At 72.4% G+C, this 56621-nt stretch carries 52 protein-coding genes and 2 pseudogenes (2 of these 54 only partly in view); 23 read left to right on the top strand and 31 right to left on the bottom strand.

The annotated features are described in order from the left end of the window. A protein-coding gene (locus ACWDLG_RS26675) for a Gfo/Idh/MocA family oxidoreductase (RefSeq protein ID WP_449924715.1) crosses the window boundary here: on the bottom strand, positions 1–295 show its 5' portion. 746 nt of this gene lie to the left of the window's left edge; 295 of the gene's 1041 nt are visible here — the first part of the coding sequence; it begins with the start codon at positions 293–295; its stop codon lies off the left edge, out of view. A gap of 84 nt (positions 296–379) precedes the next feature. After that, a complete protein-coding gene (gene cmtR, locus ACWDLG_RS26670) occupies positions 380–694 on the bottom strand; it encodes a Cd(II)/Pb(II)-sensing metalloregulatory transcriptional regulator CmtR (protein WP_449924939.1) in 315 nt (104 codons plus the stop codon). A 73-nt stretch (positions 695–767) separates the two neighbouring features. On the opposite strand from cmtR, the gene ACWDLG_RS26665 reads away from it, so the two are divergent. Further along, complete coding sequence (locus ACWDLG_RS26665; RefSeq protein WP_449924713.1) at positions 768–1712, top strand: cation diffusion facilitator family transporter; 945 nt, start codon at positions 768–770, stop codon at positions 1710–1712. Here ACWDLG_RS26665 and ACWDLG_RS26660 read toward each other — a convergent pair. Beyond that, the gene (locus tag ACWDLG_RS26660) at positions 1709–2614 is read right to left on the bottom strand and encodes a proteasome assembly chaperone family protein (RefSeq protein WP_449924710.1); all 906 of its coding nucleotides are present in this window, start codon (positions 2612–2614) and stop codon (positions 1709–1711) included. The two genes, ACWDLG_RS26665 and ACWDLG_RS26660, sit on opposite strands and share 4 nt — an antisense overlap. Positions 2615–3359: 745 nt before the next feature. On the opposite strand from ACWDLG_RS26660, the gene ACWDLG_RS26655 reads away from it, so the two are divergent. After that, the gene (locus tag ACWDLG_RS26655; RefSeq protein ID WP_449924707.1) at positions 3360–4226 is read left to right on the top strand and encodes a terpene synthase family protein; all 867 of its coding nucleotides are present in this window, start codon (positions 3360–3362) and stop codon (positions 4224–4226) included. Here ACWDLG_RS26655 and ACWDLG_RS26650 read toward each other — a convergent pair whose 3' ends face one another. The 4 genes from ACWDLG_RS26650 to ACWDLG_RS26635 all read right to left on the bottom strand — a co-directional run bounded on the left by ACWDLG_RS26650 (position 4227) and on the right by ACWDLG_RS26635 (position 10855). Next, entirely contained in the window at positions 4227–6233 is a 2007-nt protein-coding gene (locus ACWDLG_RS26650) for an ATP-binding protein (protein WP_449924705.1), read from the bottom strand. A 532-nt stretch (positions 6234–6765) separates the two neighbouring features. Next, positions 6766–7623, bottom strand: coding sequence for an ABC transporter permease (locus tag ACWDLG_RS26645; RefSeq protein ID WP_449924704.1), 858 nt, complete (start codon positions 7621–7623; stop codon positions 6766–6768). Beyond that, positions 7620–10403 carry an alpha/beta fold hydrolase gene (locus tag ACWDLG_RS26640; RefSeq protein WP_449924701.1) on the bottom strand — a complete coding sequence of 928 codons (2784 nt, stop codon included), beginning with the start codon at positions 10401–10403 and terminating at the stop codon, positions 7620–7622. Before ACWDLG_RS26640 ends, ACWDLG_RS26645 begins: the two co-directional genes overlap by 4 nt. A gap of 44 nt (positions 10404–10447) precedes the next feature. Further along, complete coding sequence (locus ACWDLG_RS26635; protein ID WP_449924698.1) at positions 10448–10855, bottom strand: PaaI family thioesterase; 408 nt, start codon at positions 10853–10855, stop codon at positions 10448–10450. Positions 10856–10879: 24 nt separating this feature from the next. Here ACWDLG_RS26635 and ACWDLG_RS26630 point away from each other — a divergent pair, with 24 nt between their 5' ends. Next, complete coding sequence (locus ACWDLG_RS26630; RefSeq protein WP_449924696.1) at positions 10880–12133, top strand: cytochrome P450; 1254 nt, start codon at positions 10880–10882, stop codon at positions 12131–12133. Then, on the top strand, positions 12130–12921 hold the full coding sequence (locus tag ACWDLG_RS26625) for a class I SAM-dependent methyltransferase (protein WP_449924693.1): 792 nt from the start codon (positions 12130–12132) through the stop codon (positions 12919–12921). The genes ACWDLG_RS26630 and ACWDLG_RS26625 overlap by 4 nt, the downstream gene beginning before the upstream one ends. On the opposite strand, the gene ACWDLG_RS26620 is transcribed toward ACWDLG_RS26625, so the two are convergent. After that, the gene (locus ACWDLG_RS26620; RefSeq protein ID WP_449924690.1) at positions 12894–13388 is read right to left on the bottom strand and encodes an N-acetyltransferase family protein; all 495 of its coding nucleotides are present in this window, start codon (positions 13386–13388) and stop codon (positions 12894–12896) included. The genes ACWDLG_RS26625 and ACWDLG_RS26620 overlap by 28 nt on opposite strands. A gap of 205 nt (positions 13389–13593) precedes the next feature. Here ACWDLG_RS26620 and ACWDLG_RS26615 point away from each other — a divergent pair, with 205 nt between their 5' ends. Further along, the gene (locus ACWDLG_RS26615; RefSeq protein ID WP_449924687.1) at positions 13594–14718 is read left to right on the top strand and encodes a hypothetical protein; all 1125 of its coding nucleotides are present in this window, start codon (positions 13594–13596) and stop codon (positions 14716–14718) included. On the opposite strand, the gene ACWDLG_RS26610 is transcribed toward ACWDLG_RS26615, so the two are convergent. Together ACWDLG_RS26610 and ACWDLG_RS26605 are read right to left on the bottom strand one after the other, a co-directional pair. Continuing rightward, the gene (locus ACWDLG_RS26610) at positions 14676–15713 is read right to left on the bottom strand and encodes a copper resistance D family protein (RefSeq protein ID WP_449924684.1); all 1038 of its coding nucleotides are present in this window, start codon (positions 15711–15713) and stop codon (positions 14676–14678) included. The genes ACWDLG_RS26615 and ACWDLG_RS26610 overlap by 43 nt on opposite strands. Continuing rightward, on the bottom strand, positions 15710–16495 hold the full coding sequence (locus tag ACWDLG_RS26605; protein WP_449924681.1) for a copper resistance CopC family protein: 786 nt from the start codon (positions 16493–16495) through the stop codon (positions 15710–15712). The genes ACWDLG_RS26610 and ACWDLG_RS26605 overlap by 4 nt, the downstream gene beginning before the upstream one ends. A 212-nt stretch (positions 16496–16707) precedes the next feature. Here ACWDLG_RS26605 and ACWDLG_RS26600 point away from each other — a divergent pair, with 212 nt between their 5' ends. Beyond that, a complete protein-coding gene (locus ACWDLG_RS26600; protein ID WP_449924678.1) occupies positions 16708–17952 on the top strand; it encodes an MFS transporter in 1245 nt (414 codons plus the stop codon). A gap of 37 nt (positions 17953–17989) precedes the next feature. Here ACWDLG_RS26600 and ACWDLG_RS26595 read toward each other — a convergent pair whose 3' ends face one another. Beyond that, positions 17990–18814 (bottom strand): NAD(P)H-binding protein, encoded by an 825-nt coding sequence (locus tag ACWDLG_RS26595; protein ID WP_449924676.1) that lies wholly within the window; start codon positions 18812–18814, stop codon positions 17990–17992. Positions 18815–18900: 86 nt separating this feature from the next. Between ACWDLG_RS26595 and ACWDLG_RS26590 the strand changes: the two genes are divergently transcribed. Both ACWDLG_RS26590 and hisD read left to right on the top strand, forming a co-directional pair. Continuing rightward, positions 18901–19437 (top strand): TetR/AcrR family transcriptional regulator, encoded by a 537-nt coding sequence (locus ACWDLG_RS26590; protein ID WP_449924673.1) that lies wholly within the window; start codon positions 18901–18903, stop codon positions 19435–19437. Positions 19438–19558: 121 nt separating this feature from the next. Beyond that, on the top strand, positions 19559–20854 hold the full coding sequence (gene hisD, locus ACWDLG_RS26585; protein WP_449924670.1) for a histidinol dehydrogenase: 1296 nt from the start codon (positions 19559–19561) through the stop codon (positions 20852–20854). Positions 20855–20996: 142 nt separating this feature from the next. Here the strand turns inward: hisD and ACWDLG_RS26580 are convergent, their stop codons facing one another. Together ACWDLG_RS26580 and ACWDLG_RS26575 are read right to left on the bottom strand one after the other, a co-directional pair. Then, the gene (locus ACWDLG_RS26580; RefSeq protein WP_449924667.1) at positions 20997–21932 is read right to left on the bottom strand and encodes a dihydrodipicolinate synthase family protein; all 936 of its coding nucleotides are present in this window, start codon (positions 21930–21932) and stop codon (positions 20997–20999) included. Beyond that, positions 21929–23104 (bottom strand): mandelate racemase/muconate lactonizing enzyme family protein, encoded by a 1176-nt coding sequence (locus ACWDLG_RS26575; protein ID WP_354904680.1) that lies wholly within the window; start codon positions 23102–23104, stop codon positions 21929–21931. Before ACWDLG_RS26575 ends, ACWDLG_RS26580 begins: the two co-directional genes overlap by 4 nt. Positions 23105–23253: 149 nt before the next feature. On the opposite strand from ACWDLG_RS26575, the gene ACWDLG_RS26570 reads away from it, so the two are divergent. After that, positions 23254–23961 carry a FadR/GntR family transcriptional regulator gene (locus ACWDLG_RS26570; protein ID WP_449924663.1) on the top strand — a complete coding sequence of 236 codons (708 nt, stop codon included), beginning with the start codon at positions 23254–23256 and terminating at the stop codon, positions 23959–23961. 189 nt (positions 23962–24150) lie between these two features. Here the strand turns inward: ACWDLG_RS26570 and ACWDLG_RS26565 are convergent, their stop codons facing one another. Genes ACWDLG_RS26565 through ACWDLG_RS26550 form a run of 4 tightly spaced genes read right to left on the bottom strand, consistent with a single transcriptional unit; the run spans position 24151 to position 28490 of the window. Next, positions 24151–25410: a mandelate racemase/muconate lactonizing enzyme family protein gene (locus ACWDLG_RS26565; RefSeq protein WP_449924660.1), complete on the bottom strand. Its 1260-nt coding sequence runs from the start codon at positions 25408–25410 to the stop codon at positions 24151–24153. Positions 25411–25417: 7 nt separating this feature from the next. Continuing rightward, positions 25418–26263 carry a carbohydrate ABC transporter permease gene (locus ACWDLG_RS26560; RefSeq protein WP_449924657.1) on the bottom strand — a complete coding sequence of 282 codons (846 nt, stop codon included), beginning with the start codon at positions 26261–26263 and terminating at the stop codon, positions 25418–25420. Positions 26264–26271: 8 nt separating this feature from the next. After that, positions 26272–27222: a carbohydrate ABC transporter permease gene (locus ACWDLG_RS26555; RefSeq protein ID WP_449924654.1), complete on the bottom strand. Its 951-nt coding sequence runs from the start codon at positions 27220–27222 to the stop codon at positions 26272–26274. Continuing rightward, the gene (locus ACWDLG_RS26550) at positions 27222–28490 is read right to left on the bottom strand and encodes an ABC transporter substrate-binding protein (RefSeq protein WP_449924651.1); all 1269 of its coding nucleotides are present in this window, start codon (positions 28488–28490) and stop codon (positions 27222–27224) included. The genes ACWDLG_RS26555 and ACWDLG_RS26550 overlap by 1 nt, the downstream gene beginning before the upstream one ends. A gap of 168 nt (positions 28491–28658) precedes the next feature. Here ACWDLG_RS26550 and ACWDLG_RS26545 point away from each other — a divergent pair, with 168 nt between their 5' ends. Beyond that, complete coding sequence (locus ACWDLG_RS26545) at positions 28659–30314, top strand: right-handed parallel beta-helix repeat-containing protein (RefSeq protein WP_449924648.1); 1656 nt, start codon at positions 28659–28661, stop codon at positions 30312–30314. Continuing rightward, the gene (locus ACWDLG_RS26540) at positions 30311–31330 is read left to right on the top strand and encodes a hypothetical protein (RefSeq protein WP_449924645.1); all 1020 of its coding nucleotides are present in this window, start codon (positions 30311–30313) and stop codon (positions 31328–31330) included. The genes ACWDLG_RS26545 and ACWDLG_RS26540 overlap by 4 nt, the downstream gene beginning before the upstream one ends. 216 nt (positions 31331–31546) lie before the next feature. Here ACWDLG_RS26540 and ACWDLG_RS26535 read toward each other — a convergent pair whose 3' ends face one another. Beyond that, positions 31547–32539, bottom strand: coding sequence for a Gfo/Idh/MocA family protein (locus tag ACWDLG_RS26535; protein ID WP_449924642.1), 993 nt, complete (start codon positions 32537–32539; stop codon positions 31547–31549). Between the two features lie 130 nt (positions 32540–32669). Here ACWDLG_RS26535 and ACWDLG_RS26530 point away from each other — a divergent pair. After that, positions 32670–33005, top strand: a pseudogene (locus ACWDLG_RS26530) (Gfo/Idh/MocA family oxidoreductase); the annotation flags it as partial. A 356-nt stretch (positions 33006–33361) separates the two neighbouring features. Here ACWDLG_RS26530 and ACWDLG_RS26525 read toward each other — a convergent pair. Then, positions 33362–34279 carry an alpha/beta hydrolase gene (locus tag ACWDLG_RS26525; protein WP_449924640.1) on the bottom strand — a complete coding sequence of 306 codons (918 nt, stop codon included), beginning with the start codon at positions 34277–34279 and terminating at the stop codon, positions 33362–33364. A 62-nt stretch (positions 34280–34341) separates the two neighbouring features. Here ACWDLG_RS26525 and ACWDLG_RS26520 point away from each other — a divergent pair, with 62 nt between their 5' ends. Genes ACWDLG_RS26520 through ACWDLG_RS26495 form a run of 6 tightly spaced genes read left to right on the top strand, consistent with a single transcriptional unit; the run spans position 34342 to position 39696 of the window. Continuing rightward, complete coding sequence (locus tag ACWDLG_RS26520; RefSeq protein ID WP_449924637.1) at positions 34342–35673, top strand: enolase C-terminal domain-like protein; 1332 nt, start codon at positions 34342–34344, stop codon at positions 35671–35673. A gap of 13 nt (positions 35674–35686) precedes the next feature. Beyond that, positions 35687–36517, top strand: coding sequence for an NAD(P)-dependent oxidoreductase (locus tag ACWDLG_RS26515; protein WP_449924634.1), 831 nt, complete (start codon positions 35687–35689; stop codon positions 36515–36517). Then, a complete protein-coding gene (locus ACWDLG_RS26510) occupies positions 36514–37281 on the top strand; it encodes an amidohydrolase family protein (protein ID WP_449924631.1) in 768 nt (255 codons plus the stop codon). Before ACWDLG_RS26515 ends, ACWDLG_RS26510 begins: the two co-directional genes overlap by 4 nt. Before the next feature lie 20 nt (positions 37282–37301). Continuing rightward, positions 37302–38240, top strand: coding sequence for a Gfo/Idh/MocA family protein (locus tag ACWDLG_RS26505; protein ID WP_449924628.1), 939 nt, complete (start codon positions 37302–37304; stop codon positions 38238–38240). Then, a complete protein-coding gene (locus ACWDLG_RS26500) occupies positions 38237–38989 on the top strand; it encodes a creatininase family protein (protein WP_449924625.1) in 753 nt (250 codons plus the stop codon). Before ACWDLG_RS26505 ends, ACWDLG_RS26500 begins: the two co-directional genes overlap by 4 nt. Further along, positions 38986–39696: an NAD-dependent epimerase/dehydratase family protein gene (locus ACWDLG_RS26495; protein ID WP_449924622.1), complete on the top strand. Its 711-nt coding sequence runs from the start codon at positions 38986–38988 to the stop codon at positions 39694–39696. Before ACWDLG_RS26500 ends, ACWDLG_RS26495 begins: the two co-directional genes overlap by 4 nt. Before the next feature lie 114 nt (positions 39697–39810). Here the strand turns inward: ACWDLG_RS26495 and ACWDLG_RS26490 are convergent, their stop codons facing one another. From ACWDLG_RS26490 to ACWDLG_RS26465, 6 genes and pseudogenes are all read right to left on the bottom strand, one after another. Further along, entirely contained in the window at positions 39811–40005 is a 195-nt protein-coding gene (locus tag ACWDLG_RS26490; protein WP_354904644.1) for a hypothetical protein, read from the bottom strand. A 24-nt stretch (positions 40006–40029) separates the two neighbouring features. Continuing rightward, positions 40030–40821: an SDR family NAD(P)-dependent oxidoreductase gene (locus ACWDLG_RS26485; RefSeq protein WP_449924618.1), complete on the bottom strand. Its 792-nt coding sequence runs from the start codon at positions 40819–40821 to the stop codon at positions 40030–40032. After that, complete coding sequence (locus tag ACWDLG_RS26480; RefSeq protein WP_449924615.1) at positions 40818–41795, bottom strand: AurF N-oxygenase family protein; 978 nt, start codon at positions 41793–41795, stop codon at positions 40818–40820. Before ACWDLG_RS26480 ends, ACWDLG_RS26485 begins: the two co-directional genes overlap by 4 nt. 28 nt (positions 41796–41823) lie before the next feature. Next, positions 41824–42427 (bottom strand): annotated as a pseudogene (locus ACWDLG_RS26475) (TetR/AcrR family transcriptional regulator). A gap of 14 nt (positions 42428–42441) precedes the next feature. Next, the gene (locus ACWDLG_RS26470; RefSeq protein ID WP_449924612.1) at positions 42442–43797 is read right to left on the bottom strand and encodes a sensor histidine kinase; all 1356 of its coding nucleotides are present in this window, start codon (positions 43795–43797) and stop codon (positions 42442–42444) included. A 2-nt stretch (positions 43798–43799) separates the two neighbouring features. Next, positions 43800–45143 (bottom strand): ATP-binding protein, encoded by a 1344-nt coding sequence (locus ACWDLG_RS26465; protein WP_449924609.1) that lies wholly within the window; start codon positions 45141–45143, stop codon positions 43800–43802. 148 nt (positions 45144–45291) lie between these two features. On the opposite strand from ACWDLG_RS26465, the gene ACWDLG_RS26460 reads away from it, so the two are divergent. The 3 genes from ACWDLG_RS26460 to ACWDLG_RS26450 are packed head-to-tail and all read left to right on the top strand — an operon-like array spanning position 45292 to position 48892. Next, positions 45292–46422, top strand: coding sequence for an acyl-CoA dehydrogenase family protein (locus ACWDLG_RS26460; RefSeq protein WP_449924606.1), 1131 nt, complete (start codon positions 45292–45294; stop codon positions 46420–46422). Next, positions 46419–47465: an acyl-CoA dehydrogenase family protein gene (locus ACWDLG_RS26455; RefSeq protein ID WP_449924604.1), complete on the top strand. Its 1047-nt coding sequence runs from the start codon at positions 46419–46421 to the stop codon at positions 47463–47465. Before ACWDLG_RS26460 ends, ACWDLG_RS26455 begins: the two co-directional genes overlap by 4 nt. Further along, on the top strand, positions 47465–48892 hold the full coding sequence (locus ACWDLG_RS26450) for an AMP-binding protein (protein WP_449924601.1): 1428 nt from the start codon (positions 47465–47467) through the stop codon (positions 48890–48892). Before ACWDLG_RS26455 ends, ACWDLG_RS26450 begins: the two co-directional genes overlap by 1 nt. Here the strand turns inward: ACWDLG_RS26450 and ACWDLG_RS26445 are convergent. Next, positions 48801–49832: a carboxymuconolactone decarboxylase family protein gene (locus ACWDLG_RS26445; RefSeq protein ID WP_449924599.1), complete on the bottom strand. Its 1032-nt coding sequence runs from the start codon at positions 49830–49832 to the stop codon at positions 48801–48803. The genes ACWDLG_RS26450 and ACWDLG_RS26445 overlap by 92 nt on opposite strands. Before the next feature lie 99 nt (positions 49833–49931). Between ACWDLG_RS26445 and ACWDLG_RS26440 the strand changes: the two genes are divergently transcribed. Together ACWDLG_RS26440 and ACWDLG_RS26435 are read left to right on the top strand one after the other, a co-directional pair. Further along, positions 49932–51038, top strand: coding sequence for a sensor histidine kinase (locus tag ACWDLG_RS26440; protein WP_449924596.1), 1107 nt, complete (start codon positions 49932–49934; stop codon positions 51036–51038). Next, on the top strand, positions 51035–51733 hold the full coding sequence (locus ACWDLG_RS26435) for a response regulator transcription factor (protein WP_354904618.1): 699 nt from the start codon (positions 51035–51037) through the stop codon (positions 51731–51733). The genes ACWDLG_RS26440 and ACWDLG_RS26435 overlap by 4 nt, the downstream gene beginning before the upstream one ends. Here the strand turns inward: ACWDLG_RS26435 and ACWDLG_RS26430 are convergent. The 5 genes from ACWDLG_RS26430 to ACWDLG_RS26410 all read right to left on the bottom strand — a co-directional run. Beyond that, positions 51658–52776, bottom strand: coding sequence for a C45 family autoproteolytic acyltransferase/hydolase (locus tag ACWDLG_RS26430; RefSeq protein WP_449924592.1), 1119 nt, complete (start codon positions 52774–52776; stop codon positions 51658–51660). The two genes, ACWDLG_RS26435 and ACWDLG_RS26430, sit on opposite strands and share 76 nt — an antisense overlap. Positions 52777–52811: 35 nt before the next feature. Next, the gene (locus ACWDLG_RS26425) at positions 52812–53762 is read right to left on the bottom strand and encodes a helix-turn-helix transcriptional regulator (RefSeq protein WP_354904613.1); all 951 of its coding nucleotides are present in this window, start codon (positions 53760–53762) and stop codon (positions 52812–52814) included. 16 nt (positions 53763–53778) lie between these two features. Beyond that, positions 53779–55581 carry a zinc-binding dehydrogenase gene (locus tag ACWDLG_RS26420; RefSeq protein WP_449924589.1) on the bottom strand — a complete coding sequence of 601 codons (1803 nt, stop codon included), beginning with the start codon at positions 55579–55581 and terminating at the stop codon, positions 53779–53781. A gap of 29 nt (positions 55582–55610) precedes the next feature. Continuing rightward, positions 55611–56366, bottom strand: coding sequence for a GNAT family N-acetyltransferase (locus tag ACWDLG_RS26415; protein WP_449924586.1), 756 nt, complete (start codon positions 56364–56366; stop codon positions 55611–55613). A 246-nt stretch (positions 56367–56612) separates the two neighbouring features. Further along, positions 56613–56621 carry the final stretch of a M20 family metallopeptidase gene (locus ACWDLG_RS26410; protein ID WP_449924583.1) on the bottom strand. Its footprint extends 1182 nt past the window's final position, so 9 of the gene's 1191 nt are visible here — the last part of the coding sequence; the start codon falls outside the window, past its right edge; the stop codon is at positions 56613–56615.

The following is a 56621-nucleotide window of genomic DNA, read 5'->3' as shown; positions in this document are numbered from 1 at the left end:
TTCTCGCGAGGGGCTTGTCGACGACGACGGGACGCCCCGCCTCCAGCGCGGCGGTGGCGAGGGGGACGTGGGTCCTGTTGGGCGAGGCGATCACCGCCAGGTCGCAGCGCGGCCACAGGTCGTCGGCGGCCTTCACCGCCGTCGCGCCGTACCTGGAGGAGACCTCGGCGGCCCTGCCGGGATCGCGGGTCACCACGGCGGCCAGTCTCAGGCCGGGCGTCGCGTGGATGAGCGGGGCGTGGAAGACGGCCCCCGCCGTGCCGTACCCGACCAGGCCCACTCGGATCTCGCTCATCACCCCACGATAACCGTCACCCGATCATGGCCAGGTGAACGGCGACGCGACCCGCGCGCACGGCCCGCTCACCGCGGCGGCCGGTCAGATGTGGTCGGGGTCGACGGCGAGGGCGACGTGGATGAGGTCCTCGATCGCGTGCGCCAGGCGCCCGTCGGCGATCTCGTAGCGCGTCTGCCGTCCTTCGGGCACCGCGACGACCAGGCCGCAGCCGCGCAGGCAGGCCAGGTGGTTGGAGACGTTCTGCCTGGTGAGCCCCAGTTCGTCGGCCAGCCGGGCGGGGTAGGAGGGCCCCTGGAGCAGGGCGATGAGCAGGCGGCAGCGGTTCGGGTCGGCGAGGGCTCTGCCGATTCTGGCCATCGCGTCGAGCCGGGTCTCCACAGTGAACACGATAATCAGGGTACACGATTTGCTGTATATACAGTTGCTGCTGTATATACATGGTTGACTGTATAGAGCGAGGAGGCGGCACATGGGACACGGGCACGGACACGGCCACGCGACGGCCGGCGCGGTTCACCGCAAACGGTTGATGATCGTGCTGCCGCTCACGCTGAGTGTCCTGGTCGTGCAGGTCGTCGGGGCGCTGCTGTCGGGAAGCCTCGCCCTGCTCGCCGACGCCGGCCACATGGCGACCGACGCCGCGGGTGTCGCGCTCGCGCTGTTCGCGATCTGGATCGCCGGCAAGCCCGCCAGCTCCCGCCGGACCTTCGGCTACCAGCGGGCCGAGATCCTGGCCGCCGCCGTCAACGCCGTGGTGCTGCTCGGCCTGAGCGGCTACATCCTCATCGAGGCCGTGCGCAGGTTCGCCAACCCCGAGCCGGTCGGCACCACCGTCATGCTGGTCGCCGCCGTGGCCGGCCTGATCGCCAACGGGATCGCGCTGTGGCTGCTGCGCGAGGGCCAGCAGGACAGCCTCAACCTCAGGGGCGCCTACCTGGAGGTCCTCGGCGACCTGCTCGGCTCGGTGGCCGTCATCGCCGGCGCCATCGTCATCCAGCTCACCGGCTGGTACCCCGCCGACGCGATCATCTCGATGATCATCGCGCTGCTCATCCTGCCCCGCACGTGGAAGCTGCTCAAGGAGGCCGTCGACATCCTCCTCGAGGCCACCCCCAAGGGCGTCGACCTGGCCGAGGTGCGCGAGCACCTGCTGGAGACGCCCGGCGTCACCGACGTCCACGACCTGCACGCGTGGACGATCACCTCGGGCGTGCCCGTCATGTCCGCCCACGTGGTCGTGGACGTCGAGACCTTCAGCCAGTGCGGCCCGCTGCTCGACCGGCTGCACGAGTGCCTGGCGGGCCACTTCGACGTGGAGCACTCCACGCTCCAGCTCGAACCCGCCGGCCACGTCGACCACGAGGGCGCCCGGCACCTCTGGCCCGGCGACAGCCGGCCGGGCGCCACCGGCTAGCTGTCGCGGTCGTCCCGCTCGGCCAGGAAGGCCTCGAACTGGGCCGCCAGCTCGTCACCCGTCGGCATCGGGGTGGCCTCGGCCATCAGGTTCTGCCGCTCCTGGCCACCGGCGAAGGCGTCGTACTGCTGCTCAAGCCCCTGGATCGCCGACGACAGCTCGCTCGAGGCGCGGATCTGCTCCTCGATCTCGGACGTCGTCCGGTCCGCCGCGTCGTGCAGGCTGTCCATCGGGAACACCAGCCCGGTCCCCTTCGTGATCGCCTCCAGCGCCGTGACCGCGGCCTGCGGATACTCCGCCTGCGACAGGTAGTGCGGCACATGGACGGCGTAGCCGAGCGCGTCGCGCCCCTGCCCGCCCAGGCGGAACTCCAGCAGCGCGGCGACGCTTCCCGGCACCTGCACCCGGCCGAACGCGCTCACCTGCGAGTTGATCAGCTCGGGCCGGCTCGCGTGGGCCGTGACGCCCAGCGGCCTGGTGTGGGGGACGGCCATCGGGATGCCGTGCACGGTCACCAGCCTGCTCACGCCGAGCCGTTCGACCAGCCGGCCCACTGCGGCGACGAACAGCTCCCACTCCCGGTCGGGCTCGGGCCCGGTCAACAGCAGGAACGGCGTGCCCGTCAGGTCACGCGCGTGGTAGAGGGCCAGCTCGGGGGCCTCGTAGTCGACCCACCTGTCGGTGTCGAACGTCATCGTCGGCCGCCGCGACCGGTAGTCGATCAGGCGGTCGACGTCGAAGGTCGCCACGACGCTGTGCTCAAGCTCGGCCAGCAGGTGGCCCAGCGCGAGCCGTCCGGTGCTGCCCGCGTCGACGAACCCGTCGAAGTGGTACACCAGCACGGGATCGGTGAGCTCGGGGGTCCCCTCCGCCAGCCGGTAGAGATCCGTCGGGTCGAACACGGTTGATCAGCCTTTCCCTCGGTACTCTCTCCAGCAACCTGCGGCGAGCCGGAACGATTCCGTGCACGGCACCATATCGATGAGAAATCAGCACGGAACCCCCGGGTCACACCATCCATCGCCTGAAGGGCGTACGCTCCCGCACCGGCACAATGCTCCCGTGAGCGCGCTCAAGGGGTTCGTTCACCAGGATGTTCGACCTGGCCAGGGTGGGCGACACGGTCACGCTGCCGCCTGCGTCGAGCAGGTGTCCCGGTGGCCCTCGCCAATCAGAAGGGTGACATCTTGCTGATGCCGACGGCATATCACGGTCACGCCGACACGATGAAGGCGCGCACGGAGATGGGCGCCGCCTCCGACCGGGCCAACGACAGAGGCGTGACCCCTACGGCCCGCGCGGTCTTCAGGAAAGAATCAGGCGTGGTCAGGACTTCGCCGGATGGGCGGAGCCGACCCGCGGGCGGGCATCCCGTCAGCAGTTGACACAGGGCAGATATTTTCCAGCCAACAATTTCGCCGTCAGTGCCCTGAAGAATAGGGTGGAATATCGCCATATATCGTCAGTGTGGCTTTTTGAACGGTCCATCGTCATGCTAGGGGGGTGGCAACTACGATCCCCTCTGCGCAGGCCTTCAGTAGGCGACCACTCCGCATCCCCGCACTTCCGTGTCCTTTCCCCAACGAGATCAACATCCATTCGGAAGAGGTGGACGCCGAGAGTCACCGATGGCTGGCGACCTCTGGCATGCTCGGCGACGACAAGGCCGTCGAACACTTCAGACGCTCCAAGATCGGAGTGCTGGCGGCTCGCACCAACCCGTTAGTACCTCGCGAAAGTTTGAGACTGCTCAACGACTGGTACAACTGGTTGTTCGCCTTCGACGACGCTTTCTGCGAGGGAGCCCTCATCGGGCACCGGGCCTCGGCACTGGCTCACGCCCTGCCGCCGCTCCTCGAGATCCTCGACGGTCGTCGGCAACCCGCATCGGACGATCCCTTCGGCCTGACTCTGCGCGAACTGCAACTGCGCATCACGGAAACGGCGACGCCCGCCCAGGTCGAACGCTGGCGTACGACGGTCAAGGAGTACCTGTTCGCGCAGATCTGGGAGGCGGCCAACCGGGAGGTGGACCTCATCCCCAGCGTTGAGGACTACGTGCTCATGCGCCGCATCACGGGGGCGACCTACACCTGCCTGGCTCTCATCGACGTAGGCGGCGGCTATCGCCTCGAAGCGGAGGAATGGCACCATCCGGACGTCCGCATGCTGTCCGACCTTGCCTGCGACCTCATCGGCTGGGACAACGACCTGCTGTCGTACGCCAAGGAGCGCGACAACGACAAGGCCCGGCACAACCTGGTCACGGTGCTGGCCACACACAGGTCTCTCAGCCTGCAGAAGGCTCTCGACGAGGTGTCGAACATGCACAACGACGCCGTCGCCGCGTTCATCGAACGCCGCGCCCATCTCGAGCGATGGGCATCGCTGCCGGTACGCAGATACGTGCGTGGACTGGAGCACTGGGTCCGCGGGCACATCGAGTTCTCCCTCGGCAGTGCCCGTTACATCCACGCATGGCCGACCGGCACCACCTGGAGCAAGGCCGGCTGATCAGGATGGCGGGGCGTCCACCTCGCCCAGCGCCAACGTGGACGCCTCGTCCAGATCGAGGCGCGCCCCGCTTTCGAACGCCGAGTTGTAGGCCGCCTCGCCCAGCAGCTTCTGGCACTCCTTCACGCACTTCTCGTGCTCGTTGGTCAGGAACGGCGCGCCCATCATCGGCAGCCCCGACGTCGTCCAGTTGGCCTTCAGCGCGCCCAGCAGGTGAGCGGCCAACTCGGCCTGCTCGAGCATGGCGAAGGTCCGCGCCGTCGTCTCCAACGCGACCAGAGTGCCCAGCGTGTCGTGGAAGTAGCGCTTGATGCGCAGGCCCTCCTGGGCCGTGGTCAGGGCCGCCTCCGGCCGGCCCATCGCCAGCAGCGGAAGTGACAGCGCCCAGCTGGCGTAGGAGCTGACCCACAGCTCGCCCCGCTCCTTGCACACCTGCAGCACGTCGACCAGGAGCGATTCGGCCTCGTACACCTCGCCCTGCGTCGTCAGCACGATCGACAGCTCGACGATGGCCGGCAGCAGGCCCGGGTTGAGCTCCTTGTTGCCGGTGTTGAACTCGATCGCCATGCCCAGCAGGGCGCTGGCCTTCTGCAGGTCGCCCTGGAGCAGCGCCGCCGTGCCCTGCATCTTGGAGGCCAGGATGACCGCGCGGGAGTCGCCGACCAGCACCGCCTCGCTGCTGCACTGCTCGGCCGCCTCCAGCGCGCCCACGCTGTCGCCCTGGGCGCTGCGCACGTAGGACAGCACCCACAGCGCCTTGCAGCGTTCCTTGCTGGGATCGGGGTTGGCGCGCAGCGCCCGCTCCAGGTAGATGCGCCCCTCGCGGACGAACCCGCAGCAGATCCACATGAACCACAGCGACGACAGCAGCTCCAGCGCCAGGAGGCTGTCGCCCGGCGTGCGCAGGGCGTGCTCGAGCGCGAGCCTGACATTGTCGTGCTCCTGGCGCATGCGCACGAACCAGTAGATCTGCCGCGGCCCCGACCAGGCGTCCTCGCTCCTGCGGGCCAGGCTCAGGTAGTAGGCCAGGTGCTGGTGGCGCAGGCTCTCGGACTCGCCGAGCTTCTCCAGCCACTCCTCGCCGTACTCGGCCAGCGTGTCGATGAGCTTGTAGCGCACGCCCGCGTGGTCGCTCTTGATCAGCAGGATCGACTTCTCCACCAGCCCGGTCACCAGGTCGGTGATGTCCTCGGCGGGCAGCCGGTCGTCGGAGCAGACGAACCTGGCCGCGTCGAGCTCGAAGTCGCCCGCGAACACCGAAAGGCGCGCCCACAGCAGTCGCTCGGCGGGCTCGCACAGCTCGTGGCTCCAGCCGATGGCCGCGCGCAGCGTCTGGTGGCGGGGCAGCGCCGTACGGCTGGCCCCGGCCAGCAGGCTGAAGCGGTCGGTCAGCAGGCCCAGGATCTGGTCGACCGACAGCGCCCGCAGCCGCACCGCGGCCAGCTCGATCGCCAGCGGGATGCCGTCGAGGCGGCGGCACAGCTCGGCCACCGAGCCGATGTTCTGCTCGTCCAGCACGAAGTCGGGCACGACCGCGCCGGCCCTGGCCGCGAACAGCTGCACCGACTCGTTGGTGAACGGGTTCTCGTCGGTGTTGTCGCCCGGCACCGCCAGCGGCGGCACCGGCACCACGTGCTCGTACGCCAGGTGCAGCGACTGGCGGCTGGTGGCCAGGATCTTCAGCCGCGGGTTGGCCTGCAGCAGCTCGTCGATCAGCTCGGCGCAGCCCTCGATCAGGTGCTCGCACGTGTCGAGGATGAGCAGCATGTTGCGGTCGCCGACCCACTCCGACAGCGACTCCGACTCGCCGCGCGCCGACTGGTCGGCCACGCCGAAGGCCGAGGCGATCGTGTTCTTCACCATGCCCGCGTCCTGCAGCCGCGCCAGGTCGGCGAACCACACGCCGTCGGCGAACTGCGAGCGGACCTGATGGGCCAGCCGCAGCACCGTCCGCGACTTGCCCACGCCGCCGATGCCGGTGACGGTCACGAGATTGGACTCGGACAAGTGGCGTTTGAGGTTGGCAAGCAGCCTCGTCCGCCCGACGAAGCTCGTGAGCTCCGCCGGCAAATTGCCTTCTCGACGCCAACCTGTCGGGGTGGCCATGGGCAGCCTCACGGGGGGTAGCCGGACACCTTCTCACGCGCGGGACCAACTGTACCCCGAGGAGCCTTTACTGTCCCTTGTGGCTTACCTGTGCCGGGGTGACGTTTCTTCCTCCGGATAGCATTGACGTCGTGACCGAATTCCTGCCTGAGCAAACCACGGATGACACCGACCTGGGGTGGGGCGAAATTCCGGACGAGGATCCGGACGCTTTCTACCTCGACAACAAACCACCGCACTGGGGCTGACACGGCCTGTCGCGGAGGACGAACTTCTGTAACCCTGGCGCTCAGCCGTACGATTTACCACTTTTGTCCCGTCTCTGACGGGCCCATGACGACCGATGGACCGGCGCCCTCGCGAGCCCCGGCCCATCGGCCCCCCTCCACGGCCGTGCGCGTTCCCCGCGCCGCGGCCGCCGTTCACGGGCGGATCAGCTGACCACGTCCCTGCGGCGGAAGCGGCGGAAGGCGACCGCGACCAGGATCGCGGCGTAGCTGACCGACACCGCCGCCCCCTTGGTCATCCCTCCCCAGTCCAGCGTCGGCGCCAGCGCGTCCATCCACGCGGTGTTCCAGAACGTGGGCAGGAATTCCCGCAACGACCCCAGCGCCTCCACCGCCTGCAGGATCGTGCTGACGATGACCAGCCCCACCGCGCCGCCCACCGCGCCCAGCGGCGAGTCGGTGACCGTCGAGAGCAGGAACGCCAGCGCCGCCACCGTCAGCTGGCTCACCAGGGCGTACCCGATGACGATCCCGAACCGCGGCAGCACGTCGAAGGCGGGGATCGTCTCGCCCGTCCCCGGCACCTGGATGTCGTTCCAGCCGAACACCAGCGTTCCCGCCACCAGCGCCATCACCGGCAGGCAGATCACCGCCGCCGTCGAGTAGCCGAGCGCCACGACGAGCTTCTGCCGCAGCAACCGGTCGCGCGGCACGGGGGCGGCCAGCAGGTAGCGCAGCGACGACCAGCTCGCCTCGCTGGCGACGGTGTCGCCGCAGAACAGCGCCACCGCCACGACCAGCAGGAAGCTCGCCGACACCGACAGCGCGAACGCGGCGAAGTTCAGCCCGCTCTGCGTGGCCAGGTCGGACAGGCGCAGGGCGTTCTGCTGGCCGGTGTTCTGCGGGCCGAGCTGGAAGGCGATGACCAGGATCCACGGCAGGGCCAGCAGCAGCCCGAACATCACCAGCGTGCGCCGCCGCTTGAACTGCCTGACGATCTCCACCCGCAGCGGCAGCGTACGGCGCGCGGCATAGCCCGGGGCCCCGCCGCTGTGAACGGTCATGACTTGTCTCCGATCAGGTCGAGGAAGACGTCCTCGAGACGCGGCCCGTGGCCGTTGTGCCTGGCCGTGGCGAGCAGGTCGGACACCGGGCCGGCGCTCACCAGGCGGCCGCGGTGCATGACCACCACGTGGCTGCACGTCTGCTCCACCTCCGCCAGCAGATGGCTGGAGACGATCACGGTACGGCCGTCGCGGGCGTAGCGCTTGAGGACCTCGCGCATCTCCCTGATCTGCGGTGGGTCGAGCCCGTTGGTGGGTTCGTCGAGAACCAGCAGGTCCGGCAGGCCGAGCATGGCCTGGGCGATGGCCAGGCGCTGCCGCATGCCCTGGGAGTAGGTGCGCACGGCCCGCTCCAGCGCCGAGCCGAGCCCGGCGATCTCCAGCGCCTCGGCCATGTGGGCGTCCTGCGGCGGGCGGCCCGTGGCCTGCCAGTACAGGGTCAGGTTGTCGCGGCCGGACAGGTGCGGCAGGAATCCGGGGCCTTCGACGAACGAGCCCAGCCTGGACAGGACCGGCGCCCCGGGCGTCACCGGATCACCGAAGATCCTGATCTGGCCGGCGTCGGGGTGGATGAGCCCCATCATCATCCGCATCGTGGTGGTCTTGCCCGCGCCGTTCGGGCCGAGCAGGCCGAGCACCTGGCCCTTCTCCACCCGGAACGACAGCCCGTCCACGGCCTTCTCGCCGTTCCGGTAGGCCTTCGTCAGCCCGGCGATCTCCAGCGGCACCTCGGCGCCGCCCGCGCCCGGTGCCGCGGCGCCGTTCGCGCCCGCGCCGTTCGCGCCGTTCGTACCCGTGCCGTTCGTGTCTGCGGTGTTCGTGGGTGTGCCGTGCGCGCCTGTGCCGTGCGCGCCTGTGCCGTTCGGGCTTGTGCCGTTCCCCTTGACGGATCGCCCGGAGGGGGTGCCGGAGGGGGCGGCCGTTTTGCGGCCCGTCGCCAGGACGAGGGCGGCGACCGCGACGGCCGCCAGCGGCAGCGCCCACGTCCACCACACCGGGCCGCTCGGCGGCGCGGCCAGTTCGGGCACCGTCGGCACGGTCAGCGTCGGCGCGGCCAGGCCCACCACGTAGCCGGCGGGCTCGGCGGGCGTCGCGTAGCCCATGTCGGTCGTGGTCAGCGCCAGCCGCAGCCGATGACCGGCCGGGAAGCGGTGGTCGACGGCGGGCAGCGTGACCGTCACCTCGCCGGCTCCGGCGGGCACCCGTACGGGCGTCACCAGACCGGCGGGCAGCGTCGGCGGGGTGACGGCGTCGGCCACGTCGTAGAGCTTGGCGAACAGCGTCGCCTCGCCCGGCGCCCGCACCCTGATCTTCACGGTCGCGGTGCCGGTGAGCTGCAGCGGCTCGGCCAGCGGCGCGGACTCGAAGACCGCGCTCTGGCCCGGCATGTCGAGGGAGACGCCCGGGTTGCCGCCCTGCGCGCCGCCACCGCCGAGCAGCCCGCCGATCCCCGGCACGGCCGAGATGGAGGCGGGGTTGCCGCCCGGCGGGTTGGCGACGTTCTGGTCGGGCCCGGCGAGCTGGATCGGCGTGGTGGCGGTGCCGGTCAGGCCGGGGTAGCGGTCGGTGCCGGGGTGCAGGCGGATGCGCTGGCGGGTGCCGGGGTCGCGGCCCCCGTCACGCGTGATGGTGAACCCCTGCACGGTCCCTGGGGAGCCCGTCCCCACGGAGCCCGTCTCCGCGCTGCCCGTGCCCGCTGTTCCTGTCCCCGCGCTGCCCGTTTCCGTTGTGCCTCTTCCCGCCGTGCCCGTTCCAGGGGAGACCGCGGCGGTGCCGGGGCCGGCCGCCGCCCGCAGGTGGCGGTCGAACCAGTCGAGCAGCCGCTCGTCCAGCCAGTCCACCTCACCGTTGCCGCCGTCGTGCCCGCCGTCGAACCACATCACCTCGACCGGCGTCCCCGCCGCCGCGATCGCCTTGGCGTTCGCGTCGGCCTGCGCGAGCGTGAACAGCGAGTCGCGCTGCCCCTGGATCAGCAGGGTGGGCGCCTTGATCCGCCCGGCCACCGTCACCGGGCTCGAGGCGCGCAGCATCTCGACCGCCTCGGGCGTCGGCCTGCCGGTGGCCGCGACCCGCTGGTACATCTCGCACACCGCGGGCAGGAACCGGCCGCACCTGGCCTCCTCGGCCGACAGCGGCCGCGGCGGCGCGGTCAGCGCGCGCAGCCCCTCGGCGCCGGCGGCGGGAGCGCCCCTGCTGAAGAACAGTCCCGCCCACATCTTCTTGAACACGCCGTTCGGGAACAGCGCCTCCGACAGGTCACTCCAGGTGATCATCGGGACGATCGCGTCGACCCTGGCGTCGTGGGCGGCGGTCATGAGCGCGATGGCGCCGCCGTACGAGCCGCCCGCGATGCCCACGCGCGGGTCGCCCGCGGCGTCGAGCCGGACCTCGGGCCGCTTGGCCAGCCAGTCGATGAGCTGCTTGACGCCCTTGACCTCGTAGTCCGGCGAGTTGAGCGCGATCTGCCCGGTGGAGCGGCCGAAGCCGCGCGCCGACCAGGTCAGCACCGCGTAACCCTGCCGCGCCAGCCGTACGGCCTGGGCCCTGACGCTGTCCTTGCTGCCGCCGAAGCCGTGGGCGAGCAGCACAGCGGGCGCCCTGCCCTCTCCGGCCGGCGGGAAGTACGTCGTGTCGAGCTCGACCCGCTGGTCGTCTCCCGGGCCGTCGACGACGGCGATCCGCTGCTCCTGGCCGCGCACCGCGGGCGCGGACGGCCACACCAGCCAGACCGCCGCCGCGAGCACGGCCAGCGCCGCGACCAGCGCGGCTGCTCTCTTCATGTGGCGAGCGTACTGACCGGTCCTGAGAGGCAGCTGAGACGATCTCAGCCCAGCAGGGCGTAGACGGTGCTGGCCCGGGCGGCCGGGCCGGGACCCCCTTCGGCGCTCAGCGTGATGTCGGCGAAGGCGAGCGTGCGGCCCAGCTTGGTGACTTGCGCCTCGACCAGGACGTCGGACCCTGTCACCGGCCGCTGGAACGTCGTGGACTGCTGGACCGTGGTCATCGGCACGAAACCGCCCCTGGCCGAGGAGATCGCGATGACGGTCGCGGTGTCGGCGGCGGCCATGAGCGCCTGGCCGCTGATCCCGCCGCCCTGCCTGGCCAGCCGGTCGGACCACGGCAGGCGCAGCAGCGCGTGGCTCTGACCGACCTCCTCCACGCTCAGCCCCAGGTCGAGGACCCACGGGGCGAAGTTGTCCTTGAGTATGGCGTCGCCTTCTTCAGGAGTCACGCCGTCATCATGCACGCTGGAGCCATGCTTGAGGAGGTCTTCCTGCCCTCGACGTACGGCGTGGGCGTGCCGTACGAGTTGTTCGCGACGCTGCGGCGCGAGTCGCCCGTCCGCCGGATCCCCGAGCCCGCGTTCGGGCCGTGGCGGGCCGGGCCCGGCTTCTGGGGCGTGTTCGCGCACGCGGACGTGAAACACGTGCTGCGCACCCCCGCCGACTTCTCCTCCCACCTGGGCGCGACGCAGATCCGCGACCCCGACACCCCGGCCGACCTGGCGTTCGTCCAGGCGATGATGCTCAACACCGACCCGCCGGAACACGCGCGGCTGCGCAGGATCGTCTCGGCCGCCTTCACCCCGCGGGCCGTCCGCGCCCTCGAGGAGACGATCGCGGCGCGGGCCGCGCGGCTGTTCGCGCGGGGCGCCTGCGACGTCGTCGAGGTGGCCGCCGACCTGCCGGTGTGGACGCTGGCGCACGTCATGGGCGTGCCCGAGCAGGACCGCCGCCTGCTGTACGACTGGGCGTCGCGGGTGATCGGCTACCAGGACGAGGAGTACGCGGACCTGTCCACCGCCGACGATCTCAGCCCGCTCGGCAGGATCGCGCTGGCGGCCCGGCCGCCCGCCCGGCGCCCCGGCGTCAACCCCAGGTCGAGGGCGGCGCTGGCGGACATGTTCGCCTACGCGCACGCGCTGGCCGCCCGCCCCGGCGGCGGCGACGACGTGATGGCGGCCATGCTCGGCGGCGGCCTGACCGAGGCCGAGTTCGAGAACATGTTCTTCCTGTTCGCGGTGGCCGGCAACGAGACGCTGCGCAACGGCATCCCCGGCGGCCTGCTGTGCCTGCTGGAGCACCCCGGCGCCATGGACCTGCTGCGGGCCAGGCCCGAGCTGCTGCCCTCCGCGGTGGAGGAGATGCTGCGCTTCTGGCCGCCCGTCATGAACTTCCGCCGTACGGCGACGCGCGACCTCGAGCTGGGCGGTCAGCGGATCGGCGCGGGCGAGAAGGTCGTCGTCTACCACGCCTCCGCCAACAGGGACGAGACGGTCTTCGCCGACCCCGACAGGTTCGACATCACCCGCACCCCGAACGACCACGTCAGCTTCGGTTCCGGCCCGCACGTCTGCCTCGGCGCCCACCTGGCCAGGACGCAGATGCGCGCGTTCTTCGCCGAACTGCTGAAGTGGGACGTACGGCTCGCCGGCCAGCCGGTCAGGCTGATCTCGAACTTCCAGAACGGATTAAAGCATTTGCCCGTCCTCCTAGAGTCAAGATCATGACCGACTATCTTGCTGTCAACCGGGCCAACTGGGACGAACGCGTGGGCATCCACCTGGGCAGCGACTTCTACGACGTCGAAGGGTTCAAGGCGGGCGGGCAGCCGCTGCGCCCCTTCGAACTGGCCGAGATGGGCGACGTGCACGGCAGGCGGCTGATCCACCTGCAGTGCCACTTCGGGCTCGACACGATGGCGTGGGCACGGCTGGGCGCCGAGGTCACCGGTGTCGACCTCTCCGGCAGGGCGGTCGAGGCGGCCCGCGCGATCGCGGACGAGTGCGGCATCGAGGCCCGCTTCCTGGAGGCCGACGTCTACGACGCCGCCGAGGTGGCGGGCGACGGCTACGACATCGTCTACACCGGCATCGGCGCGCTGGTCTGGCTGCCCGACATGGTCAGGTGGGCGCAGGTCGTCGCCTCGCTGCTCAAGCCGGGCGGTTTCCTCTACCTGGCCGAGTTCCACCCCTTCGGCGACATCCTCGACTTCGAGGACGGCTCCAGGGTGGCCTTCGACTACTTCGACCGCCGCCCCCAGGTGGAGGACTACCCGCACACCTACACCGGCACCGAGGTGCTGCGGAACGCCACCTCCGTCCAGTTCGCGCACGGCCTCGGCGAGATCGTGACCGCCCTGGCCGGGGCGGGGATGCGCGTGGAGTTCCTGCACGAGCACGACTTCACGCTCTTCCCCCGCTTCGAGTCGCTCGAACGCCACGGCGGGCTCTACCGCTTCCCCGAGGGACGCCCCGGCGTGCCGCTCCTCTACTCGCTGCGCGCGGCCAGGATGTAGTGGACCTGCCGCAGGCCGTCCTCGACCTTGGCGCCTCCGGTCTCCACGAACCCGAACCTCTCGTAGAAGCGGCGGGCGCGCGGATTGGAAGCCAGCACCCACAGGCCGACCGTGCGCTCGGCGGGTATCGCCTCGACCGTGGCCGTCATCAGGGCGCGGCCGAGGCCGGTCGACAGGTGGGCAGGCAGCACGTAGATCGCGTAGACCTCGGTGTCGGCGCGGTCGTCGCGGCTGTCGCCGTACATGCTGAAACCCACCAGCGCGCCGGCGGTCTCGCCGACGATGGCGCGGGTGCGGCCGGAGTCGAGCGCCTGCCGGCGCAGGCGCACGTTCTCCTCGGTGACGGCCAGGTCGTCGAGGAAGGCGTCGGGCATCGCGCCCCGGTAGGCGTACTTCCAGGTCTGGATCCGGACGGCCTCGATGCCGGGAGCGTCGTCGGGGGTCGCGGGGCGTATCTCAGTTCTCATAAGGCGCAATCATCCCGGCTACGGTCAGTCCGAGCCCGCCGACCCCGGGACCGTTCGTCACGACCGGTGGAGTCGCCGGCGGGCGTGACCCTGACCTGACCGTTTTGTGGCAGGTGTGGGGTATTGGCCCCGCCCAGGCCAAGGAAGCCCCGCCCGTCCGGTCTCTGATTGCGGAGAAGGTAAAGGCCAGGCAAGATGTCCAGGCGTGAGAATACGAGCGGCCATCGATTGGGCCCTGCCCTACTGGACACGCGGGCCGGCCGGGCGTGAGACGCCGCCAGAGCTTTTCAAGGTCCTCTACTACGGATGGCTGCTGGCCTTCGCCCTGAAAGTGCTGGGTTCCTCCTGGGACGTCTCCTGGCATTTCAAGTGGCTGCGTGACGATCTCGCGCCGCCGCACCTGCTCAACTCGGCGGGAACGGCGATCGTCCTCGCGCTCACGATCATCCACGGCTACACCGGGTACGGCGTGGACAGGACCGCGCTGCGGCTGATCCAGTGGGGTACCGGCGTCTTCCTGGTCGCGGTACCGCTCGACCTGATCAACCACCGGATCAACGGGCTCGACATCACCTCGTGGAGCCCCTCCCACATCCTGCTGTACCTGGGCACCTTCTTCATGATCGCCGGCGTGATCCGCGGCTGGTACATCGGCGGGGGCGGCAAGCCCGTGCTCGCCGCGCTGTTCGTCTACTTCCTGGAGAACGTGCTCTTCCCCGCCCAGCACCAGGAGTACGGCGTGTTCTCCATCGCCGCCTGGGACAGGGGAACGCCGGCGGCCGAGCCGATCCTCATGCAGTTCGCCGCCGACCAGATGGGCAGGCCGGTGGACCGTGACATGATGGTCGCCTTCTCCCTGCCGGTGCCCGACTTCCTCTACCCCGTCTACTTCACCGTCGCGGGCCTGATCGTGCTGGCCGTCGCGCGGATGATGATCGGCAGGTTCGGCACCGCGACGCTGGTCGCCGCCGCGCTCGTCGCCTACCGGGCGGCCATCTGGCCGCTGCTCAGCGTCGCCGGCTTCCCCGAGTCCGCGGTGCCGTTCTTCCTGGTCGTCGCCGCGCTGGCGGTCGACGTGGCGTTCCTGGTGCGCCTGCCGTACCTGAGGGCGGTGCTGGGGGCGGTGCTGGCGACCGCCGCCGTGTACGGCGCGCTGATCGCCCAGCACTCCCTGCTGGCCGCGCCGCCCCTGGCCACCTCCTCGGCGGTGTGGGCGGCGGCCGGCCTGGCCGTGGCCTGGCTGGTCATGGAGTGGTTCGTCACCAGGTTCGGGCTGCGCGCCGCCGATCAGCCGATCGGGGCGCGGGTGAGCGCCACGGCCACCCCGTAGGCCAGGCCCATCACCACGAGCTCCGTCGCCGCCCACGCGGCGATGGAGCTCTTCTCTTTCCTGGCGATGCCGGGCATGAGGCGCCACCTGATGTTCGCCGCGAGGGGGAGCAGGAGGCCGACCAGCGCCACCTTGGCCAGCAGCAGCAGGCCGTACTCGGAGGCGACGAGGTCGACCGGCAGCTCCACGCCCGTGGTCAGCGCCATCGTGGACAGGCCGCTGACCAGGCCCGACAGCGACACCAGGGCCAGCGCGACCGTGGCGGCCCTGGAGAACCTCGGCAGCGCGACGGCCAGCAGGTCGCCGCGCGTGGCGAGCGTGGCGGCGACCGCCAGCAGGCCGCCGGTCCAGACGGCGGAGCCCATCACGTGGAGCTCCATCGAGATCATGATGGGGTCGTGCCAGACCGAGTCGACCGCGTGCCCCGTCACCGGCACCGGCAACAGCCCGAACAGCGCGATGACGATCCGCAGCTCGGCGGGGACCTTCTCGCCGAACCGTACGGCCAGCAGCCCGATGCCCGCGTAGCCGAGCGCGCACGCCGTGCTGAACAGCAGGCCCTGGCCGGCGCCCACCGAGCCGATGTAGGTGGCGATCATGCCGAGGGTCGGGACCGCGCCGGGGTTCAGCTCCGCGGTGTAGAGCACGATCGTCACCAGAGCGGTGATCGCCCAGATCCACGCGGCGGTGACGGCGTGGGCCCTGACCCGGCGCATGACCGGCTCGGTGGCGTCGGGATCGTCGAAGCCGAGCAGCTTGGGCAGCAGGCTGAGACCGACCACCGTGGTGGCGGCCAGGTCGAGCAGGACCCTGACGACGGGCAGGCCGTACTCGACGGCCGGGCCGGGGAGCGGGATGCCGGGGACGGGGTCCTCGGCGGTCAGCGTGCCGGCGACGACGGCGGCGCAGACGGCGGCCAGGACCAGGCCCGCCGCCAGCCGGATGCCCGCCGACGGCCCGGCGAGGGCGCGGGGCCGTACTCCGGTGACGGTCATGCCTCGCCCTTCCCCGCGCCGGTGACCGTCTGGCCGGGGTGGGCGGGCGCGGGGTCCTCGCCCCCGGGGGCGGCCGGACCGGGGCGCTCGCGGGGCCCCTCGGCGACGGCGGCGGGGCCGCCGGCGGGCGCGGCGCGGCGGAGGGCGACGATCGTGCCGCCGGCGAGCAGGACGAGGGCGCCGACCACCCACACGATCGCCATGCCCGCGCCGCCGTTGGCCGCCGCCTCGGCCGCCTGCGCGCTGAGGTCGGCGGGCGGAACGCCCGGGGCGCCGCCTTCCGCGCCCCGCGCCGTGCCCGAAACCGTGCCCGAAACCGTGCCTGAAACGGGGCCTGAAACCGTGCCCGGGACCGTGCCTGGCGTCGTGTCCTGCGCCCCCTCGGCGGCCGGGGCCTGCGACGCGGGGACGCCGGTTCCTGCGACGGTCAGGGTGAAGGTCACCTTGCCCGAGATCGGGTGCCCGTCGGCCGACAGGATCCGGTAGCCGATCACGTAGTCGCCCGCCGGCCCGAGCGGCCTGAGCCGCGCGGTGACCTTCTTCGCGTTGACGGCGGCCTGCCCGGCCTCCCACCTGCCGCCGTCCGGGCCGGTCACGGTGACCTGCGTGAAGCCCTGCCGGGCCGGCTGGTCGAACTCCAGCGTGACCTGCTCGGGCGCGGAGGCCAGCCGGGCGCCCTCCGCTGGGTCGCTTCCCGTCAGCACGTTGTGCGCCTGCGCGGGCGCGACCGCGACGCCCAGCGCGGCGCACGCCAGCAGCAGGACCGTGAGTAGCCGCCTCACCGATCTCGACCTTCCGTAGAGCTGTCTTGACCAAGACATGGTCCCACTGGTCGTCACCGGCCGCGCGCGGGTGTAGCCGTGATGATCGGATACGGCGTAGCATGCCGCCACCGCGTTTCCCCGCCTTTCCCGCTTTCCCCGCGTTTCCCCGGGCTCCCCGGTTTCTCGAGGCTTCCCCGGGTTCCCCCGACCTTCACCGCGCGGAGGCCCCGATGAGCAGCCTGTCCCCGCCGCCCTCCGGCGCGCTGGCCGAACCCGTGCGCAGGGTGGGCCCCTGGTGGGTGGCGGGCATCGCGCTCGCCAACCTGGCGCTGTTCGTCGGCTACTTCGCCCCGCTGCAGGTCCTGCTGCCCGAGCAGGTCGCCGCCGCCGACCCCGCCGGCAAGGAGAGCGCGCTGGCCTGGGTGACCGGCGCGGGCGCGCTGGTGGCGATGCTGTCCAACCCGATCGCCGGCGCCCTGTCGGACCGCACGACCGGCAGGTGGGGCCGCCGGCACCCGTGGACGCTCGCGGGCGCGCTCGCGGGCGGCCTGGCGATGGTGTTCATGGCCTTCCAGACCAGCGTGCTGGGCATCGCGCTCGGCTGGTGCCTGGCCCAGGCCGCGCTCAACGCCACCCAGGCCGCTCTCAGCGCCGGCGTGCCCGACCACGTGCCGGTCGAACAGCGCGGCGAGGTGTCGGGATGGATCGGCGTCCCGCAGTCGGTGGGCGTGGTGCTCGGCGTGGTGCTGGTGACCGTCGTGGCCACCACGACCACGTCGGGGTACCTGCTCGTCGGGGCGGTGGTCGCGCTGCTGGTGCTGCCGTTCGTGCTGACCACGAAGGATCCCCGGCTGGCCGAGCGCCCGCCGTTCGACCCGAAGCAGCTGTGGGTCAGGCATCCCGACTTCTTCTGGGCGTGGATCACCCGGTTCCTGATGATGCTCGGCAACGCCATCGCCACCCTCTACCTGCTGTACTTCCTGACCGACGAGGTGGGCTACGAGCGGCTCTTCCCGGGCGAGAAGGCGACCGACGGCCTGCTGGTCCTGATACTCGTCTACACCGTCACGGTCGTCCTCACCACGGTGGTGGCGGGCGTCGTCTCCGACCGGCTGGGCCGCCGCAAGGCGCTGGTGACCTGCTCGGGCCTGGTCAGCGTCATCCCCGCGGTCATGATGGCCTGCTGGCCGCAGTGGCCCGTGGTCGTGGCCGCCGCCGCCGTCCTCGGCGCGGGGTTCGGCGCCTACCTGTCGGTCGACAACGCGCTGGTCACCCAGGTCCTGCCGAGCGCCGGCGGCAGGGCGAAGGACCTGGGCGTCATCAACATCGCCAACTCCGGCCCCCAGGTGCTCGGCCCGGTGATCGCCGGCCCGATCGTCGCGGGGCTCGGCGGCTACACCGTGCTCTACCTGACCTCCGCCGTGCTGGCGCTGCTCGGCGCGGCGCTGGTGTGGAAGATCCGCGGCGTGCCGTGATCCGTCCCCCGGACGTCCCGGGGAGGTCCTGAGAGGGTCAACCGGCGAAGTCGGCCGCGTGGTCGGCGAGGTAGTCGGCCAGCGAGCGCGGCGGGTGCCCCGCCAGGTCCGCCACAGTGCCGGTGGTCTTCGACCACTCGCTGTCCGGCACCGCGGCCATCATCTCGGCCAGCTCGCGGGCGGTCGCCTCGGGCAGCCCCCACCGCCGCCGGGCATGCTCGGTCATCTCCTCGATGCTCAGATCCACGTAGGTGACGGTACGGCCGAGCGCCGCGCTGAGCTGGGCGGCCACCTCCTGCTGGGTCAGCGCCTCCGGACCGGTCAGGACGTGCGTCGCGCTCTCGCCGACGGGGGCGGTGAGCAGGGCGAAGGCCACGTCCGCGATGTCGCGCGTGTCGATGTAGCCGGTGCGGCCGGTGCCGTAGGAGCCGTGGAAGCGCCCGTCGGCGACCTCGCCGGGCAGGCTCTGCATGAAGCCCACGGGTTCCAGGATGGTGTGGGGCAGTCCCGACGCGCGCAGATGGGCGTCGGCCTCGCCGTGCGGCCCGCCGCTGAGCGGGGCGCCGGGTCGCGCGCCGAGCACCGAGACGCTCACCACCTGGGAGACGCCCGCGGCCGCGGCGCGGTCGATGACCTCCTTGTGCCGCCGGGCGAAGTTCGGCCACGGCGCGGTGTTCAGGAAGAGCCGCTCGCCCATGGGCACGGACGACGGCCGTTCGAAGTCGCCGACCGCGTACTCCACGCCGAGCGCCTCGCCCTGCTCGGGCCGGCGCACCAGGGCCAGGACGTCGGCCCCCGACTCGCGCAGCCGGGACACCAGCGCGCGGCCGATCGAACCGGTCGCGCCTGTCACCACGATCATCGAAGCCTCCATAAGTGGACGATCGGATTCCGCTTCTGTCGGGACGGTACACTAAGCGGAAGATCGTCGTCCAGTTAGGAGTGAAGGTGCGCGCTGACGCCCGCCGCAACAGGGACCGGATCGTGGAGGCGGCGCGCGCCGTGGTGGCCGAGCGGGGGATCGAGGCGCCGATGGAGCTCATCGCGCGCCGTGCCGGGGTCGGCGTCGGCACCGTCTACCGGCGCTTTCCCGACCGCCACGCGCTGATCGCGGCCATGGCCGAGCAGTACATCCACGAGATCGCCGACGCGCTCACCAGGGCGGAGGAGTCGGAGCGGGGGGCGTGGGCGGCCGTCAGGTCGTTCGTGCTGTGGTGCGGAGACCAGGGCAGGGGCGCCCTGGCGGCGGCGCTGGCCGACCTGCCGCAGGAGCTGTTCGAGGAGATGCGGGAGTTCGTCACGGTCAGGGCGAACATGGTCGAGCGCCTCGAGGCGCTCGTGGCCGCGGCGCAGGAACGCGGGGAGATGCGGGCCGACGTGGGCGCCGACGACCTGATGACGTTGCTGAACATCTTCACCTGCCACCCGACGCCCCGCGGCGAGCACTACCTGCGCGTCATGCTGGACGGCATCGCCACCGGCTGACTCGGGGGTCCGCGCGTCGCGGCGCCGTCTCTCTGACCTGAACTTGACGGGGGTCTGACCGGATACCTCCCCTGACGCGGGCAAGCCGTCGTCAGGGTTCCCGTGCGGAGAGCGAGGCGGCATGGCGGCGATCATCGAGTGGCGGCTGGCGGGGGAGATGGAGCGGCGCCGGTTGCTGGCCAGGGGAGGCACGGCCGCGCCGGACCCCGAACTGGTGAAGTCGGTGACCGACCTGGTCCAGCGGGTACGGCTGCGCGGCGACGAGGCACTGGCCGAGGCGCTCGACCGTTTCCACTGCGTCAAGGCCGGCCTCAGGGTCGGCGCGGCGGAGCTGGAGGCGGCCGGCGGCGAGCTGGACGACACGCTCAAGGAGGCGGTCAGGATGTCGATCGCCCAGGTCAGAGCGTTCAACGAGACGGCGCTCGCCCGCTCGCACTGGCGGGTGGAGCGCGACGGCGTCACCGTCGGCGAGCTGGTCCGCCCGATCGAGAGCGCCGGCCTCTACGTCCCGTGCGGCAAGGGCTCCTTCCCCTCGGTCCTGATCATGCTCGCCACCCCGGCGCTCGTCGCGGGCGTGGGCAGGATCGCGCTGGTCGTGCCGCCGTGCGTGGACGGCCGGGTGGACCCGGCGGTGCTGTTCGCCGCGCACGAGCTGGGCCTCACCGAGGTCTACCGCAGCAACGGGCCCGCCGGCATCGCCGCCCTGGCCTGCGGGACCGCCACGATCCCGGCCGTCCGCAAACTCGTCGGCCCCGGCAGCCCGGCGGTGAGCGTGGCGATGGCGGCGGCGCAGCGGCTCGGCTGCGTGGTGGAGACCGGCTTCGGGCCCACCGACCTCATGATCGTCTGCGACGGGTCGGCCGACCCCCGCCTGCTGGCCGCCGACCTGCTGAACGAGGCCGAGTACGGCTTCGACTCGGCCGCCGTCCTGGTCGGCACCGACCGGCAGGTGCTGGAACGCGCCGCCGCCGAGCTGGCCGCCCAGATCGACGAGCTGCCGGGGCCGCGCCGCGACTACGCCGAGAAGTCGGTGCGCGGAAACGGCGGCATCGTGCTGGTGGGATCGGCCGAGGAGGCCATGGCCGTCGCCAACGCCTACGCGCCCGAACACCTGCAGCTGGCCGTCGCCGAGCCCGAGGCCTGGCTACCCCTGGTACGGCACGCGGGCGCGGTCCTGCTCGGCCAGTGGACCACGCCCGCCGCGTCGAACTTCGCCATCGGCACGCCCGCCACGCTGCCCACGACCGGCTTCGCGAAGGTGGCCAGCGGGGTGTCGGTGCACACCTACCTGACCAGGATCCCCGTCGCCCAGCTCGACAAGGACGCGTTCTGGCGGCTCGCGCCGACGATCATCGCGCTGGCCGAGCACGAGGACTTCCCCGCCCACGCCGCCACGGTCACCGTCCGGCAGAACTGAATCCGTCGCCGGCCGTGCCCTACCGCGCGGACGGCGAGCCGGGAGCCGCGGGTGGTGGGCCGGGATCGGCGGGTGGTGGTCCGGGGGTGGCGGCTGGTGGGCCAGGATCGGCGGCTGGCGGGCCGGGAGCGGCGGCTGGTGGCTAGGGAGCGGCGGGTGGTGGGCCGGCTGCGGCGGGTGGCGGCTCGGCCCGGTCCTCGACGGTCCGCCAGGCCCGCTCCAGGGTCGCCAGCTCCTCGCTGTCCAGGTCGCGCAGCGGCGCCCGGCAGTACCCGGCAGGCCGGCCCCAGACGCGCAGCAGCCCGCGGTAGACCGCCAGGTCGCCGGCCCCCGGCACGACGGCGTCGGTGACCAGGCGGCGCAGCGGGAGCAGGCGGCCCCACCTGGCGCGGGCGTCCGGCAGGTCGCCCGCCTGGACCGCCCGCCACAGGCCGGTGCCCTCCGCCGTGGCGACGTTGAGCAGCCCGCTGATCCAGCCGTGCGCCCCGCCCGCCATGGCCTCGAGCGGCGCGGTGAACCCGCCGTAGAAGACCGCGAAGCCCTCACCCGTCGCCGCGCGCAGCTCGTGCACCTCGTGCACGGTCGGCAGCGTGCTCTTGACCCCGTGCGCCACGCCCTCCTGGTGGAGCCTGGCCAGCTCGGCGACCGGCAGGGGAGGGACGGCCGCGTTGGCCGGGATGTTGTAGACCCACAGCGGCAGCCCGCAGGCCGCCGCCACCGCGCGGTAGTGGCCGAGGATCTCCCGCAGGCTGGGACGCTGGAAGTACGGCAGGACCACCAGCGCGGCCGCCGCCCCCATCCGCTCCGCGTGCCGGGTCAGCGCGATGGTCTCGGCCGTGGTGTAGGCGCCGGTCCCGGCCAGCACGGGCACCCGGTCCCCGACCGCGTCCAGCGCCACCTCCAGCAGCCGCCGCCGCTCGGCCCCCGACATCGCCACGAACTCGCCGCTGGTGCCGCCCACGACCAGGCCGTGCGCGCCCTGCTCGACCAGCCAGTCGAGGTGCTCGGCCGTGGCCCGCTCGTCCAGGCTCCCGTCGGCGGCGAACATGGTCAGCGCCGCCGGCCAGACCCCTCTCATCGGGTGCCGCCCCGGTCGTACTCGGGCCGGAAGGGGTGCTTGACGATCTCCTCGATCCGCGGGACCGGCCCGAGCCCGGGGGCGTCGGAGACGATCCACTCGCCGTCGCGCACCTCGGGCGGGTTCTCGGTGTAGCGGTCCCAGTAGACGAGCTGCTCGGGCGTCAGCATCGATTCGGAGATCAGCAGGTTGGGCAGCGTCGCGGCCAGCTGCCAGGTGGCGGCGCTGGCCAGCGGGCCGAACGGGTTGTGGAAGGCCATGGAGATGGCGTTGGCCTCGGCCATCGTGGCGATCCTCTTGGCCGCCGTCAGGCCGCCGCAGAAGATCACGTCAGGCTGCGCGACCGCCAGTGCCCGCTGCTCCAGGAACGGGGCCGCCGCGTACGGGCCGGCCCAGCGCTCGCCGGCCGCGATCGGCGTCGTCGACCGCCTGGAGACCTCGGCCAGCCACTCCGGCCGCTCCGGCGGCACCGGCTCCTCGATGAAGGTCAGCCGGAACGGCTCCAGCACCTCGCACAGCCGCACCGCGTCGGCCACGTTCAGCCGGCCGTGGCAGTCGAGCATCAGGCGCACGTCGGGCCCGGCCACCTCGCGCGCCGCGGTGAAGTACTCGGTCACCAGCGGCCAGATCCAGTTCGGCAGCAGTTCGGTCTCGGTGTGCCGGGCCGGGATCGCCGCGGGCGTCTCGTGGTGGACGCTCGACACCTTGGTGTAGAAGCCGGGCAGCGTGGTCTTGATGGCGGTGAAGCCTCGGGCGATCCTGTCGGCCACCTCGGCCGCGAACTGCTCGGGCGTCTCGGTGGCCCTGGCGTGGGTGTAGACCGGCACCGTGTCCCTGAACCTGCCGCCGAGCAGCCGGTGCACGGGCACGCCGAGTGCGCGCGCGTTGAGGTCCCACAGCGCCACGTCGATCGCCGAGATCCCGATCGTCAGCAGCGTGCCGCCGAGGAAGGAGTCGCGGTACATCCGCTCGAAGTGCTGCTCCACCCTGGTCGGGTCCTTGCCGACGAGATACTCGCCGAGCTCCTCCACCAGCGCGGACACCGTCCTGGTACGGCGGCGCATGGCGACCTCGGCGTACCCCTCGACACCGTCGTCGGTCTCGATTTTGACGTAGATGGCGTTGTAGTAACCGAACTCGGCGATCCACTGGCGGACAGCGGTCACGCGCATGCGCTGGCTCCTTCGGGGAGGGGATGGATCCCATCCTCAGCGCACTTAGGACCTAAGTCAATAGTGTGCCTGAGCACAGCGGTTTTCCCGGAAACCCGCCATGGTCTACGCTTTCCTCGAACATAGGTCTTTGGTGAAGGAGGCACTCAGTGGCCGAGACGATGCCGCGCGACCGCGCCCTCCTCGGCACGAGGATCGCCGGACTGATCACCGAGCACATCCGCGCCAGGGGCCTGTCCGAGGGCGATGAGCTGCCCTCGGAGGCCCAGCTGGCCGACGAGTACGGCGTGAGCCAGCGCGTCGTGCGCGACGCCTTCCGCTCCCTCGCCCAGCAGGGCGTGATCCGCACCCGGCAGGGCAAGCGGGCCGTCGTGAGCGAGCTGCGCCCTGTGGCCGTGCACAGTTACTTCCGCCTGGCGATGGAGGCCGACGCCGCGGCCCTCGACGAGCTGGTCGAGCTGCGCCTCGCGCTGGAGACGAAGGCGGCCGGCCTGGCCGCCACACGCATCACCGAGGCCGAGCTCGACGCGCTGCGGGCGCTGCTCGACGAGGTGGAGCACGTGGGCGACGACCTGCGCAGGCGGGTGGAGCTCGACCTCGCCTTCCACATCGGGGTGGTCAAGGCGGCCCGCAACCGCTTCTTCAGCGGCGTGATCGAGGCGCTGTCCGACGCGCTGACCACCGAGCGGGAGCGGGGCAAGGAGCTGACGGAGGCGCTGGGGGAGGGGCACGCCGAGAGCGACGCCGAGCACCGCGCCCTGCTGCTCGGGCTCGGCACCGGCGACGCGGCCCTGGCCGAACAGCAGATGCGCGCCCACCTGCAGCGCGTCCAGCGCGCCTTCCGCGCCGACCACTGACGGATTCATCGGGTCCAGCGCGCCTTCCGCGCCGACGGCGCCGGCGCTCGCGGAAGGCCCGCGCGCGGAAGGCCCACATGCGGGTGGACCGCGTGCGGAAGGCCCGCGTGCGGGTGGACCGCTCGCGGGAGTACCGCGGGAAAGGACCGGCTCCCGGCGAGGACCGGAGCGCCGGGAGCCGGTCCGGTCTCATTCCCAGACCGGCGCGGCCTGCGCCCTCCGGTACAGCGCGTCGAACGCGGCCGAGCCGTCGTCGTCGCGCACCCCGAGGCTCGCCCCGCTCGGCTGGACCGGCAGGTTGCCCACGTACCTGCACTCCTCGAACAGCTGCTTGATCCCCGCGTAGTGCCGCACCCTGCCGTCGCCGAGGTGGAAGCTCAGCAGCCGTCTGGGCAGCACGGGCGTGAACCCGTCGGGCACGCGCCACCGCTCCAGCGCCGCCTCGTCGAAGGTCACGCCGAGGCCGGGGCCCTCGGGCAGCCTGCCGTACCCGCCGCGCACCTCGATCGGCTCGGTCAGCAGGTCGTCGGCGTAGACGTTGAGGCACGTCACCGCGGGCCAGCGGGCGTGGGTGAGCACGGCGCCCAGGTGCAGCGTCCAGGCGGTGGTCAGCCCGGGGCCGACGATCTGCAGGAAGAGGTCCTTGTTGAACGCGGCGGCCCGCAGGCCCTGCGCGATCGTGCCCGACACGCCCGCGTTGCAGGAGACGAAGCCGTCGATCGCGTCCTGCCGCATCCACTCGGGGAACAGGGCCGCGTTGTAGTGCTCGACGACCGGCCGGCCGGCCCGCGCCCTGACCGCCCGCTGCGCGGCCACGTCCGACTGCAGCACGGGCGACTCGTACATCCGCACCCTCGGCTGCCGGTCCAGCCGCCGCAGCACCTCGATCGCCTCGCCGGGGGTGCGCAGCATGCCGTTCCAGTCGAGGTCCAGCTCGTAGTGCTCGGGGGTCACCGCCGAGATCGCCGCGACCTGCTCGTGCACGTCGAACCAGGGCCTGGCCTTCAGCTTGTGGGCCAGGTAGCCCTCCGCCAAGGCGTCCTTGGCCTCCTCGGCCAGCACCTCGGGCGGCATCTTGGTGCTCCACCACGCCAGCGGGCACCAGCGCCGCACCACCGGCTGGCCGAACAGCGCGTGGACGGGCACGCCGAGCGCCTTGCCCGCCACGTCGTACAGCGCCATCTGCAGCCCGGCGCCCAGCGTGTCGTCGGCCATCACCTCGGCGGGATGGCGGCCCACGACCCGGGCGACGGTCTCGTCGGTGGTCCTGGCCCAGGTGTAGTGGGGCAGGCTCTCGCCGTACCCCACGAGGTCGGTGGCGTTGGTGCGGACCCGCACGACCTCGACCACCGCGAACTCGGCGACCAGGATCTCGTTCCACGGGCGGGAGCGCTCGCGGAAGGGGACGTGCAGGGTGACGCGCTCCACCGCGGTGACGCGCAGGCTCATGGGCTCCTCACTTCCCGTACCCGGCGGCGATGCCCTCGATGAGGCGGCTGCTCATCCACAGGTAGAGCAGCAGCAGCGGGATCACGACGATGCAGATCCCGGCGAACAGCACCGACCAGCGCGCGCCGGTGTACTGCATGGTCTGGACGAAGTTCAGCAGCGTCAGCGAGATCGTCTTCTGCTCGCGCAGGAACGACAGGGCGAAGAAGGTCTCGCCCCAGTCGCCGATCGCCTGAAGGATGAACAGCGCGATCAGCCCCGATCTGGTCAGCGGCAGCATGACGCGCCAGTAGGTGTGGTAGGGCCCCGACCCGTCCAGCGCCGCCGCCTCCTCCAGCTCCCGGGGGAGCGAGGCGAAGAAGGCGGTCAGGAAGAAGACGGAGAACGGCAGGTTGGTGGCGATGTAGACGATCAGCAGACCGGCCAGCGAGTCGATCAGGCCCATCCGGTCCAGGCCCAGGTAGATCGGGATCATGATGGCGGGGCCCGGGATGCCCAGGCCCATCGCGAACAGCACGGTGACGGGGCCCGACAGCCGCCAGCGGAAGCGCGACAGCACGTAGGCCGCGGGCGCGGCCAGCAGGATCGTGCCGAGGCCGCTGCCCGTCACCAGCAGCAGCGAGTTGAGCACGCCCTCGCCGAAGGCGGCCGAGGTCCACGCCTCGGCGTAGTTGCCCCACTGGAGCTGGGCGGGCAGGCCCCACGGGTCGTGAACGACCTCCCTGGTGGTCTTCAGCGACGACAGCGCCATCCAGCCGACCACGAACAGGTCGAAGACGGCCAGCGACCAGGCCAGCGGCATCGCCAGCAGGAACAGGGGGCCGCGGCTGCGCCGTACGGTGCGGGTGGTCATGCGGCTCCTCAGTAGTCGGTGCGCTCGCGGCGGCCCATCACCCTGCGGACCAGGAGGGTCAGCACGACGGTGAGGACCATGGTGAGGACGGCGGCGGCCGAGGCGATGCCGTACCTCGGCACACCGTCGGAGGGGAAGGCCCCCGCGTAGGCGTAGACGGAGAACGTCCACAGGTCGGTGGGCGGCAGGCTGCCCGCCGCTCCCGCGAAGACCAGCACGAACTCGAAGGTCTTGAGCGCGCCGATCGCCCACAGCACCGCGCACACCCCGATGACGTCCCACATCAGCGGCACCGTGATGTGCCAGAACCGGCGCGCGGCCGAGGCGCCGTCCAGCTCGGCGGCCTCGTAGAAGGCGCGCGGGATGCGGTCGGCCGCCGCCATGAAGATCACCGTGTACGTCCCGGCCGCCAGCCACGTCATGCCGGCCATGACGGTGGTGAACATGTTCTCCGGCGCCAGCCACAGCGGCGGGTCGGGCACCCCCAGCGACTTCAGGACCGAGGTGGCCAGCCCGTCGGGGTCCAGCAGGAACCCCCACAGGATGGCGATCACCAGCCCCGGCACCAGGCTGGGGAAGAACACCACGGCCCGCACGAACTTCCGGCCGGCCATGTCCTGCAGCAGCATGGTCAGCACGAAGGCGATGACGAAGACGGCCGCGCCCACGCCGAACAGGATCTTCATGGTGTTCGCGAACGACCGGCCGAAGACGGGGTCGGCGACCATCTCGGTGTAGTTGCCGAGCCCCGCCCACTCCATGGGGCCGGCCCCGGCCCAGTCGTTGAAGCTGATCCAGACGGTGAAGACGCTCGGCACGATCATGACGAGCGTGTAGCAGATCAGCGCGGGAAGCAGGAACGGGCCGATCATCCGGCGCCTGGCCGCCTCGAAGGGCCCCACACCCTCCCTCCGTACGGCAGGCCGCGCCGGCGCGCGCTCCAGCAGGCGTACCGCCATCAGCCCTTCGACTTCCAGTAGGCGGCGGCCTGCTCGGCCATCCTCGTGGTGAACTCGGCCGCGCTGATCTTCCCGAAGAGCAGCTGGTCGCTCAGCGGCAGCAGTACCTTGCTGGTGAAGTCGCCGGAGTCGACCACGTCGGCCTTGTTGATCTCACCGCTGTCCAGCGCCTTCTTCAGGTCGGCGATCTGCGGCGCGGCGGGCACGTCCTTGCGCACCGACATCTCCAGCGCCACGGTGGATACCTTCTCCTGGTACTTGCGCTGCAGGAAGAAGGCGACGAAGCGCTTGGCGTCGGCGGCGTTGCGCGCCTTCTTGGGAATGCCGAACCCGGTGGTCGTCACGTTCAACGTCGGCGTCTTCCCGGCCACGGCCGGGAAGCGGAAGGCGCGGAACTCGAAGCCGGGCGCGGCGTACGGCGCGACCTCCTTGGGCAGGTAGGTGCCCTGGTAGAGGAAGTCTGACTCCCCGCCTGCCCATTTCTGCTGCATGGCGGGGAACTTGGTGGCGTTGAAGCCGTCGGGGAAGTAGCCGCTCTTGGCCAGGTTCTCCACCATCGTGGCCGCCTGGAGCACCTCCGGCTTGAGCCAGCCGCGCCCCGTACGGTCGGGCGCGAGCGCGTGCCAGCCCTCGTCGCCCATGATCGCGCGGGCGAAGTGCTCCAGGTAGCGGGCGTTGTAGTTCGGGATGCTGCCGTCCTGCCCGAGCGGTTTGCGGCCCTTGGCCTGCTGCGCCTCCAGCAGGGCGGTGAACTCCTCCCACGTCTTGGGGGGCGCGGTGACCAGTTCGGGAAAGGCCTTGCCGTTGAAGAACCAGCCGTAGGTGGAGACCTGGTAGGGGACCTGGGTGACCACCCCGTCGGCCGAGGTGGCCATCCGCCGGTAGGCCTCGCCGACGGTCTCGGCGACGGTGGCCTGCTCGCCGTGGACCTTGGCCTGGTAGACGTCGGACAGGTCGAGGGCGGCCTTGGTCGCGGCGAACTGCCTGGTCAGCTCCCTGTTGTTGCCCTCCACCAGGTCGGCGGGCACGTGGTCGGTGTTCAGGCTGGGCAGGAACGTCTTGACCGCGGTGCGGCCCTTCCACTGGGTCCTGACCTTGACGCCCGTCTCCTTCTCGAAGTCGGCGGCGGCCTCGGCCAGCACCTTCTGGTTGGGCTCGCCCTCCGACCACATGCTCCAGACGGTGATCTCCCTGTCGCCGCCGCCCGAGGCCTGGCCGCCGCAGGCGGTTAACAGGCAGACGGCGACGATCGCGGCTCCGACCTTCATGGGGACCGCCCTCTCAATTAAGACATAGGACAGATGTGTGTGCCCACCGTACAGCGCTTCCGCCCAGGGTCAAGAGGCATTCCAGCGCGGCCGATTCCTTGACGGCCCGTGGAGCGGCGGTTACATTCCGGCCAATACTTCCGTCCTAGGTCCTAGGAAAGGATCGTCGTGACGCATCAGGAGACCTCCCGCCGCTCGGTCTTGGCAGGGCTCGGGCTCGCCGCCGCGGCGGCCGCCCCCATGGTGGCCGTTGCGCCGCCCGCCCAGGCGGCCACCCCCGAGAACGCCGCCACCGTCAACAGCATCAACCTCTACCCCGCCGACGCCTACGGCGCGGTCGCCGACGGCGTGGCCGACGACTCCGCGGCGCTGCAGCGGGCGATCGACGCCGCCGCCGCGGCCGGTGGCGGCACGGTGGTGCTGCGGGCCGGCAAGCAGTACCTGCTCGGCAAGTCGCTCCAGCTCAAGACGGGCGTCGCGCTCGCCTCCGACCGCGCCCGCGCCACGCTGGCCCTCACCAGCGGCTACGCCGATCCGCACGTGCTCGCCGTCAAGGACGTCTCGGTGGTGACGCTGCGCAACCTCAAGCTGGACTGCGGCGAGCGGCGCCCGCTCCTGGCCGGTGTGCACGTCACCGCGAGCACCGACGTGATCCTCGACAACCTGCACGTCGAGGGCCTCACCGCCGGCGCCTACGACCGTCCTTCCGGCGTGGGCTCCACCGCGCTGGTGCGGATCGGGGACTCCCACCGGCTCCAGGTGGTGGGCTGCCGCCTGACCAAGGGCTACATCGGGCTCAACGTCGTCGGCAACTCCACGCACATCCTGATCGACGACTGCGACGTGCACGACCTATCCCAGTTCGGCATGCACGTCCACGGGACGGTCGCCTCCCACACCGAGCACCTCACCATCAGCCGCTGCCGCGTCGAGCGCATCGGCGGCGGGCCGCACCCCGAATTCTCCGGTACCCCGATCTACATCACCTCCGGTGGCACCATCCATCCGGGGGCGCAGAAGCACCGCTTCGTCAGGGCGACCGACAACACCCTCACCGGCAACTACAAGGCCTTCAAGTGGGGCGGAAACGCCGACATGATGGCCATCTACGACATCCACGACGGCTTCTTCGATCGCAACGTGATCTTCGGCGGCGGCGACGCGGGCCTGTCCACCGACCGCTGCCGCAAGCTCGTGATCGCCAACAACATCATCGGCCACTGCAACACGGTCGGGATCAACGTCTGGGAGGCCGTCGACTGCACCGTCGTCGGCAACGTGGTCTACAACAACTACCAGAACTTCGACGGGCACCTCATCGCCGAGGACCGCGGCGGCATCAGGACCTACGCGAGGGACGGCAAGAAGTCGGAGAACGTCGTCATCGTCGGCAACCGCAGCTTCGACGACCAGGCCACCAAGACCCAGGACTTCGGCATCTTCATCCACCCGCGCACCAGGGGCGTGGACATCGGGGCCAACACCCTCACCGGCAACAAGACGGGCCTGTTCAAGACCAAGTCGGCCGAGGACATCACCTTCTCCTTCGTCGTCACCCTCGACGCCCTGCCGACCACGGGCTGGTGGGACAAGAACATGGTCGTCCAGCTGCGCAACCCGGCCGCGGGCCAGCCGTCCCGGTGGATCTGCACGGTGGCGGGCACCCCGGGGACCTGGCGGCCCGAGGCTTCCCTGGACGTCCCGGCGGTGATCACCGCCACCCCCGCCTACGCCGGACAGCTGGCCCTGGCGAACAACGCGCTGTACGTGGCCAAGGGCACGGCCTCGGCGGCCGACTGGCGCAAGGTCGGGGACCTCGCGTGACAGGTGCACCGGACGCGGCGCGCCCGAGGACCCTCCTGCGCCGGCGATCCCTGCTGGGCGGCGGCGCGCTGACGGTGGCGGGCGCGGCGGCCACCGTCGCCGTCCCCGCGGCCGTCCCCGCCGCGGCGGCCTCCTCGGCGGCGCCCGCGGGAGTGTCCGCGGTGTACGCGCAGTACGTGCGGCGGGAAACCAGACTGCGGCTCTGGACCAGGCGCGAAGGGCACCGGTGGATCCGCTACGACCTGCAGCGGTTCACCGCGACGGGGATCAGCCTCGACGCCTGGCGCCTGCAGGAGGTGTTCGCGGTCGACCTGTCGGCCGACGTCCCGGGTCCCGGCGTCGTCGAGACGAACCCGGCGCGGCTCGCGACGCCCGCCAACTACGAGTACGCCCTCTCGCTGCAGGGGGAGAGTCATATCGGCGGCATGCACGGCTTCGAGCTCTCGCGGGGATCGCTGGTGGTGCTGGACGGGCGTGCCATGTCCGTCGACGAGCTCCCCGAGTACGTCTCCGCGGCCGAGTTCGAGCTGGCCCAGGAGAACGACCTGCTCTCCCGCGGCGACAGAGGCGTGGTCGGCGACCTGCGGGTGCGCCACCTCGTCACGTCCGCCGGGCTGCGGCTGCGCTGGAGCCTGACCTGGCGGCAGGCGCGGACGGTCGCGAACGCCTACGGCGCGATGCTTCCAGCCGACAAGAACGCCGCCGTCTCGACCAGGTGCAGGTTCATGGGCGAGGCGCGCGAGCACGACCTCACCGTTCCCGGACGGCCGCGCGCCGACGCCTACGGCGTGCAGATGTACAACAGGAGCAACGGCCTGGCGCTCTCGGTGGAGCTGACTCCCGACTTCCAGGCGGGATACGCCCACGCGAGCGGCTCGGGGATCTGGGTCAAGACCGACCAGCCGGGCTACAACAAGGCCTACCCCACCCGCGTCTACCCGGGACAGCTGGAGGACGTGGCGGAAGGCGCGACCTGGCGGCTCGACGCCACCTACCGCTTCGCCTGCCCCGCCTGATCAGCCTGGCCTGACCGGCCTGCCTGACCTGCCCGGCATGACCTGCCCGGCCTCCAGTCTGACCGGCGTGACCTGACCGAGCATGCCCGGCGGCCGCCTCCCGCCGCCGGCGCGTGCCCTGCCCCGCCGCCCGTCCCGCCCCGCCGCCCGTCCCGCACGGGTGCCCTCGCGTACTCGTGCGGGACGGGCGGCAAGGCATCCGAAGCGCCCCGGGGATCAGCCCGGCTTGACCGAGACCCCGGTGCGGGCCGACTCGTAGACCGCCAGGACCAGGGCCAGCGCCGCCCTTCCGTCGGACGAGGTGACCTCGGGGGCCCGGCCCTCGCGCACCGCCGCGACGAAGTCCTCCAGCTGCAGGCGGTGGGCCGCCGCCCCGAGCCTGGCCGGCGGCTCCGGCTCGGCGCGGTCGTCCTCGCCGACCCTGAAGGCGGTGATCACCTCGTTCTCCACGACCGCGTGCCCGGCGTCGCCGTGCACCGAGACGCGCACGCTGTTACCGCCGTGCGCGGCCGTCGTGGCGAACAGCCGGCCCAGCGCGCCGCCCGCGAAGCGGACCACGGCCGCCGCGGTGTCCTCCACCTCGATGCCCTCGTGCGCCAGCAGTCCCGCGTACGCCGACACCTCCTGGGCCGGGCCGAGCAGCGCCAGCATCAGGTCGACGACGTGCACGCCCTGGTTCATCAGCGCGCCTCCGCCGTCCAGCGCCCACGTGCCGCGCCAGCCGCCCGAGTCGTAGTAGGACTGGGGTCGCCACAACGTCACCTCCGCCGTTCCGGACGTGAGGCGGCCGAGCTCGCCCGCCGCCACCGCGGCCCCCACCTGGCGGAACGACGGCTCGAAACGGCGCTGGCTGATCACCGTGACGGTCCTGCCCGACTCGCGCTCGGCCGCGATGATCCGGTCGGCCGCCTCCAGCGTGATGTCGATCGGCTTCTCGATGACCACGTGCTTGCCCGCCCGCAGCGCGGGGACGGCGGCCTCGGCGTGCAGGCCGCTGGGCAGGCAGACGACCACGGCCTCGATGTCGTCCCTGGCGTACAGCTCGGCCGGGTCGCCGTGCGCGTCCACGCCGTGCTCGGCGGCGAGGCGCGTGGCCCGTTCCCGGTCGGTGTCCGCGACGGCGGCCAGCTCCGCCGTACCCTCCATGGAGGCGATGAGCCTCGCGTGCAGGGCTCCGATGACCCCGCACCCCACGATCCCGAATCGCACGGTTCTCCCTTCAAAGATCTGACCTAGGACTCTAGTTTTCTGCCTCCCATAGGTCAATAAGTCCGGATTCATGGCAAAGGGAGGTCCTATGTCATAAGCTCGCGGGCACATCGAGCGATCGGAGCAGCGGATGCGACTGGGCCTCATCGGCATCGACAACACCCACGCCGACCACGCCGTCCGGCACCTGAACAAGGAGCACGCGCTGGGACCCGCCCGGGTCGTGGCCGTCCAGGGCGGCACGGGCGAGCAGGCGGAACGGCTCGGCGTCGCCACGCACGTGCGGCACCCCGAGGAGCTGATCGGCCTGGTGGACGCGGCGATCGTCATGGACAGGGACGGCTCCCTGCACCGCCGGCACGCCGAGCCGCTGCTCAAGGCGGGCATCCCGGTGTTCGTCGACAAGCCGCTGGCCACCACGGTCGCCGACGCGGAGGCGGTCATCGCGGCGGCCGCGGCGGGCGGTGTGCCCGTCACCTCCTACAGCGCGCTGCGCTGGCACCCCGCCGTGTCGGCGCCCGCCGAGCTCGGCGAGGTGCGCGCGGTCGTCGCCACCGGACCCGTGCAACGCGACAGCCCGTTCGGCGGCATCGGCTTCTACGGCGTGCACGCGGTGGAGGTGGCCCTGCACCTGCTGCCCGTCCCCACCGCGGCGCCGTCCGTCCAGGTCCTGCCGGGAGTGGTCCTGGTGACCGTCGCCGCGGGGGACGGCCACGCCGTCGTCACCCTGGTCGAGCGCGACGCTCACACGGCTGTGCCCTTCCATCTGCAGGTGGCCGGCACCAAGGCGGTGGCGGCCGAGCGGCTCGCGCTGGGCCCGGACTACACGCTGCCGTCGCTGCGGCGCTTCGCCGACATGGTGCGCACCGGCGAGTGGCCGCTGTCGGCCGAGGAGCTGCTCGCCCCCGTGCGCGTGCTGGAGGCGGTCAGCGCCGCGGTCAGGAACGCGTCGATCTCGGCCTGAGCGGCGGCCGCGCCCTCGGCCGCCGTCCGGTAGAAGAAGCCGTGCTCGGCGCGGGGGAGCGTCACGACCCTCGCCGAGGGCAGGAGCGCGGCCAGCGCGTGGACGTGCGCGTGCGGGAAGTAGCGCTCCCTGCCCACGACGACGAACAGGAACGGCGGCGCGCCCGCGTGCGCGAGCGTGCCGGGGTCGGCCGCGCGCCCCTCCGCGGCCAACTCTTCGACCGCGGGGGCGATCTCGGGATGCATGCCCTCCCATGGGAACGGCGTGCCGGGGCCGTTGAGGCTCACGCACGCCAGCGGCGCCTCGCCGTCCGGGTGGCCGCCCCGAGGGCTGTCCTGATGCCCGTCCGGGTGCCCGTCCTGATGCTTGTCCTGATGGCCGGCACCATGGCCGGACAGGGCGAACAGCGTGGCCAGGTGCGCGCCGGCCGAGCTGCCGACCAGCGCGACGGGCCGATCGCCGAGTCGTCGCCGCAGCGTGCGGTAGCCGTCGGCGACGTCGGCCGTCATCTCCGCCAGCCGCCCGCCGACGCGGTAGCCGAGCGAGGCGCTCGTCACGCCGCGGCCGGCCGCGGCGCGCATCTGCTCGTGCCACTGCGTGCGGTCGCCCGACCGCCAGCCGCCGCCGTGGACGAAGCAGAGGACGTACGGCGCGCGTACGTGGTTGGGCTCCAGCAAATCGAGCCGGCGCCGCTCGTCGGGCCGGGAGCGGCGCGCCGCCGGGTGGTGGCCGTCCGCGGGCGGCGCGGCGTCGTAGGGCAGGGTCACGATCTTCACGGCAGCCCCCAGGATGTGATGAAATGAGCCAGCAGGTAGATCCTAGGTCCTAGGTTGGTGAGATGCGTTCGACAGACGTCTCGGTCCGCGAGGCGGCCGCCGCCTTCCACGACGTCCGGCTCGACCACCCGTTGCGCCTGTCCGGCGCGACGGTCGACAGGTTCACCCTCGCCGTGGTGCGGGTGACGGTCGAGGACCGCGCGGGTCGCGTGGCCTGGGGCGAGGGGGCGAGCGTGCTGTCCGTGCCGTGGTCGTGGCCGGTGTCCGGGCTGTCGTGGACGGTACGCGACCTCGTCTTACGCCGGTTGACCGAGCGGCTGGCCGCCGCCGCGACCGAGGTGGGGTCCGGCGACCCGTTCGCGATCCACCGGGAGCTGTCCGAGGCCGCCGCGTGCGCGCGGCGCGACGGGGCGGAAGCGGCCGGCGGCCCCGAGCCGGTGCCCGAGCTGGCCGCCGCCCTCGCTCTCGGGGCCGTGGACAACGCCGTCCACGACGGATGGGCGCGGGCCGCGGGAGCCCCGGCCACCTCGCTGTACGAGGGCCTCGATCTCGGCCCGGCCCGCCGCCGGCTGCCGGTCCAGCACGTCGTCGGGCTCGACGACCCCCTCGAAGCAGATCCCCTCGAACACCCCCGCGAACCGGACCCCCTCAAACCGGACGCGGTCGAATCGGGCCGCCTCGAGTCGGGCCCGCCCGGCCGGGATGACGTCGCGCCCCCGCGCCGCGCGGCCGTCCGCCCGCTGCGGGAGTGGCTGCGCGCCGAGGGCATCGCCCACGTCAAGATCAAACTCTCGGGACGGGACCCCGCCGCCGACGCCCGCCGCGTCATCGAGGTGCACCGCGTGCTGCGGGAGAGCGCCGGCGCCCGGCACACCGTCTCCCTCGACCCCAACGAGGGCTACCAGGAGCCCGCCGCCGTCCTCGAACTCCTCGACGCCCTCGACGGGAGCCCGGCGTGGGACGCCCTCACCTACCTGGAACAACCCGTCCCGCGGGACGCGCCGCCCGACCCCGGCGGCATGCGGGCGATCGGCGCCCGGCTGCCCGTCCTCGCCGACGAGAGCCTGGCCACCGAGGCAGACCTCGCGCGCCTCGCCGCGGCCGGCTGGAGCGGATCGGTCATCAAGGCCGCCCGCGGGCAGAGCCTGGCCATGCGCAGCCTCGCCCACGCCCGCGCGCACGGCATGCGCGTCGCGCTCCAGGACCTCACCGCCGTCGGCCTGGCGCTGGTCCACTCCGCCAGGCTCGCCGCCGCCCTGCCGCTGGACTGGCAGGCCTTCGAGTACAACAGCCGCCAGTACGCGCCCCGCGCCAACGGCGACCTGCCCGCCGAACTCGTCCGGGTCCGGCAGGGGCACGTCGTCCCGGGACCTGCGCGGCCCGGCATCCACTGACCCAGGAGTGACCATGCAGGTGGGATGGATCGGTACCGGAACGATGGGCGAGCCGATGGCCGGCCGCCTCCTCGCGGCCGGGCACGCGCTGATCGTGCACAACAGGACGGCGGGCCGTACGGCTCGGCTGGTCGAGCTGGGCGCCCGCGCGGCGCCCACGGTCGCGGCCGCCGGCGGGGAGGTGGTGATCACGATGCTGCCGGCGCCCCGCGAGGTGATGGACGACGTCCTGGCGAACGCCGTCCCCGGCACGGTCGTCGTCGACTGCTCCACCTCGGCGCCCGACCTGGCCAGGCACTGGGCCGAGGAGGGGGAGCGGCGCGGCGTGAGCGTTCTCGACGCGCCCGTCAGCGGCGGCCCCGCGGGAGCGAAGGCGGGCACGCTGTCGATCATGGTGGGCGGCGACGCGTCGGCCTTCGCCCGGGTCAGGCCGCTGCTGGAGACCCTGGGCACGACGGTCGTCCACCACGGCCCGCCCGGCTCCGGCCAGCTGGCCAAGCTGGTCAACCAGACCGTCGTGGCGGGCGCGACGCTGGCGGCGTGCGAGGCCTACGCGCTGGCCGTCCACGGCGGCCTCGACATCGCCAAGGTGCTCGCGTCGGTCGGGCTGGGCGTGGCGGGCTCGCCGCTGCTGGACTTCCTGTGGTCGCGGCTGGCCGCCGCCGATCTGGAGCCCGGCTTCAAGCTCGACCACCTGCTGAAGGATCTGCGCCTGGTGCACGAGGCGGCCGGCGAACTGCCGATGCCGGCGACGGAGCGGGCCGGCGAGCTGGCCGAGCGGATCCGCGCCGTGTACGGCGGCGAGCGCGGCACCCAGGTCCTGGTCAAGGTGGCCGAGCGGTGATCGTCGACTCCCACGTGCACGTCGGCAGGTGGAAGTATCCGCCTCTGGAGGAGTACCTGCCGGCCATGGCGCAGGCGGGGGTGGTCGCCGCCGTGCTCGTCCAGTTCGTCGGCAACACCGACAACGCCTACCTCACCCGCTGCGTCGCGGCCGATCCCGCCAGGTTCGCCGCGGTGGCGATGGTCGACACCGACACCCACGGGGCGCCCGCGCACGTCGCCAGGCTGGCCGCCACCGGCCACGTCAGGGGCGTCCGGCTGTGGGCCTCGACCAGGTCGCCCGGCCCCGACCCGCTGGCGCTCTGGCGCGCGATCGCGGCGGCGGGGCTGGTGGCCAGCGTCAGGGGCCCGCTGGCCGACATCGCCCACCCCGGCTTCGCCGGCCTGCTGGCCGAGCTGCCGGGCCTGCGCGTACGGCTGGAGCACGTCGGCTTCACCACCTACCCCGACGCCGACCGCCGCGCCTTCGACCGCTTCCTGGCCCTGGCCGAGCGCCCGCTCACCTACACGATGTGGGCGGGCTTCCACGCCAACAGCGGCACGCCGTACCCGCACGCGGACGCCGACGCCTACCTGCGCGAAACGGTCGCCGCCTACGGCGCGCACCGCATCACCTGGAGCGGCGACTGGAACCGCCCCGACCCCGGCCCCGGCGACTACGCCGCCGCCGTCAGGCACGTCCTCGAACGGCCCTACCTCACCGAGGACGACCACCGGCTCATCCTCGGCGGCACGGCCCGCGAGTTGTTCGGGCTGGCGCCGTGACCCGGAGCGCGGGCCTTCGGGTGGGGATCGTCGGACCCGGCGGCATCGCCGAACGGCACGCCGCCGCGCTGGCGCGGGCGGGCGCGGTCCTGGCCGGCGTCGCGGGGCCGGACAGGGAGCGGGCCAGGGCGTTCGCCGTCGCGCACGCCACCCCCGGGTACGGCCCGCCCGCCGTCCACCCGACCGCCGACGACCTCTACGCCCAGCCTGGCCTGGACGCCGTCGTCATCGCCTCCCCGCACGCCTGCCACGCCGCCCAGGCCGAGGCCGCGCTGCGCGCCGGGCTGCACACCCTGTGCGAGATCCCCGTCGCGCTCGGCCTGCGCGAGGCCGAGTCGCTGGCCAGGACGTCCGCCGAGACGGGCAGGTACCTGGCGGTCGCGCACACGCTGCGCCACTGCGCGCCGTACCTCGCCGTGCGGGAGCGGATCGAGGAGGGGCTGCGCGTGACGCACGTCGTGGCCCGCACGCTGATGCTGCGCCAGCGCGACACCGGCATGAACGGGCGCCCCCGCGACTGGACCGACGACGTCCTGTGGCACCACGGGGCGCACACCGTCGACGCGGCGCTGTGGTTCCTGGGCGCCGGCGAGGTCTCGGTGCGGGCGGCGCGCGGCGAGCCGTGGCAGGGCAGCGGCAGGCCGATGGACGCCGCGGCCGTGCTGCGCGCCCCGGACGGGGCGCTGGCCACGATCGCCCTGTCGTACCACGCGCGGCTGCCCGACAGGGACATCGTGGTGATCGCCGAGGACCGGACGCTGCGCCTGAGCGGCGGCCGCCTGTACGGCACCGCAGGCGTGCTGGTCGACTGCGGCGACGCCGACCGGATGGAACGCGAGGGCCTGTACCGGCAGGACCGCGACTTTCTCACGGCCGTCACCGAGGGCCGCCGCCCGCGGTGCGTGGTCGCCGACGTGCTGCCCGCGATGCGGGTACTCGACAGATGGAGGAGTCAGTGAACGAGATCGCCCGCATGGTCACCGACGAGGCGGCCACCGCGATGGCCGGAGCGAGGATCGCGCTGCTGCCGATCGGCTCCACCGAGCAGCACGGCCACCACCTGACCTACGACACCGACTACGCGATCGCCGTGGCGTTCGCCCGGCGGCTGGCCGAAGACCTCGGGCAGACGGCGGTGCTGTGCCCCGGCCTGCCGTACGGGCTGTCGGAGCACCATCTGGGCTTCCCCGGAACGCTCACCCTGCGCCCGGAGACGCTGCTCGGCTTCCTGCGCGACGTGGCCGAGTCGATCGCCCAGTCCGGGCCGCGCAGGATCGTGGTGGTCAACGGGCACGGCGGCAACGTCGACGCCGTCCGGCTGGCCGCGCGGGGCCTGCGCCGCGACAACGGCATCGTCATGGCGCACCTCATGTGGGCCGGCCTGGCCGCCGACGTGATCGCCCGTGAGGTCGGCAGCGAGCGGTACGGCCACGCGTGCGAGGCCGAGACCTCGGTCGGCATGGTGCTGGCGCCGGAGGTGGTGCGGCACGACAGGATCGGCGAGCCGGGCCGGCCGCTGCCCGTCCCTCCGCACGCCGCGCCGCCCGCGCCCCGCGTCGACCTGGCGTTGCAGTACCACCTGCTGTCGGGCTCTGGCGCGCTCGGCGACGCCAGGCACGCCTCGGCGGAGCTGGGGAAGGCGATCGTCGCCGTCGCCTACAGCCGGGCCCTGGAGTTCGCCAAGGCGTTCGCCGACGAGGAGGTGTGAGGGTGCGCGTCCTCGTCGCGGGCGGTTCCGGCGCGGTCGGCGCGCTGGTCGTGCCCGAGCTGGCCGCCCACCACGACGTGACCGTCATGGATCTGCGGCCGCCCGCCGCGGGCGTGCCGTACGTGCGGGGCAGCGTCACCGACCACGACGACGTACGGCGCGCGGCCGAGGGCCACGACGCGCTCGTCTACCTGGCCATGGGCAGGAAGGAGGGCTGGCGCGAAGGTGACGCGTGGGTCGACAGCCACTTCGCGGTCAACGTCACGGGCCTGTACGTCACGCTGCGGGCCTGCGCGCAGGCGGGGGCGCGGGTGGCCGTCCACGCCAGCAGCATGTCGGTGTTCGAGGGGTACGCCACGCGCGACTACGAAAAACGGCCCGAGCCCGACGCCGTCGACGCCTACGGCCTCACCAAGCGCCTGGGCGAGCAGATCTGCGAGGCCGCGGCCCGCGAGCACGATCTGACCGTCACGGCGCTGCGCCTGGTCCACCCCATGCCGGACGAGGAGTGGCAGGCCTACGCCGGTGACCACTCCGACCTGGTGACGGCGGCCGGCGACGCGGCCGCGGCGTTCGTCGCCGCGCTGGAGCGGCGCGGTCCTGGTTTCGCCGCCTACACGATCACCGGCGACTACAGGAGGAGCCGGCTCGACTGGACCCCGGCGCTGCACGACCTGGGGTGGTGGCCGCGCGCCCGCCGCCGGTGACCCGCGCGCGCCCGCCGCCGGTGACCCGCGCGCGCCCGCCGCGGCGAGGGCGCCAGGGCACGCGCGTGCCGGTCCCGCACGGGAGTGACGGGACCGGCATCAGGGTCGCACCCGCTAGCTCGAACGCTGGCCGCGTCGCAACGGGAGCGAGGACTTGGCCAGCCGGTGCGAGAGTGCCCCGCCGCCCGCCGTCCGCCTGGTCCATGCCGACGACTGGCGCGTCGCCTTCGAGGGCTGCTGGACGTCCGGTGTCTCGGACTCGCCACGCAGGGCGTGCTGCTCGCGGGTCTGCCGCGACTTGGAACTCACACCACCACCTCCCCGATATGCGAGTTATGTCCGTTTCTGGGAGGGTGAAACGCGGCTGATGGCCAGCGCCGCCGCCCTGATCGCGCCGGCAGGCCAGAGCCGGGCGCCGCGCCAGGCCGCCCGCCCCGAGGCGGGGGCGACGATGATCGCCTGGTTGCGGGCGACGCCGCGCATGATGTCGGCCGCCAGCGAATCCACGGGATACAGCCGCCCCTGCGCCCTGACCGCGGCGCTGCGCGCCTGGGCGCCCGTCTCCGTGTACGGCAGGCCCGGATTGGCGTTGTCCAGCAGCGGCGTGTCGGTGAACCCGGGGCAGACCACGCTCACCCTGACCCCGTGCGCCGCCGCCTCGGCGCGCAGCGCGGTCGAGAGCCCGACGACGGCGTGCTTGGTGGCCGTGTAGGGGAGCATGAGCGGCGCGGGCACCAGCCCGGCCAGCGAGGCGGTGTTGACGATGTGGCCGAACCCCTGCTCGATCATGATCGGATAGGCGGCGTGCACGCCGTGCACGACCCCGCGCAGGTTGACGTCGATCGTCTTGTTCCAGTGGTCGAGGGTGAGCTCCTCGGCGTGCCCGCCGACCGCGATCCCCGCGTTGTTGAAGACGAAGTCGAGCCTGCCGTGGCGGCGTGCGACCTCCTGGACCGCGGCGCTGACGGCGGCGGCGGAGGTGACGTCGACCTCGGCGTGGTCCACGGCGGGAAGGTCGGGCGCGGCCAGGTCGGCGACGGTGACGGCCACGCCCCGCGCCGTGAGCGCCTGGGCGAGCGCCCTGCCGATGCCGGAGGCGCCGCCGGTGACGAACGCCGTCCTCACCGGCGCGGCTCCGCCCAGATCCCCATGACCTGCCAGATCCGCCTGGTCACCGGGTTGACCAGGCCCAGTTCGGCGCAGAGCGCGCGGGTCTTGCCCACCGAGTCGCGGATCTCCGCCTTGAACTCCTGGTTGCCCGTGTAGACCTCCTCCACCACCTGGGGCGGGATCTTGAAGGCGCGGATCATCGGCCCGGGAGGGGAGAGCATGATCCTGGCCATGAAGCCGAGGATCACGGGGGACAGCACGCCGAGCGCGAAGCGGCGGTGGCGGGGCATCCGGGGCACGCGGCGGCGCAGGTAGTGGCGCGCGAAGGAGATGTGCCTGGCCTCCTCGGCGATGTGGATGCGCATGATGGTCTCTTCGAGCGGGTGGTGCCGGTAGCCGTCCTTGAGCACCTTGCGCTGCACGTGGTCGATCGGGTCCTCGCCGCCGAGCACGAAGACGAAGAACAGCTCGGTGGAGATCAGCGGGATCCACGGCGCCACCTGGGCCAGCAGGGACAGCGGCCCCGGCATGCCGCGGATCGGGAGCTTCGTGCGGTTGACGAACTCCTGGAACATCATCCCGTGATGTCCCTCTTCGATGGTCTCGTGGTAGACGTAGCGGAACTCGGGCGAGCCGTTGGGCAGCCGGTAGGCGTAGTTGAGCAGCCCCCGCTTGAGCAGGTTCTCGAACTGCAGGCCGATCTTCATGGCCGTCGCCACCCGCCACAGCCCGATGCGCGCCCTGGTCTCCGGCGAGCGGCTCCGGTACCAGGGGTGCCGGCCGAGCTTGTCGACCGGCGGCAGTTCCCACCGGGGGTCGGCGGGGTCGATGAGGAAGTCGGGGTCGTCCCATGGGATGTCGACGTAGGGCTCCCAGTGCTTGTCGACCGATGCCTTCGACAGGCGCTCGATGACTGCCTCGTAAGCGCGCTTCTCCGCGACCGACTCGTCGCGTTCCCTGGCGGCGGTTGAGCTCGGTGCAGCTGTCATGGCCGCAATTGTACGGAGAATCCAATAACTACGAAAGGTCCTCCGCCGCGATGCAGAGCTCGGCGGCCGCGGCCGTGCGCACCAGTTCGGCGATCCTGCGCCGCGACAGCACCTTGCGGTGGACGGTCACCTGGACGGCCAGGCCGTCCACGAGCGACAGGATGCGCCAGGTGGCCGCCTCCGGGTCGGCGCAGACGAACGCCCCCGAGGCCCACGCCCTCCTCCACGATCGTCCGGAAGGACTCCTTCCAGCGCAGGTCCAGACGGCGCGAGGTCTCCTCCAGGTCGTCGCTGCGCATCGACTCCGCCCAGGCGTCGATCCACACGCGCCACATCTTGGCCGAGCCCGTGGGGGAGTAGATCTTGAGCAGCGTGCGCAGCCGCTCCACCGCGGTGCCGCCGGAGCGCTCCAGCCGCGCGAGCGCGTCGAGGTCCCGCCTGGCCGCGTAGGCGAAGGCCTGTGCGAAGAGTTTGTCCTTGGTCTCGAAGTGGTAGAAGAGCAACGCCTGGCTGACGCCCGCCGCCCGCGCGATGTCGAGCGTCCTGGTGTGCCCGAAGCCCTGTGCCGCGATGACCTCGCAGGCGCTCTTGAGTAAGTCTTCTCGCCGCAATCGGCTGAAACCACGTGTCACAGGGGGAAACTGTATTACCCGTGGTAACCGTTGCGTAGAGGAAGATGTAGGACAAAGCGGGCGCCTACGAGGGAGTCGGCGATCTTGAGCGTACCGCCGTGCGTCCTGGCGATCTCCCTGGCGATCGGCAGGCCCAGGCCCGTGCCCCCGGCGTCGCGGTTGCGGGAGGCGTCGAGCCTGGTGAAGCGGCGGAAGACGATCTCGCGCTGGTCGGGTGCGATGCCCGCGCCGTCGTCCAGCACCTCGAGCATCGCGTCGCGGCCCGCGGACACCGACACCTGGATGCTGGTCTCGGCGTGGCGCTCGGCGTTGTCGAGCAGGTTGGTGAGCAGCCTGGCCAGCCGCAGCCGGTCGCCGGTCACCACCACGCCCCGCTCCAGATGGCGGATGATCGTCTTGCCCCTCGATCGCCGGGCCAGTTCCTCGGCCACCAGCACGCCCAGGTCCACGGGCTCCCTCGCGCCCGGCGCGCCCGAGTCGAGCTTGGTCAGCGTGAGCAGGTCGGCCACGATCGCCTGCAGCCGGTCGATGCTGGACAGCAGGGCCTTGCTGGTCTGGGGCCAGTCGGTGTCGTCCGGATGCAGCATGGCCTCCTCGACCTGCGTCCGCATGGCGGTGATGGGGCTGCGCAGGTCGTGGGAGGCGTCGGAGGCGAACCTGCGCTGCTGCTCCACCGCCGCCTCCAGCCGGTCGAGCGTCTGGTTGACCGTCTCGGCCAGGTCGGAGATCTCGTCCTCGTGGCGCGAGGGCGGGACCCTGCGGCCCAGGTCCGTGGCGGTGATCTCGGCCAGCTCGTTCTTGATGGTCTTGACCGGGGCCAGGGCCCTGCGCACGGTGACCCACGCGCCGGCCGTGGCCAGCCCGGTCAGGACCACCACGGCCAGCCCCACCCCCAGCAGGTACAGGGGGTGGATGTACCAGGGGACCACCGGGGCGTAGGAGTTGACCATCCAGTAGCCGTCGCCCACCTTGGCCCGGTAGGTGACGGCGATCAGGCAGTGCTCGCCCGGCACCAGGCGCGTGCAGATGGTCGTGTCCACCCTGCCGTCGTCGCCCGTGGCGTTCACGTCGACCAGCAGCGGCTTGCCCGTCAGGCGGGCGCTGGCCTGGCGGACGATGCCGTGGTCGTCGGCCACCTGGATGAGGTCGATCTCCTCGGTGGGGGTCAGCGGCTTGAGGCGGTCGGGCGCGAAGGACTCCACGTTGAAGGCGACCCTGTGGCTGGCCGCGGCGGCCTGCTCGGTCCGGTAGTCGTGCAGGACCACATGGGTCAGCATGGTGACCAGGACGGCGGTGACCAGGCAGCCGGCCAGGGCGGTGATCCCGGCCAGGAGGGTCAGCCGGCGCCGTACCGACCAGGTGGTCAGCATGCTCAGCCCGCCTTCGCGGGCAGCCGGAGTACGAAGCGCGCGCCGGTGTCGGAGTCGGCCAGTCCCAGCGAGCCGCCGTGGGTCTGGGCGATCTCGCGCGCGATGGCCAGGCCGAGCCCGGTGCCTCCGGCGTCGCGGTTGCGGGAGGCGTCGAGCCTGGTGAAGCGGCGGAAGACGAACTCCCGCTGGTCCGGCGGGATGCCGGCGCCGTCGTCGAGGACCTCCAGCACCGCGTCGGAGCCCTCGTTGTAGACCGAGACGGTGAGCGCGGTCTCGGCGTGGCGTTCGGCGTTGTCCAGCAGGTTGGTGAGCAGGCGGGCGAGCCTGAGCCGGTCGCCGTCCACGACCACGTCGGGACGCAGGTCGAGCTTGACCTCCTTGCCGTGGGGCCGGCCGCGCAGCTCGTCGGTCACCAGCTGCGCCAGGTCCACCGTCTCGACCGTCTGGGGCTCACCGGCGTCCAGCCTGGCGAGGGTGAGCAGGTCGGTCACGATGGCCTGCAGCCGGTCGAGGCTGGCCAGCAGCGCGCGGGCGATCTCCTCCCAGTCGGCGTCGCCGGGGTGCAGCAGTGCCTCCTCCACCTGCGCGCGCATGGCGGTGATGGGGCTGCGCAGGTCGTGGGAGGCGTCGGAGGCGAACCTGCGCTGCTGCTCCACCGCCGCCTCCAGCCGGTCGAGCGTCCTGTTGGCGGTCCTGGCCAGAGCGTGCAGCTCGTCGGGGTTGGGTGGGACCGGCACCCGCTGGCCCAGGTCGGTGGCGGTGATCTCGTCCAGCTTCTGCCTGATCGCCTCGACGGGCGCGAGGGTCCTCTCGACCGTGCGGGAGGTGCCGAACCAGGTCAGCACGGTGAGCGCCGCCGAGATGCCGATCAGGAACGCCAGCACCCACGGATGCACGTACCAGGGCACGGTGTCGCCGAAGGCGTACACCAGCCAGTCGCCCTCGATCTCGTAGACCCTGAAGACGGTGACGATCTGGCACGGCGGATCGAACACCGTCAGCCCGCACACCACCTCCGTACGGCTGGCGCTGTCCTCGTCCGGCATGAGGGTGAGCAGCCGGTCCTTGCCCATCAGGTTGGCCGTGGAGGCCACCACCTCGCCGTCGAGGTTGATCACCTGGATGCCCTCGACGTCGGTGACGATCACGGAGGTCAGGTCGCCGCGCTTGACCAGGTGGACCACGCGCAGGGCCGCGCTGGTGACCTCCTGGGTCCGGTAGTCCACCGCGGCCTTGTGCAGGCCGACGAGGACGAGGCTGTTGACCAGGACGCAGAGCGCGGCCACGCCGACCGTCGCGATCAGCGTCAGCCGTGAACGGACCGAACCTGCGTACCGTGCGATCACACCTCTCCCCCTGGTAATCAGATGATCACACTAGGTGCCCTCGGCTCTAATTAACGGAGATTCATTAACAAATCAGGACAAATCTCTGCACTAGGCGGGTGGAGGCGGGCTGATTAGAGTAAGTGAGCACTGATACCGAGGAGGGCCCGTGAACCTTGAGGAGTATCGGAGCGCCGCCAGGAGCTGGCTGGCCGAGAACGCCGGCCGCACCGGCGACGCCAGGGAGTTCATGGCCAGGCTGCACGACGCCGGCTACTCGGGCATCACCTGGCCGCGGCGGTGGGGCGGCCAGGGACTCACCCAGGCGGAGGAGCGCGCCTTCACCGCCGAGGCCCGCGCCTACACGCTGCCCACCTACATCTTCTCCATCGGCCTCGGCATGTGCGGGCCGACGATCCTCGACCGGGGCAGCGACGCCCAGCGCGAGCGCTTCATCAGGCCCCTGCTGCGCGGCGAGGAGGTCTGGTGCCAGCTGTTCTCCGAGCCGGGCGCCGGCAGCGACGTGGCCAGCCTGCAGACGCGGGCCGTACGCGACGGCGACGGCTGGGTCGTCAACGGGCAGAAGGTCTGGACCTCGGTCGCCCAGGAGGCCGACTGGGGCCTGCTGCTGGCCAGGACGGACGTCGAGGTGCCCAAGCACAAGGGGTTGACGATGTTCGCCGTCGACATGCACCACCCCGGCGTCACCGTCAGGCCGCTCAAGGACATGACCGGGCGGGCGCACTTCAACGAGGTCTTCTTCGACGACGTGACCGTCCCCGACGCCCACCGGATCGGCGAGGTCGACGACGGCTGGAGCGTGGCGGTGACGACGCTGCTGCACGAGCGGCTGTCGATCTCCGCGGGCGTCGGCATGGGCGGCGGCGTCGACTGGCTGGCCGAGCTGCGCCAGGTCGTCGACACCGGCGATCCTTACGTCCGCGACCAGCTCGTCGAGCTGCACATCCGCACCCGTGCGCTCTCGCTGTTCAACCAGCGGCTGGCCCAGGAGACCCGGGCGGGGATCTTCCCCGGCGCGCGGGGCAGCGCGGCCAAGCTGCTGCTGGCCGAGCTCACGCTGTTCCAGGCCGACCTCGCCACGTCGCTGGTCGGACCCGAGGCCGTGGTCGACGAGCGCCTGTCGCACGCCCTGTGCCTGGCGCCCGCCATGGCCCTGGGCGGCGGCACGAACGAGATCATGCGCAACATCGTCGGCGAACGCGTCCTCGGCCTGCCGCCCGAGCCGCGCGTGGACAAGACCGTGCCGTTCAAGGACCTGAAGGTGGGGACGCAGGGGTGAAGCTCGTACTCGGCAAGGAACAGCAGGAGCTGCGCGCGACGGTCGGCTCCTTCCTGCGGACCGTCTCACCACGCGAGGGACACTCGCCCGCCGTCTACGCCCGGCTCAACGGGGAGCTCGGCCTGTCCGGCCTGATCATCCCCGAGGAGTACGGCGGCGCCGGCGCCGGCATGACCGAACTCGCCGTCGTGCTGGAGGAGACGGGCGCGGCGCTGCTGCCCGGCCCCTTCCTCGCCACCACGCTGGCCGCCCTCACCCTGACCCGCCTGCCCGACAAGGAACTGCTCACCGCCATCGCGGAGGGACGCCTCACGGCCACGGTCGCGCCGCTGGCGGCGGGCGGCGAGCCGCTCGTCACCCTCCGCGACGGCCGGGCGCTGGTGGACGGCCGGCTGCCGCAGGTGCTCGACGCCGCCGAGGCCGACGTGCTGCTGGTGCCGGTCACCCGCCACGACGGCGTCACGCTGGCCGCGATCGAACTCGACGGCCAGGGCGTCACCCGCCTGCCGCTGACCCCCCTCGACCAGACCAGGAGCATGGCCGAGGTCGTGCTCGCGGGCGCGCCGGCCAGGGTGCTCGGCGCGCCGGACGACGGGGCCGCGCTGGAGCAGGCACGGAGCCTGTTCTCGGTCGCCCTCGCCGCCGAGCAGCTGGGCGTCATGCGGGCCTGCCTCGACGCCATCGTGGCCTACGCCAAGATCCGCGTCGCCTTCGGCCGGTACATCGGCTCCTACCAGGGCGTCAAGCACAAGCTCGCCGACATGCACGCCAAGCTCGAGCAGGCCGAGTCGATCGTCCGCTACGCGGCGTGGGCGGCCGACGCGGCGCCCGGCGAGCTGCCGGAGGCCGCCGCCCTCGCCCAGGCCTACGTCGGCAGGGCCTGCTTCGAGGTGGCCCGCGACCACCTGCTCCTGCACGGCGGCATCGGGTTCACCTGGGAGCACGACGCTCACCTGTACTACAAGCGGGCCAAGACCGACGAGGTCCTGCTCGGCCCGCCCCGCACGCACCGCGAGCGGCTGGCCCACCTGCTGGAGCTGTGATGAACGGGTTCTACGAGACGGCCGCCGCCGACCCGGGACGCCTGGCGGTGGCCGAGCCGCGCACCACCTACGGAGAGCTGCTCGCCCGCGTCAACCAGGTCTCCCACGGCCTGCGCGCCCGCGGCCTGGTCACCGGCGACGTCGTGGCGGGCGTGCTGCGCAACGGCGTCGACCCGGTCGTCATGCTCATGGCCACCGGCCAGATCGGCCTCTACTACGTGCCGGTCAACTGGCATCTCGCCCAGGCCGAGATCGACTACATCCTCGGCGACTGCGACGCCAAGGTGCTCGTCACCGGGCCCGAGGACGTGGCCGCGCTGGCCGAGGGCATGCCGTCCGGCGCCCCCGGCGACCGCACCGCGGGCGCGGTCATGTGGTACACCTCGGGCACCACGGGCTTCCCGAAGGGCGTGCAGCGCCCGCTGCCGGGGGCCGCGCCGGAGGCCGTCCTGCCGCTGTACGCGTGGTTCCTCGGCGAGGTGGTCGACCTGCGGGCCGGCGACGGCGTGCACCTGGTCACCTCGCCCATGTACCACTCCGCGCCGTGCGCGCACACGCAGTTCGCGCTGCACCTCGGCCACACGCTGGTCATCGCGCCGCGCTTCGACCCCGAGCCGATCCTGGAGCTGATCGACAGGTACCGGGTCACCAACGCGATGATGGTGCCCACGATGTTCCACCGGATGCTCCTGCTGCCCGAGGAGGTCAGGAAGAGGTACGACGTGTCCTCGCTCCGGCAGGTGATCCACACCGCCGCGGCCTGCCCCGTGGCCGTCAAGAAGGCGATCATGGACTGGTGGGGGCCGGTGCTCTACGAGTACTACGGCTCGACCGAGTCGACCATCGCCTTCTCGGTCAAGCCGCACGAATGGCTGGCCCGGCCGGGCACGGTCGGCAGGCCCGCGCCCACCTTCGAGGCGAAGATCCTCGACGAGCGCGGCGAGGAGCTGCCCCCGGGCGAGCCCGGCATGATCCACGTCAAGTCCGGCCTCGGCACCTTCGAGTACCGCAAGGACCCGGCCAAGACCGCCGCCAGCATGCGCGGCGAGTGGTACGCCCCGGGCGACATCGGCTACCTCGACGAGGACGGCTACCTGTTCCTGTGTGACCGGCGCACCGACCTGATCATCTCGGGCGGGGTCAACATCTACCCCGCCGAGATCGAGGCCGCGCTGCTCGAACACCCTGCGGTCGCCGACGCCGCCGTCATCGGCGTGCCCGACGAGGAGTGGGGCCACAACGTCGTGGCGTTGGTGCAACCGCACGCGCCGGTCACGGAGGAGGAACTGCGCGCCCACCTGGAGCCGCGGATCGCCAGGTTCAAGCACCCCAAGGTCATCGAGTTCCGGACGGAGCTGCCGCGGACGCCGACGGGGAAGCTGTCGCGCTCGAAGGTGCGGGAGGAGTACCTGGCACCCCCCGGATGATCTCCCGCTCCACGTGCTCGACAGCGGCGAACGCGCCGAAGGCCAGCAGCCGCACCAGGTCGGCGTCGGGCGCCGGCCACGCCGCCACGTCCGCCTCGGTGATCCGGTACGGCGCCAGCGCCCCCAGCAACGCCAGCCTCACCGCCGGTCGCTCGTCGGCAGGCAGCTCCGCCAGCGGGCCGTCCAGCCACGCGGTGCCGAGCGGCGGATGCGTGGCGTCGTGCTCCTCGACGGCCGCCCTGACGACCGCCCTCGCACGCTCGCCGAGGACCCGGCCCTCCGCCGCCTGCCGGAGGGCCGCGTACGCCGTGCCGACGGGGGAGCCGTCCGCCCACGCGGGCTCCGGGCCCGCCGGCCGGCGGCCGAGCGCCAGCAGCGGCAGGCTCTCTCCCGCCACGAGCCGCCGGCGCACGACGCGGGCCATCGCCGTGCCGGCCGCCCGCCGTACCACCGGCGAGGAGGCCGCGCCGGCGGGAAACAGGTTCTCGCCCACCAGCGCCGACACCATCCTGTTGATGAAGTGGAAGGCCAGTGCCGTGCCCACGTGGTCGGCCGGCAGCGCGGTCGGGCGCTCGCGCCGCGCCCACGCCAGCAGCGTCGCGTGGTGCGGGTCGGCGGGCCGCTCGCCGCGCGCGATCGCCTCGCCCACCGCGTGGTCGCCCGTGGCGTGCAGGAGCACGGTGTGCGCGTCGACGCAGAACGGCCACCGGTTGGCCAGCGAGACGCCGAGCGCGATGACCTCCTTGTCGGTCCTGGACGAGGGGCCGGCCAGCAGCGACTCGCGCAGCAGCGCCCAGGTTGCGGCCAGCACCTCGGGCGCGGGGGAGAGGCTCATGAACATCTCGCCGACGAACCCGAAGTCCGTCTTGAGCTGCGCGTAGATCTGGCCGACGGGACCGCTGCGGACGTTCTTGCCCACGGGAGTGACGTATCGGGTCATGCCGCCACACTGACGGGGGCACGGCCCGACTGTCGTCACGCGCACGAAGTACTCCCTGCGTACGACGTCCGGCCCGGCGGCTGCCTCTATTGTGCCGGTATGAGGCTCGATCGGGACGCGCTGCTCGCCGTGGTGGTGGCTGCGGCGCAGGTGGGCGGTGAGCTGCTGCTCTCGCCGGGCTTGGCCCCGCTGGACTACGCGCTGCTGCTGGGCGGCACGCTCGTGCTCGCGCTCCGGCGCCGCCACCCCGTCGCGGTGCTGGCCGTCACCGTCGCCTGCATGCTGGCCTACAGCGCCCGCGCCCACCCCGGCGCGGCGGCCGTCTTCCCCGTCCTCATCGCCGTCTACACCACGGTCAGGCAGGGCCGGCACCCGGCCGCCCTGGCCGGCATCGTGGTCTTCCTGACCGGCATGTTCGCCTTCGGGCAGGACTCGACGACGGCGCTGCCGCCCAGGGCGGCCATCGAGGGCAGGGTGCTGCTGGTGGGCTGGCTCGTGGCGGCCGCGGTGATCGGCGAGGCCAAGCGCGCCTGGAGCCACTACCTGGAGCAGGTCGAGCAGCGCGCGACGGAGGCCGAGCGGACCCGCGAGGAGACCGCCCTGCGCCGCGCGGGGGAGGAACGGCTGCGCATCGCCCGCGAGCTGCACGACTCCCTCACCCACAGCATCTCGATCATCAAGGTGCAGGCCGGCGTGGCCGCGCACCTGGCCCGCAAGCGGGGCGAGGAGGTGCCCGCCGCGCTGACCGCCATCCAGCAGGCCAGCGCCGACGCGATGCGCGAGCTGCGCGCCACGCTGGAAGTGCTGCGCGCGCCCGACGGCAGCGGCCTCGAGCAGGTGCCCGACCTGGTCGAACGGGCCCGCGCGGCGGGGTTGCCCGCCAACGTCGAGGTCAGCGGATCGCCGCGGCCGGTGCCCGCCGAGGTCGGCAGGGCCGCCTACCGCATCGTCCAGGAGGCGCTGACCAACATCACCAGGCACGCGGGGCCCGCCTCCGCCTCCGTGCGCATCGGATACCTGCCTGACGAGGTGGTCGTGCAGATCGACGACGACGGCACCGCCGTACCGGAACACGGACACCAGCCGGGTGTCGGCCTGACAGGCATGCGCGAGCGCGTCACCGCGCTCGGCGGCCGGCTGCGCACCGGACCGCGACCCGAGGGCGGCTTCACCGTCAGGGCCGAGCTCCCGGCGGCGCAGTCATGATCAACGTGCTGCTCGCCGACGACCAGGCGCTGATCAGGGCCGGGTTCCGGGCGCTGCTGGACGCCGAGGACGACCTGCGGGTGGTCGGCGAGGCGGCCGACGGCCGCCAGGCCGTCGAGCTGGCCGTACGGCACCAGCCGCACGTCGCGCTCCTCGACATCCAGATGCCCGTCATGGACGGCATCGAGGCCACCAGGCGCATCGCCTCCGACGAGCGCCTGGCAGGCGTGCACGTGGTGATGCTGACCAACTACGGCGTCGACGAGTACGTGCTCGACGCGCTGCGCGCGGGCGCGGCCGGCTTCCTGCTCAAGGACACCGACCCGGCCGACCTGCTGTCCGGCATCAGGGTGGCGGCCAGGGGAGACGCGCTGCTGTCGCCCGCGATCACGCGCCGGCTGATGGACGAGTTCGTCCAGCGCGCCCCCGTGCGGCAGGTGACCGACCTCGGCTCGCTGACCAGGCGCGAGCGGGAGGTGCTGGCGCTGGTCGGGCGTGGCCTGTCCAACGACGAGATCGCCGCCCACATGGTGATCAGCCCGTTCACTGCCAAGACCCACGTCAGCAGGGCCATGGTGAAGCTGGGCGCGCGCGACCGCGCCCAGCTGGTGGTCATCGCCTACGAGTCGGGCCTGATCTCGAAGCGCAGCTCCTCGGTGAACCTGGTGCCGCCCTCCGGGGCGTCGCCGAGGTAGAAGCGGGCGGTCAGCGTCCTGTCCCGGGTGTCGAGCACGCTCGTCCACGTGGTGCGCCACGGCTTGTCCGCTCCGGCGGCGACCTCGCCCAGCGCGCCCGACAGGCGCTCGGCCGACAGCGGCACGTCCCTGCTCCGCTTGTGCAGCCTGCGCAACCGGCCGAAGGTGTCCATCGTGGTCTCGTCGTCGTCGGGCAGCGCCATGGGGTCGGGGTGGCGGTGCAGCGGGTGGTTGGTCACGCACATCGGCGCGTCGCCCGCGTCGATGATGCGCTCGCTCTCCCACACGAACGCCTTCCCCGCGGCGTCGGCGATCAGGTAGTGCAGGGGCAGGCCGTGGTCGTAGTGCTTGGCCATCAGCAGCGCCCGCTTGGCCTGCTCGACGTTCTCGCAGGTGTCCAGCACGAACCTGGGCAGCTGCACCGAGCTGAGCCCCACCCGCGGGTCGGCCGACTCGGGCGGCGCGGCATGGGCGACGTCCGCGATGAGCAGCACGACCGCGAGACCCGCCGCGTTGACGCCGTCCATGCAGCCGTCGAGCTCGTTCATCGTGATGACGGTGGAGGCCAGGCCCTCGTCGGGGATCGTGGTGATCACGTAAGGGCGGGAGGCCATGGGCAGCTCGCCCGGTTTCGCGGCCCCGCCCATGATCTCGCTGGTGGCGAGGGTGAAGAAATCGTAGTTGCGGGCGATCCTGCCGTGCCCGTCGGTCGCGGCCGAGGGCGGGCACCACAGCGCCGAGCAGCCCGAGCCCATGGGCAGCGCGTTCAACCCGTCCATGATGAGGTCGTCACGGTCGGGGTCGAGGTCGAAGGCCGCCGCCACGCCGTCCAGCCGTTCGTGGTGCTGCGGCCAGAAGTGCTCGAACCAGGCCATGCGCGCCCTGTTCACCGTCTGGTCGGCGGGACCCGGCGCCCAGCCCGAGCGGGTACGTGCCTCCTGCGCCAGCGCCTTACCGATCTCAAACTGGCTGCCGCGCACGGTCAGGTGCCGTACGAGCTGGAAGTCGTCCTCGCCGCCGGCGATTCGCTTGACAATGGTCATGCCACCGAGCCTCGGCCCGGGCGCTGACCGTCCGCCTACCGCTCGCTGACCGCCCTGCGGTAGCGCTCCGCCAGCCTGCTGACCACCTCGGCCAGCTCAGGCGGCTCGATCACCTCGAAGTCGACGTCGAGCATGCCGATCCAGACCGCGATGCCGGTGAGGTCGTCGCCGCCGAGGTGCGCGATCGAGGTGTGCTCGTCGACCGGCTCGAAGTCGAGCCCGGTCGGCAGCCCGGCCATCCGGTCGGCGGGCGCGTGCACCAGCACCTTGGCCCGGTAGCGCCACATCGCGGTGCTGACCCCCCGCTCCACGTGCTCGGCCACGTCGAACGGCAGCTCGCGGGGGGTGAAGCGGGGGCCGTTCGGGGTGCGGGTGGTGATCCTGTCGACCCTGAACGTCCGCCAGTCGCGCCGCTCGACGTCCCAGGCCACCAGGTACCAGCGCCCGCGCCGGTGCACCAGCCGGTACGGCTCGGCCTCGCGCGTGCCGGTGGCGCCGTCGTGACCGGTGTAGTCGAAGCGCAGCCGCTCGTGGTCGCGCGCGGCGTTGGCGATCGTGGTCAGCACCTCCGGCGGCACCGCGGGCGCCGCGCCGGGGATCTGCACGGTGTAGGCGTTGAGCGCGCTGACCCTGTGCCGCAGCTTGGCCGGCAGGACCTGCTCCAGCTTGGCCAGCGCCCGCACCGAGCTCTCCTCGATGCCCGCCACCCCGCCGCCGGCCGCCCGGCCGAGGCCGACCGCGACCGCCACCGCCTCCTCGTCGTCGAGCAGCAGCGGAGGCAGGGCGGCGCCCGCCCCGAGGCGGTAGCCGCCCGCCACGCCCGGGGTGGCGTGCACCGGATAGCCGAGGGTGCGCAGGCGCTCCACGTCGTTGCGCACCGTCCTGGTCGTGACGCCCAGGCGGGTGGCCAGCTCCGGGCCGGACCACTCCCTGTGCGCCTGCAGCAGCGAGAGGAGCTTGAGCAGGCGAGCCGAGGTTTCGAGCATGCCCCCAGTGTGCCGCCTATCGCGGAACGTCCGCTTCCGTGATCACGACGATCTTGCCGAGCAGGTGACCGTCCTCGCTCAGCCGGTGCGCGTCGGCGGCCTGTTCCAGCGGGAACACCCGGGCGATCGGCATGCGCACGGCGCCCGACTCGACGACCTGCCGGACCGGCTCCGGGTCCGGGCCGCCCTGCGAGAAGCGCACGCCGAACTCGCCCGCCCGCGGATCGGCGATCGTGACCACCTTGCCCGCGTCGCCGGTCAGCCGCACCGAGTCGGCCAGCACGCCCCTGCCGGAGGCGTCCAGCACGGCGTCGACCCGACCGGCCCGCTCCGCCCAGCCGTCGCCGTAGGTGACGGGGGTGACGCCGAGGTCGCGCAGGAACGCGTGATGGCCCTCGCTGGCCGTCCCGACGACCTCGACGCCCCTGGCACGGGCCAGCTGGGCGGCGACCAGGCCGACACCGCCCGCCACCGCGTGGATCAGCAGCCGCCGGCCGGGCTCGACGTCCAGCTCCGCCAGCGTCCGCGCGGCGGTCTCCGCGGCCACGGGCAGCGCCGCGGCCTCCTCGTAGGACAGGTGGTCCGGTTTCGGCAGCAGCTGCGCGGGGTCGGCGAGCACGTGGTCGGCCAGGCCGCCGGTCGCCACCCTGCCGAACACCGGCCGGCCCACCGACCAGCCCTCGACGCCCTCGCCGAGCGCGTCGATCGTGCCGGAGACCTCGATCCCCGTGCCGGCCGGCTCCTCCAGCGGGACCACCATGTAGCCCCTGCGGAACTTCCAGTCGAGGGCGTTCACACCGGCCGCCCGCACCGCCACCCGCACCTGGCCGGGGCCGGGCGCCGGGATGGGCACCTCGTCGACGGTCAGCACGTCCGCCTCGCCGTACTCGCGGTAGCGGACGGCGCGCGAGGTGGCCAGCAGGACCGCCTTGCCCACGAGCGTGCGCCGCTCGATCGCGGTGTGCGCCTCGGCCGCCCGGTCCAGCGGGACGGCCAGCCCGATCGTCGGCGTGATCCCCGCAGCGAAGGCCCGCCCGGCCAGCCGCCCGAAGTCCTCAGGCGCGAACTGCACCTGCTCCATGCCGACGACGGTGATCCCGCGCCGCTCGGCCTCGGCGGCGTCGACAGGGGCGGGCCCGCCCGCCGCGACGCCGTAGGCGAAGAACCTGCCGCCCCGCACGGTCAGCTCGGCCGCCCTGGCACCCTGCTCGCCGCCCACGCCGTCGAAGACCACCTCGAACGGGCCGGCCACCTCGGTGTGCGCCGCCCCGAGCAGCTCGGCCCGGCGCCGCTTGTCAGGAGCGGTGGCCGCGGCGGTGACCTCGGCGCCCGCCGCCGCGGCCAGCTCGACCAGCACCAGGCCGAGCCCGCCGCCCGCGCCGGTGACCAGCACCCGCGTACCGGGCTTCAGCTCGGCCGCGTCGATCAGGCTGAGCGCGGCCGGACCCACCTGCAGCAACGCCGCCGCCTCGGGCAACGACAGGTCGTCGGGCACCGGCACCAGCGCCTCCACCCCGGCCAGCGCCTGCTCGGCGTAGCCGCCGCTGACCATCGCGGCCACCCTGCGGCCCCGCCACGCCGGATCCACCCCCTCGCCGACCGACAGCACGTGCCCCGCAACACCGGTCCCCGGCACGAACGGCGGGCGCGTCCCGGACCACTCGACGCCCCAGCCCGTGCGCAGCTGCGCCTCGACCGCGAGGACGTCGGCCGCCGCCACGCCCACCACGACCTGTCCCGGCCCCGCCACCGGATCGCCGACCTCGCGCGCCCGCAGCACCTCGGGACCGCCGAACCGCGTCACCTCGATAACTCTCATACCAGTCAGTCTTGAACCTCAAGCAAGCTTCAGGTCAACCTGGCCAGCACGACGTATTCACCGTTCCCGGTGAAGGCCACGACCTGCCCGCCCTCGGCCATCAGCCCGCCCAGCACCTCACGCATCGCCAGGCGCCAGGCCACGGCCGCCGAGGGGTCGTCGCGGCGCAGGGCCTCGATGTCGGCGGGCGTCCCGACCAGCGCCACCGGCCCCTTCACCGCCCCCCTGACCGGCAGCCGGTCCTCCTCCTCCAGCGCCACCACCCCCTCGTACGGCTCCCGCGCCGGGGCCCGCTCCTTCACCGGCCACTCGACCACCAGCCGGTCGGACTCGTCACCCTCGTTGATCGCGTCCGCCATCGGGCCGTAGAAGTTCTCCACGTACTCCACGGGGCGGGCGCCGAGCTTGGCGAGGTTGAAGTAGGCGTTGCGGCGCACGAGCGGGTCGAAGGTCCAGGTGATGCGGTCGATGCCGCGCCGGGCGCACCAGTCGCGCTGGTGCGCCTTCAGCGCCTGGCCGATGCCCCTGCCGCCCTGGGCGGCGCCCGTGACGTGCGAGTGCAGGGTGTTGCCCGCGGCGAGAATGCCCACCGATGCGCCCACCAGGCGGTCGCCCGCGTAGGCGCCGGCGACGTAGCTTCCCGTGTGGGACAGGACCCGCATCAGCTCGACGGTGACGGGCGGGTTGGCCGGGTCGGGGTGCCAGATCTCGTCGAACAGCCTGAACACGTCGGCGAACTCGTCGATCCGGTGCAGCTCGCGCACTTCCACCTGGACAGTCGTCACCCTGGGAATCTATCCGAGCCGGCCGCTCTCACCCCGCGCGGCGGACCCTCGCCGGCAGGGTGTTGCCGGCGGGGCGTTGCCGGCGGCGCGTTGCCGGCGCGGTCTCGTTGTGGGGTCTCACCGACGGGTCTCACCAAGAGGGGCTTGCCGGCGCGGTCTTGCCGGCGCGGTGTTGCGGGAGGGGTGTCGCGGCGGGGTGTTGCGGGCGGGGCGCCGCGGCAGCGGCGCCCCGCGCGGCCTCCGGGGTCAGGCGGC

The sequence above is a fragment of the Nonomuraea sp. NPDC003727 genome (genome assembly GCF_053586935.1).
This window is presented reverse-complemented; position numbering and strand designations above follow the sequence as displayed.

Coding starts and splice junctions, on each gene's coding strand:
- ACWDLG_RS26665 (WP_449924713.1), top strand. CDS start 768: ATGGGACACGGGCACGGACACGGCCACGCGACGGCCGGCGCGGTTCAC.
- ACWDLG_RS26655 (WP_449924707.1), top strand. CDS start 3,360: ATGCTCGGCGACGACAAGGCCGTCGAACACTTCAGACGCTCCAAGATC.
- ACWDLG_RS26645 (WP_449924704.1), bottom strand. CDS start 7,623: ATGACCGTTCACAGCGGCGGGGCCCCGGGCTATGCCGCGCGCCGTACG.
- ACWDLG_RS26640 (WP_449924701.1), bottom strand. CDS start 10,403: ATGAAGAGAGCAGCCGCGCTGGTCGCGGCGCTGGCCGTGCTCGCGGCG.
- ACWDLG_RS26630 (WP_449924696.1), top strand. CDS start 10,880: ATGCTTGAGGAGGTCTTCCTGCCCTCGACGTACGGCGTGGGCGTGCCG.
- ACWDLG_RS26625 (WP_449924693.1), top strand. CDS start 12,130: ATGACCGACTATCTTGCTGTCAACCGGGCCAACTGGGACGAACGCGTG.
- ACWDLG_RS26620 (WP_449924690.1), bottom strand. CDS start 13,388: ATGAGAACTGAGATACGCCCCGCGACCCCCGACGACGCTCCCGGCATC.
- ACWDLG_RS26610 (WP_449924684.1), bottom strand. CDS start 15,713: ATGACCGTCACCGGAGTACGGCCCCGCGCCCTCGCCGGGCCGTCGGCG.
- ACWDLG_RS26600 (WP_449924678.1), top strand. CDS start 16,708: ATGAGCAGCCTGTCCCCGCCGCCCTCCGGCGCGCTGGCCGAACCCGTG.
- ACWDLG_RS26595 (WP_449924676.1), bottom strand. CDS start 18,814: ATGATCGTGGTGACAGGCGCGACCGGTTCGATCGGCCGCGCGCTGGTG.
- hisD (WP_449924670.1), top strand. CDS start 19,559: ATGGCGGCGATCATCGAGTGGCGGCTGGCGGGGGAGATGGAGCGGCGC.
- ACWDLG_RS26580 (WP_449924667.1), bottom strand. CDS start 21,932: ATGAGAGGGGTCTGGCCGGCGGCGCTGACCATGTTCGCCGCCGACGGG.
- ACWDLG_RS26575 (WP_354904680.1), bottom strand. CDS start 23,104: ATGCGCGTGACCGCTGTCCGCCAGTGGATCGCCGAGTTCGGTTACTAC.
- ACWDLG_RS26565 (WP_449924660.1), bottom strand. CDS start 25,410: ATGAGCCTGCGCGTCACCGCGGTGGAGCGCGTCACCCTGCACGTCCCC.
- ACWDLG_RS26560 (WP_449924657.1), bottom strand. CDS start 26,263: ATGACCACCCGCACCGTACGGCGCAGCCGCGGCCCCCTGTTCCTGCTG.
- ACWDLG_RS26555 (WP_449924654.1), bottom strand. CDS start 27,222: ATGGCGGTACGCCTGCTGGAGCGCGCGCCGGCGCGGCCTGCCGTACGG.
- ACWDLG_RS26550 (WP_449924651.1), bottom strand. CDS start 28,490: ATGAAGGTCGGAGCCGCGATCGTCGCCGTCTGCCTGTTAACCGCCTGC.
- ACWDLG_RS26520 (WP_449924637.1), top strand. CDS start 34,342: ATGCGTTCGACAGACGTCTCGGTCCGCGAGGCGGCCGCCGCCTTCCAC.
- ACWDLG_RS26515 (WP_449924634.1), top strand. CDS start 35,687: ATGCAGGTGGGATGGATCGGTACCGGAACGATGGGCGAGCCGATGGCC.
- ACWDLG_RS26480 (WP_449924615.1), bottom strand. CDS start 41,795: ATGACAGCTGCACCGAGCTCAACCGCCGCCAGGGAACGCGACGAGTCG.
- ACWDLG_RS26470 (WP_449924612.1), bottom strand. CDS start 43,797: ATGCTGACCACCTGGTCGGTACGGCGCCGGCTGACCCTCCTGGCCGGG.
- ACWDLG_RS26450 (WP_449924601.1), top strand. CDS start 47,465: ATGAACGGGTTCTACGAGACGGCCGCCGCCGACCCGGGACGCCTGGCG.
- ACWDLG_RS26445 (WP_449924599.1), bottom strand. CDS start 49,832: ATGACCCGATACGTCACTCCCGTGGGCAAGAACGTCCGCAGCGGTCCC.
- ACWDLG_RS26440 (WP_449924596.1), top strand. CDS start 49,932: ATGAGGCTCGATCGGGACGCGCTGCTCGCCGTGGTGGTGGCTGCGGCG.
- ACWDLG_RS26435 (WP_354904618.1), top strand. CDS start 51,035: ATGATCAACGTGCTGCTCGCCGACGACCAGGCGCTGATCAGGGCCGGG.
- ACWDLG_RS26430 (WP_449924592.1), bottom strand. CDS start 52,776: ATGACCATTGTCAAGCGAATCGCCGGCGGCGAGGACGACTTCCAGCTC.
- ACWDLG_RS26425 (WP_354904613.1), bottom strand. CDS start 53,762: ATGCTCGAAACCTCGGCTCGCCTGCTCAAGCTCCTCTCGCTGCTGCAG.
- ACWDLG_RS26420 (WP_449924589.1), bottom strand. CDS start 55,581: ATGAGAGTTATCGAGGTGACGCGGTTCGGCGGTCCCGAGGTGCTGCGG.